Source organism: Enterobacter cloacae complex sp.6700776, assembly GCF_048284255.1.
GTDB classification, from domain to species: domain Bacteria; phylum Pseudomonadota; class Gammaproteobacteria; order Enterobacterales; family Enterobacteriaceae; genus Enterobacter; species Enterobacter intestinihominis.
On sequence record NZ_JBLVYK010000018.1, the window covers coordinates 1 to 56199 of the forward strand.

Annotated in this window: 53 protein-coding genes (1 of these 53 only partly in view); 29 read left to right on the forward strand and 24 right to left on the reverse strand. The window is 58.4% G+C overall.

Annotated features, from left to right (window positions below; translation table 11 throughout):
• Nucleotides 1-116: 116 nt before the first annotated feature.
• Nucleotides 117-2357: a TonB-dependent siderophore receptor gene (locus tag ACNQ0T_RS19250; protein ID WP_023299551.1), complete on the reverse strand. Its 2241-nt coding sequence runs from the start codon at nucleotides 2355-2357 to the stop codon at nucleotides 117-119.
• A gap of 146 nt (nucleotides 2358-2503) precedes the next feature.
• On the opposite strand from ACNQ0T_RS19250, the gene fes reads away from it, so the two are divergent.
• The 3 genes from fes to entF are packed head-to-tail and all read left to right on the forward strand — an operon-like array spanning nucleotide 2504 to nucleotide 7780.
• Nucleotides 2504-3703 (forward strand): enterochelin esterase, encoded by a 1200-nt coding sequence (gene fes, locus ACNQ0T_RS19255; protein WP_038415624.1) that lies wholly within the window; start codon nucleotides 2504-2506, stop codon nucleotides 3701-3703.
• A gap of 10 nt (nucleotides 3704-3713) precedes the next feature.
• Nucleotides 3714-3926 (forward strand): MbtH family protein, encoded by a 213-nt coding sequence (locus ACNQ0T_RS19260; protein WP_032624700.1) that lies wholly within the window; start codon nucleotides 3714-3716, stop codon nucleotides 3924-3926.
• Nucleotides 3923-7780 carry an enterobactin non-ribosomal peptide synthetase EntF gene (gene entF / locus ACNQ0T_RS19265; protein WP_417930326.1) on the forward strand — a complete coding sequence of 1286 codons (3858 nt, stop codon included), beginning with the start codon at nucleotides 3923-3925 and terminating at the stop codon, nucleotides 7778-7780. The genes ACNQ0T_RS19260 and entF overlap by 4 nt, the downstream gene beginning before the upstream one ends.
• An 88-nt stretch (nucleotides 7781-7868) precedes the next feature.
• On the opposite strand, the gene fepC is transcribed toward entF, so the two are convergent.
• From fepC to fepD, 3 genes are read right to left on the reverse strand one after another with little or no spacing between them, the layout of a single operon-like run.
• Entirely contained in the window at nucleotides 7869-8669 is an 801-nt protein-coding gene (fepC, locus tag ACNQ0T_RS19270; RefSeq protein ID WP_023299555.1) for an iron-enterobactin ABC transporter ATP-binding protein, read from the reverse strand.
• A complete protein-coding gene (fepG, locus tag ACNQ0T_RS19275) occupies nucleotides 8666-9655 on the reverse strand; it encodes an iron-enterobactin ABC transporter permease (RefSeq protein WP_108367360.1) in 990 nt (329 codons plus the stop codon). The genes fepC and fepG overlap by 4 nt, the downstream gene beginning before the upstream one ends.
• Nucleotides 9655-10659 carry a Fe(3+)-siderophore ABC transporter permease gene (gene fepD, locus ACNQ0T_RS19280; protein WP_022647378.1) on the reverse strand — a complete coding sequence of 335 codons (1005 nt, stop codon included), beginning with the start codon at nucleotides 10657-10659 and terminating at the stop codon, nucleotides 9655-9657. The genes fepG and fepD overlap by 1 nt, the downstream gene beginning before the upstream one ends.
• 108 nt (nucleotides 10660-10767) lie before the next feature.
• Between fepD and entS the strand changes: the two genes are divergently transcribed.
• Nucleotides 10768-11994, forward strand: a complete 1227-nt coding sequence (entS, locus tag ACNQ0T_RS19285; RefSeq protein WP_023299557.1) for an enterobactin transporter EntS — start codon at nucleotides 10768-10770, stop codon at nucleotides 11992-11994.
• Nucleotides 11995-12071: 77 nt separating this feature from the next.
• On the opposite strand, the gene fepB is transcribed toward entS, so the two are convergent.
• The gene (gene fepB / locus ACNQ0T_RS19290) at nucleotides 12072-13031 is read right to left on the reverse strand and encodes a Fe2+-enterobactin ABC transporter substrate-binding protein (RefSeq protein WP_336196931.1); all 960 of its coding nucleotides are present in this window, start codon (nucleotides 13029-13031) and stop codon (nucleotides 12072-12074) included.
• Nucleotides 13032-13219: 188 nt separating this feature from the next.
• Between fepB and entC the strand changes: the two genes are divergently transcribed.
• The 5 genes from entC to entH are packed head-to-tail and all read left to right on the forward strand — an operon-like array spanning nucleotide 13220 to nucleotide 18045.
• Nucleotides 13220-14395, forward strand: a complete 1176-nt coding sequence (gene entC, locus ACNQ0T_RS19295) for an isochorismate synthase EntC (protein ID WP_417930327.1) — start codon at nucleotides 13220-13222, stop codon at nucleotides 14393-14395.
• 9 nt (nucleotides 14396-14404) lie between these two features.
• On the forward strand, nucleotides 14405-16015 hold the full coding sequence (entE, locus tag ACNQ0T_RS19300) for a (2,3-dihydroxybenzoyl)adenylate synthase EntE (protein ID WP_023305662.1): 1611 nt from the start codon (nucleotides 14405-14407) through the stop codon (nucleotides 16013-16015).
• A 10-nt stretch (nucleotides 16016-16025) separates the two neighbouring features.
• Nucleotides 16026-16880 carry an isochorismatase family protein gene (locus ACNQ0T_RS19305; protein WP_417930328.1) on the forward strand — a complete coding sequence of 285 codons (855 nt, stop codon included), beginning with the start codon at nucleotides 16026-16028 and terminating at the stop codon, nucleotides 16878-16880.
• Nucleotides 16880-17632 (forward strand): 2,3-dihydro-2,3-dihydroxybenzoate dehydrogenase EntA, encoded by a 753-nt coding sequence (gene entA / locus ACNQ0T_RS19310; RefSeq protein ID WP_417930329.1) that lies wholly within the window; start codon nucleotides 16880-16882, stop codon nucleotides 17630-17632. Before ACNQ0T_RS19305 ends, entA begins: the two co-directional genes overlap by 1 nt.
• Nucleotides 17632-18045: a proofreading thioesterase EntH gene (gene entH / locus ACNQ0T_RS19315; protein ID WP_022647384.1), complete on the forward strand. Its 414-nt coding sequence runs from the start codon at nucleotides 17632-17634 to the stop codon at nucleotides 18043-18045. Before entA ends, entH begins: the two co-directional genes overlap by 1 nt.
• Nucleotides 18046-18135: 90 nt before the next feature.
• Here entH and ACNQ0T_RS19320 read toward each other — a convergent pair whose 3' ends face one another.
• From ACNQ0T_RS19320 to ACNQ0T_RS19330, 3 genes are read right to left on the reverse strand one after another with little or no spacing between them, the layout of a single operon-like run.
• Complete coding sequence (locus ACNQ0T_RS19320; RefSeq protein WP_058677444.1) at nucleotides 18136-19248, reverse strand: M20 family metallopeptidase; 1113 nt, start codon at nucleotides 19246-19248, stop codon at nucleotides 18136-18138.
• A 13-nt stretch (nucleotides 19249-19261) separates the two neighbouring features.
• The gene (locus ACNQ0T_RS19325; RefSeq protein ID WP_023305665.1) at nucleotides 19262-19726 is read right to left on the reverse strand and encodes a YjiG family protein; all 465 of its coding nucleotides are present in this window, start codon (nucleotides 19724-19726) and stop codon (nucleotides 19262-19264) included.
• Complete coding sequence (locus ACNQ0T_RS19330) at nucleotides 19723-20418, reverse strand: nucleoside recognition domain-containing protein (RefSeq protein ID WP_417930330.1); 696 nt, start codon at nucleotides 20416-20418, stop codon at nucleotides 19723-19725. The genes ACNQ0T_RS19325 and ACNQ0T_RS19330 overlap by 4 nt, the downstream gene beginning before the upstream one ends.
• Nucleotides 20419-20686: 268 nt before the next feature.
• Between ACNQ0T_RS19330 and cstA the strand changes: the two genes are divergently transcribed.
• Together cstA and ACNQ0T_RS19340 are read left to right on the forward strand one after the other, a co-directional pair.
• Nucleotides 20687-22792: a pyruvate/proton symporter CstA gene (cstA, locus tag ACNQ0T_RS19335; RefSeq protein WP_038415638.1), complete on the forward strand. Its 2106-nt coding sequence runs from the start codon at nucleotides 20687-20689 to the stop codon at nucleotides 22790-22792.
• A gap of 104 nt (nucleotides 22793-22896) precedes the next feature.
• Entirely contained in the window at nucleotides 22897-23094 is a 198-nt protein-coding gene (locus ACNQ0T_RS19340; RefSeq protein ID WP_006809671.1) for a YbdD/YjiX family protein, read from the forward strand.
• On the opposite strand, the gene ACNQ0T_RS19345 is transcribed toward ACNQ0T_RS19340, so the two are convergent.
• From ACNQ0T_RS19345 to ACNQ0T_RS19360, 4 genes are all read right to left on the reverse strand, one after another.
• Complete coding sequence (locus tag ACNQ0T_RS19345; RefSeq protein ID WP_038415640.1) at nucleotides 23091-23495, reverse strand: helix-turn-helix domain-containing protein; 405 nt, start codon at nucleotides 23493-23495, stop codon at nucleotides 23091-23093. The genes ACNQ0T_RS19340 and ACNQ0T_RS19345 overlap by 4 nt on opposite strands.
• The gene (locus ACNQ0T_RS19350; RefSeq protein WP_032624689.1) at nucleotides 23470-23772 is read right to left on the reverse strand and encodes a type II toxin-antitoxin system RelE family toxin; all 303 of its coding nucleotides are present in this window, start codon (nucleotides 23770-23772) and stop codon (nucleotides 23470-23472) included. Before ACNQ0T_RS19350 ends, ACNQ0T_RS19345 begins: the two co-directional genes overlap by 26 nt.
• A 183-nt stretch (nucleotides 23773-23955) precedes the next feature.
• Entirely contained in the window at nucleotides 23956-24699 is a 744-nt protein-coding gene (locus tag ACNQ0T_RS19355; protein ID WP_017382507.1) for an SDR family NAD(P)-dependent oxidoreductase, read from the reverse strand.
• 57 nt (nucleotides 24700-24756) lie between these two features.
• Nucleotides 24757-25845, reverse strand: coding sequence for an oxidoreductase (locus ACNQ0T_RS19360; RefSeq protein WP_417930331.1), 1089 nt, complete (start codon nucleotides 25843-25845; stop codon nucleotides 24757-24759).
• Nucleotides 25846-26004: 159 nt separating this feature from the next.
• Between ACNQ0T_RS19360 and ACNQ0T_RS19365 the strand changes: the two genes are divergently transcribed.
• From ACNQ0T_RS19365 to ACNQ0T_RS19380, 4 genes are all read left to right on the forward strand, one after another.
• Nucleotides 26005-27507 carry a sugar ABC transporter ATP-binding protein gene (locus ACNQ0T_RS19365; RefSeq protein WP_417930332.1) on the forward strand — a complete coding sequence of 501 codons (1503 nt, stop codon included), beginning with the start codon at nucleotides 26005-26007 and terminating at the stop codon, nucleotides 27505-27507.
• The gene (locus tag ACNQ0T_RS19370) at nucleotides 27504-28499 is read left to right on the forward strand and encodes an ABC transporter permease (RefSeq protein WP_022647397.1); all 996 of its coding nucleotides are present in this window, start codon (nucleotides 27504-27506) and stop codon (nucleotides 28497-28499) included. The genes ACNQ0T_RS19365 and ACNQ0T_RS19370 overlap by 4 nt, the downstream gene beginning before the upstream one ends.
• Before the next feature lie 19 nt (nucleotides 28500-28518).
• A complete protein-coding gene (locus ACNQ0T_RS19375; RefSeq protein ID WP_180243547.1) occupies nucleotides 28519-29583 on the forward strand; it encodes a sugar ABC transporter substrate-binding protein in 1065 nt (354 codons plus the stop codon).
• Between the two features lie 92 nt (nucleotides 29584-29675).
• Nucleotides 29676-30917, forward strand: a complete 1242-nt coding sequence (locus ACNQ0T_RS19380; RefSeq protein ID WP_022647399.1) for an LVIVD repeat-containing protein — start codon at nucleotides 29676-29678, stop codon at nucleotides 30915-30917.
• Nucleotides 30918-31004: 87 nt separating this feature from the next.
• On the opposite strand, the gene mtnK is transcribed toward ACNQ0T_RS19380, so the two are convergent.
• Nucleotides 31005-32204, reverse strand: a complete 1200-nt coding sequence (gene mtnK / locus ACNQ0T_RS19385) for an S-methyl-5-thioribose kinase (protein ID WP_417930333.1) — start codon at nucleotides 32202-32204, stop codon at nucleotides 31005-31007.
• Between the two features lie 102 nt (nucleotides 32205-32306).
• Here mtnK and mtnA point away from each other — a divergent pair, with 102 nt between their 5' ends.
• Nucleotides 32307-33323 (forward strand): S-methyl-5-thioribose-1-phosphate isomerase, encoded by a 1017-nt coding sequence (mtnA, locus tag ACNQ0T_RS19390; protein ID WP_126292013.1) that lies wholly within the window; start codon nucleotides 32307-32309, stop codon nucleotides 33321-33323.
• A 43-nt stretch (nucleotides 33324-33366) separates the two neighbouring features.
• Nucleotides 33367-33837, forward strand: a complete 471-nt coding sequence (locus ACNQ0T_RS19395; RefSeq protein ID WP_045622238.1) for an SRPBCC family protein — start codon at nucleotides 33367-33369, stop codon at nucleotides 33835-33837.
• Between the two features lie 61 nt (nucleotides 33838-33898).
• On the opposite strand, the gene ACNQ0T_RS19400 is transcribed toward ACNQ0T_RS19395, so the two are convergent.
• Entirely contained in the window at nucleotides 33899-34171 is a 273-nt protein-coding gene (locus ACNQ0T_RS19400; RefSeq protein WP_417930334.1) for a helix-turn-helix domain-containing protein, read from the reverse strand.
• Nucleotides 34172-34277: 106 nt separating this feature from the next.
• Between ACNQ0T_RS19400 and ACNQ0T_RS19405 the strand changes: the two genes are divergently transcribed.
• Nucleotides 34278-34502 (forward strand): helix-turn-helix transcriptional regulator, encoded by a 225-nt coding sequence (locus ACNQ0T_RS19405; protein WP_023299573.1) that lies wholly within the window; start codon nucleotides 34278-34280, stop codon nucleotides 34500-34502.
• Nucleotides 34503-34623: 121 nt separating this feature from the next.
• On the opposite strand, the gene ACNQ0T_RS19410 is transcribed toward ACNQ0T_RS19405, so the two are convergent.
• The 3 genes from ACNQ0T_RS19410 to ACNQ0T_RS19420 are packed head-to-tail and all read right to left on the reverse strand — an operon-like array spanning nucleotide 34624 to nucleotide 36463.
• The gene (locus ACNQ0T_RS19410) at nucleotides 34624-35166 is read right to left on the reverse strand and encodes a 1,2-dihydroxy-3-keto-5-methylthiopentene dioxygenase (RefSeq protein WP_058645960.1); all 543 of its coding nucleotides are present in this window, start codon (nucleotides 35164-35166) and stop codon (nucleotides 34624-34626) included.
• The gene (gene mtnC, locus ACNQ0T_RS19415; RefSeq protein WP_063147000.1) at nucleotides 35163-35852 is read right to left on the reverse strand and encodes an acireductone synthase; all 690 of its coding nucleotides are present in this window, start codon (nucleotides 35850-35852) and stop codon (nucleotides 35163-35165) included. Before mtnC ends, ACNQ0T_RS19410 begins: the two co-directional genes overlap by 4 nt.
• The gene (locus tag ACNQ0T_RS19420) at nucleotides 35849-36463 is read right to left on the reverse strand and encodes a methylthioribulose 1-phosphate dehydratase (RefSeq protein ID WP_022647407.1); all 615 of its coding nucleotides are present in this window, start codon (nucleotides 36461-36463) and stop codon (nucleotides 35849-35851) included. Before ACNQ0T_RS19420 ends, mtnC begins: the two co-directional genes overlap by 4 nt.
• Nucleotides 36464-36585: 122 nt before the next feature.
• On the opposite strand from ACNQ0T_RS19420, the gene ACNQ0T_RS19425 reads away from it, so the two are divergent.
• Complete coding sequence (locus ACNQ0T_RS19425; protein WP_032676370.1) at nucleotides 36586-37746, forward strand: pyridoxal phosphate-dependent aminotransferase; 1161 nt, start codon at nucleotides 36586-36588, stop codon at nucleotides 37744-37746.
• Here the strand turns inward: ACNQ0T_RS19425 and ACNQ0T_RS19430 are convergent, their stop codons facing one another.
• The 3 genes from ACNQ0T_RS19430 to citR form a co-directional block, all read right to left on the reverse strand.
• On the reverse strand, nucleotides 37747-38373 hold the full coding sequence (locus tag ACNQ0T_RS19430; protein ID WP_417930335.1) for an IbrB-like domain-containing protein: 627 nt from the start codon (nucleotides 38371-38373) through the stop codon (nucleotides 37747-37749).
• Complete coding sequence (locus ACNQ0T_RS19435) at nucleotides 38358-39581, reverse strand: phosphoadenosine phosphosulfate reductase (RefSeq protein WP_063146997.1); 1224 nt, start codon at nucleotides 39579-39581, stop codon at nucleotides 38358-38360. The genes ACNQ0T_RS19430 and ACNQ0T_RS19435 overlap by 16 nt, the downstream gene beginning before the upstream one ends.
• Nucleotides 39582-39709: 128 nt before the next feature.
• Nucleotides 39710-40630: a DNA-binding transcriptional repressor CitR gene (citR, locus tag ACNQ0T_RS19440; protein ID WP_022647411.1), complete on the reverse strand. Its 921-nt coding sequence runs from the start codon at nucleotides 40628-40630 to the stop codon at nucleotides 39710-39712.
• 621 nt (nucleotides 40631-41251) lie between these two features.
• On the opposite strand from citR, the gene ahpC reads away from it, so the two are divergent.
• Together ahpC and ahpF are read left to right on the forward strand one after the other, a co-directional pair.
• Nucleotides 41252-41815, forward strand: coding sequence for an alkyl hydroperoxide reductase subunit C (gene ahpC / locus ACNQ0T_RS19445; RefSeq protein ID WP_014882974.1), 564 nt, complete (start codon nucleotides 41252-41254; stop codon nucleotides 41813-41815).
• 188 nt (nucleotides 41816-42003) lie between these two features.
• Nucleotides 42004-43569: an alkyl hydroperoxide reductase subunit F gene (ahpF, locus tag ACNQ0T_RS19450; RefSeq protein ID WP_022650587.1), complete on the forward strand. Its 1566-nt coding sequence runs from the start codon at nucleotides 42004-42006 to the stop codon at nucleotides 43567-43569.
• A 59-nt stretch (nucleotides 43570-43628) separates the two neighbouring features.
• On the opposite strand, the gene uspG is transcribed toward ahpF, so the two are convergent.
• Nucleotides 43629-44057, reverse strand: a complete 429-nt coding sequence (uspG, locus tag ACNQ0T_RS19455) for a universal stress protein UspG (RefSeq protein WP_022647413.1) — start codon at nucleotides 44055-44057, stop codon at nucleotides 43629-43631.
• Between the two features lie 179 nt (nucleotides 44058-44236).
• On the opposite strand from uspG, the gene ACNQ0T_RS19460 reads away from it, so the two are divergent.
• A complete protein-coding gene (locus tag ACNQ0T_RS19460; protein ID WP_015571156.1) occupies nucleotides 44237-45475 on the forward strand; it encodes a zinc-dependent alcohol dehydrogenase in 1239 nt (412 codons plus the stop codon).
• Between the two features lie 139 nt (nucleotides 45476-45614).
• Here ACNQ0T_RS19460 and rnk read toward each other — a convergent pair whose 3' ends face one another.
• Nucleotides 45615-46025, reverse strand: coding sequence for a nucleoside diphosphate kinase regulator (gene rnk, locus ACNQ0T_RS19465; RefSeq protein WP_022647414.1), 411 nt, complete (start codon nucleotides 46023-46025; stop codon nucleotides 45615-45617).
• Between the two features lie 262 nt (nucleotides 46026-46287).
• Here rnk and ACNQ0T_RS19470 point away from each other — a divergent pair, with 262 nt between their 5' ends.
• On the forward strand, nucleotides 46288-46914 hold the full coding sequence (locus tag ACNQ0T_RS19470; RefSeq protein WP_063146995.1) for a flavin reductase family protein: 627 nt from the start codon (nucleotides 46288-46290) through the stop codon (nucleotides 46912-46914).
• Here the strand turns inward: ACNQ0T_RS19470 and rna are convergent.
• Both rna and dcuC read right to left on the reverse strand, forming a co-directional pair.
• Entirely contained in the window at nucleotides 46908-47717 is an 810-nt protein-coding gene (rna, locus tag ACNQ0T_RS19475; protein WP_023305681.1) for a ribonuclease I, read from the reverse strand. The two genes, ACNQ0T_RS19470 and rna, sit on opposite strands and share 7 nt — an antisense overlap.
• A 94-nt stretch (nucleotides 47718-47811) precedes the next feature.
• Nucleotides 47812-49179 (reverse strand): anaerobic C4-dicarboxylate transporter DcuC, encoded by a 1368-nt coding sequence (dcuC, locus tag ACNQ0T_RS19480; protein WP_017382481.1) that lies wholly within the window; start codon nucleotides 49177-49179, stop codon nucleotides 47812-47814.
• Between the two features lie 342 nt (nucleotides 49180-49521).
• Between dcuC and ACNQ0T_RS19485 the strand changes: the two genes are divergently transcribed.
• From ACNQ0T_RS19485 to pagP, 6 genes are all read left to right on the forward strand, one after another.
• On the forward strand, nucleotides 49522-49923 hold the full coding sequence (locus ACNQ0T_RS19485; protein ID WP_063201394.1) for a hypothetical protein: 402 nt from the start codon (nucleotides 49522-49524) through the stop codon (nucleotides 49921-49923).
• Between the two features lie 53 nt (nucleotides 49924-49976).
• Complete coding sequence (locus ACNQ0T_RS19490) at nucleotides 49977-50270, forward strand: copper-binding protein (protein WP_022647418.1); 294 nt, start codon at nucleotides 49977-49979, stop codon at nucleotides 50268-50270.
• Between the two features lie 11 nt (nucleotides 50271-50281).
• Entirely contained in the window at nucleotides 50282-51538 is a 1257-nt protein-coding gene (locus ACNQ0T_RS19495) for a TolC family protein (RefSeq protein WP_022647419.1), read from the forward strand.
• A complete protein-coding gene (locus ACNQ0T_RS19500) occupies nucleotides 51535-52734 on the forward strand; it encodes an efflux RND transporter periplasmic adaptor subunit (RefSeq protein ID WP_280005220.1) in 1200 nt (399 codons plus the stop codon). Before ACNQ0T_RS19495 ends, ACNQ0T_RS19500 begins: the two co-directional genes overlap by 4 nt.
• Nucleotides 52731-55847: an efflux RND transporter permease subunit gene (locus ACNQ0T_RS19505; RefSeq protein ID WP_063853985.1), complete on the forward strand. Its 3117-nt coding sequence runs from the start codon at nucleotides 52731-52733 to the stop codon at nucleotides 55845-55847. The genes ACNQ0T_RS19500 and ACNQ0T_RS19505 overlap by 4 nt, the downstream gene beginning before the upstream one ends.
• Before the next feature lie 161 nt (nucleotides 55848-56008).
• Nucleotides 56009-56199, forward strand: partial view of a lipid IV(A) palmitoyltransferase PagP gene (gene pagP, locus ACNQ0T_RS19510; protein ID WP_032621658.1) — the start only. Its footprint extends 385 nt past the window's final position; the window shows 191 of its 576 coding nt (coding positions 1-191); its start codon is at nucleotides 56009-56011; the stop codon falls past the right edge of the window.

Below are 56199 nucleotides of genomic sequence, written 5' to 3' on the forward strand. Positions count from 1 at the left end.
GACCAGGGCATCGCTGACAGCCCTCAGTCATTTAGAAAGCAACTTTATTGCTTCTGCATAAAAAAATTACTGGGGATCCCTCAGCCCACAGGGAGAGGGGGAAGTCACTGCCTGTATCAGAACCTCGTATTCACGCTCATGTACCAGGTGCGACCCGGCTCATTATACGTATACGCACCCGCACCGTACATATACGCACCCGTCGTGGTATTACCCGTGGTCTGGGCGTTACCGGCGCGCCACTGGCGCTTGTCGAAGACGTTGTCCACGCCGCCGGTCAGGCTGACGTTTTTGGTCACGTCCCAGGTCGCGCTCAGGCCAACGATGCTGTACGGGCTGACTTCGTCTTTCTCAGACCCGGTCACCGGCTGACCTTTGTAGTTGTACTTCTTCGGCTGCTGCTTGCCGTACCAGGTGAAGGTCGACTGCAATGAGACATCCTGACGTACCTGCCAGCTCAGGGTAGAGTTCAGCGTATACTCCGGGATGATCGACAGACGATCGCCGGTCTCCTTGTTCTTGCTTTGCAGCATGTAGGTGATGTTGTTGGTCCAGTTGATGGTGTCGCTGACCGGCACGTTCAGGGAGCCTTCCAGACCTTCCACTACCGCTTTCGGTACGTTTTCCCACTGGTAGATATCGGTGGTGACTTTGCCGGTGGACGTCTGGCCAATCGGCGCGTAGCCCGCTTCAATCTTGTTGCGATAGTCGTTGCGGAACCAGGTCACGCCCGCCAGCCAGCCGTCGCGTTTCCACTCCAGGCCAATCTCTTTGTTGATGCTGGTTTCCGCTTTCAGATCGTCGTTACCCATCATGTAGCAGCCCACGCCGTCGGAGCTGGCGTAGCAGCCCTGGCCTTTACTGTACAGCAGGTAGTTCGGGTTGGTCTGATACAGGCTTGGCGCTTTATAGGCGCGCGCGATGCCCATCTTCAGGGTGAAGTCATCCCCCAGACCTTGCGACAGGTTCAGGGACGGGCTCCAGTTATTGCCGACAATAGTGTGGTGATCGAAGCGCAGGGCAGGGGTCAGCATGGTGCTGTCGGTCAGCTCCATGTTGTTTTCGGCAAACAGGGAGAAGATCTCCGCTGAAGTGTACGGGCTACGGTCTTCGCTCATGCCCGGGATGGTGCCGCCCTGCTGGGTTTGCGTGAAGGAAGTCGAGTCCTTCATGCGCTGCTGGTTCCACTCGGTGCCGAGCGTCAGGTTCTGGTTCACAATGAAATCAATCGGCAGGTTGATTTCGCTGTGCAGCATCACGTCGGACAGATCGGTGTCGGTGAATTTATTGCTGTTGAACAGACCTTCAGTACCGCCCGCCAGTCCTTCACCCAGACGGGAGTTGCGGGTGTGCTCGTACTGCGCCCAGTTGCTGGTGGTAATGCCGTTATCCCAGCCGCCGTTCCAGGTCACGGCGAAGTTCTGACGATAAATGCGGTTTGTCTCTTTACCGTAGTTCTTCTTCACCAGCGCGTTGTCGTTGTTGGTGTTCTGCGTGTCGCCCGCATACAGGTTGTTCTGGCGGCTGTAGCCCGCTTCAAACTCCAGCGACTGCATCGGTGCGAAGTCCCAGCGCACCACGCCGTTGATGTCTTTGTTTTCCACACCTTCACGGCCTGCGGGCAGGGTGTTGGCGTAGGCACCGGTACGTTCAGACTGGTGACCCTGGTTGATGTCCCACGCATCGGCCTGGGTTTTGTCCAGGTTACCAAACATGCGGAAGCTGAAGTCGCCGCCCAGCGGGCCGCTCAGGCTGAAGTTGGTGCGTTTAGTCGAACCTTCGTCCTTATGTTCTGGCGCGTTCAGGTAGGTGTTCCAGGAGCCGTGCCACTGGTCGTCGAATTTTTTGGTGATGATGTTCACCACGCCGCCCGCCGCGCCGTTACCGTAGCGTGCAGCGGCCGGGCCACGGATCACTTCGATGCGCTCGATCATCTCTGGCGGTACCCAGCCGGTATCGCCGCGGGTGTCACGCTCGCCGCGCCAGCCCAGACGGATGGAGTTGCGGCTGGTGACCGGCTTGCCGTCAATCAGGATCAGGGTGTTTTCCGGGCCCATGCCGCGAATGTCAATCTGACGGTTGTTCCCGCGCTGGCCGCTGGTGGAGTTGCCGGTCAGGTTAACGCCCGGCATGGTGCGGATGATTTCCGCCACGTCGCGCGCGGGCGGGTTTTTGCGGATCTCATCGGCGGTGATGGTTGACACGCCCGGCGCCTGCAAATTCTGCTCGGCGGCGGTGATCACCATGGTGTCTTCGTGCTGCGCGGAGGCGGTGTTGTCGTCTGCCATGGCGGGCAGCGCGACACCATAAATCCCTAAATTGACCAGCAAGGCCAGAGAGTGAATCTTCTTATTCATTGTACGTCCCGCTTTTATGGTTATTTAATGAGCGCGCTTCCCACAGCGCGGGCATTACGCTATTGCAAATGCAAATAGTTATCAATAATATTATCAATAAAATTTGCTCTGAAACAAAAAAGACTGTTAAACATGGGGTTATAAGGGTGACGGCGTTAACAACCGGAAGTGAAGCGTGGTGGCAGGCGAAAAACGGGCCGGAACGGGAACGTCATCAGGAAAACTATCGCGTGACATTCTGGTGGCGGGACCCGGCGGGAACGCAGAAAACGTCGACGATTAAACGCGTCTGGCTCTACGTCACCGGCGTGACCGATCACCATCAAAATGCCCGTCCGCAGTCCCTTGAACGTATCCCGGATACCGACGTCTGGCAGTGGCAGGGCGAGTTCAGCCCCGAATGGCGCGGCAGCTACTGTTTTATCCCCTCCGACAATGAAGATGATTTTGCCAGCGCAGTGTTTGAAGGCGAGCAGCCGGACCGCATGGCGCTGCGCGAAGGCTGGCGCAAACTGCTGCCGCACGCGGTTTCCGATCCGCTGAATGCGCAGAGCTGGCGCGGTGGACGCGGGCACGCCGTCTCGGCGCTGGAGATGCCGGAGGCGCCCGTACAGCCCGGCTGGAATCATCCCGATACGCCCTATAAAAAGCCAGTCTGCATTGAGTGGCACAGCGCGCGTCTGAAGAACCATCGCCGCGTGTGGATTTTTACCACCGGGGATGAAAGCCCCGAGCGCCCGCTGGCGGTACTGCTTGACGGGCAGTTCTGGGCCGAAAGCATGCCCGTCTGGCCTGCGCTGGCGTCGCTCACCCATGAAGGCAAACTGCCGCCTGCGGTTTATGTCTTAATCGACGTTATTGACACCGCACACCGCAGCCGCGAGCTGCCGTGCAACCCTGATTTCTGGCTGGCGGTGCAGGACGAACTCCTCCCGCAGGTGAAAAGCATGGCCCCGTTCAGCGACCGCGCCGACCATACCGTGGTGGCGGGCCAAAGCTTCGGCGGGCTCTCTTCCCTCTATGCGGGCCTCAACTGGCCGCAGCGTTTTGGCTGCATCCTCAGCCAGTCCGGATCCTACTGGTGGCCGCACCGCGGCGCGCAGCAGGACGGGCTGCTCATTGAACAACTCAAAGCGGGTGAAAAAACCGCTCGCGGGCTGCGCATCGTCCTTGAGGCCGGGCGCAACGAGCCGCTTATCTTACGCGCAAACCAGGCGATCCTCGCCGAACTACACACTCAGCAACCGGTTTTCTGGCGTCAGGTTGACGGCGGACACGATGCGCTTTGCTGGCGCGGTGGGCTGACACAGGGGCTGATGACCCTCTGGCAGCCGCTTATTCAATAACGGAGTCTGTATGGAATTCAGCAATCCTTTCGATAATCCGCAGGGACAGTTCGCCATTTTGCAAAATGACCAGGGGCAGTACAGCCTGTGGCCGCAGGAGTGCGAGTTGCCCGCGGGCTGGCGCGTGGTGTGCGAACCGCAATCTCAGGAGGCGTGCCAGCAGTGGCTGGCGGAACAGTGGCAGACGCTTGAGCCGTCTTATTTTGCGGGGGAGCGCGCATGAACCGTCTCCCTCTTGTCGCCGCCCAGCCGGGGATCTGGATGGCAGAGCAGCTTTCCTCCCTGCCAAACGCCTGGAGCGTGGCGCACTACACCGAACTGAAAGGCGCTATCGACGCGCCGTTGCTGGCAAAAGCCATCGCTGAAGGCATGATGCAGGCCGACACCCTGCGGATGCGTTTCACCGAGGATAACGGCGAGGTGTGGCAGTGGATCGATGAGGCCATGATCCTGCCGGAGCCGTCCATTGTGCGCGTTAACTCCCACGACGCCGCCGTGGCGCTGATGGAGGCCGATCTCAACCAGAACCTGCGCGTCGACAGCGGTCAGCCGCTGGCGTTTCACCAACTGATTCAGGTGGGAGAAAACCACTGGTACTGGTATCAGCGGTATCATCATCTGGTGGTAGATGGCTTCAGTTTCCCGGCCATTACCCGTCAAATCGCCGCCATTTACGCTGCGTGGCAGAAAGGTGAACCTGCGCCCGCCTCCCCGTTTACTCCGTTCGCCGAGGTGGTGGTGGAGTATCAGCGCTATCGCGACAGCGAGGCGTATCAGCGCGACGGTGCTTTCTGGGCCGAACAGCGCCAACAGCTTCCTTCTCCGGTCTCGCTCTCTTCCGCGCCCCTGCCGGGACGTGCCGCCACCACCGACATCCTGCGCCTGAAAATGGCGATGGACGGCCGTGCGTTCAGCCAGCTTGCACAGGCGGCCGGACAAACGCAGCGAACCGATCTGGCGCTTGCGCTGGTGGCGCTGTGGCTGGGCCGCCTGACCGGACGGCTGGACTACGCCGCCGGGTTTATCTTTATGCGCCGCATGGGCTCCGCCGCGCTGACCGCGACCGGACCGGTGCTCAACGTCCTGCCGATGGCGGTGAATATTCGCCCGCACGAGAGCTTGCCGGAACTGGCGCTGCGCCTGGCGAACCAGCTGAAAAAGATGCGCCGCCATCAGCGCTACGATGCCGAGCAGATCGTGCGCGACAGCGGGCAGGCAGCAGGGGACGAACCCTTGTTTGGTCCGGTGCTGAACGTCAAGGTGTTCGATTATCAGCTGGATATCGACGGCGTGGAGGCCATTACCCACACGCTGGCGACCGGCCCGGTGAACGATCTGGAGCTGGCGCTGTTCCCGGACGAGCAGGGCGGACTAAGCATTGAGATCCTCGCCAACAGGCAGCGTTACGACGAGGCGACGCTGAAGGGGCACGCGGCGCGGCTGAACGCAATGCTGACGCAGTTTGCCGCCAACCCGGACCTGCGCTGTGGCGACGTGGAAACCGTATCAGAGCAGGAATACGGCCGGCTGGCGCGAATAAACGATACCGGGCTGGCGCTGCCGTCCACCACGCTGGCGGATCTGGTCGCGGAGCAGGCGAGCAAAACGCCGGACGCCCCGGCGCTGGCGGATGCCCATACTGAGCTGAACTACCGCCAGATGCGCGAGCAGGTGGTCGCGCTGGCAAATCTGCTGCGCGCGCGCGGCGTGAAGCCGGGCGACAGCGTGGCGGTGGCGCTCCCGCGCTCGGTGTTCCTGACCCTGGCGCTGCACGGGATTGTTGAAGCTGGCGCCGCCTGGCTGCCGCTGGATACCGGTTACCCGGACGACCGTCTGCGGATGATGCTGGAGGACGCGAAGCCGTCGCTGCTCATTACCACCGACCAGCAGCTTCCGCGCTTTAACGATCTGCCGATCGCCACCTTTAGTTACAACACACTATTACCGGCCACCGATGCTGAACCTCTGCGCCTGGCGAAGCCGGAGCAGACCGCGTACATCATCTTTACCTCCGGTTCGACGGGACGACCAAAAGGCGTGATGGTCGGCCATACCGCCATCGTTAACCGCCTGAAGTGGATGCAGGATCATTATTCACTGGCGGCGCATGACGTGGTGGCGCAGAAAACGCCGTGCAGCTTTGACGTGTCGGTGTGGGAGTTCTGGTGGCCGTTTATTGCCGGGGCGAAGCTGGTGATGGCCGAGCCGGACGCGCACCGCGATCCGCAGGCGATGCAGAGCTTCTTCGCACAATATGGCGTAACCACCACCCACTTCGTGCCGTCGATGCTGGCGGCGTTCGTCGCCTCGCTGACGCCGGAAAACGTCGACTGTTGCAGGACGCTGAAGCAGGTGTTCTGTAGCGGCGAGGCGTTGCCGACTGCGCTGTGCCGCGAGTGGGAACAGCTCACCCATGCGCCGCTGCACAACCTCTATGGCCCGACCGAAGCGGCGGTGGACGTCAGCTGGTATCCGGCGTACGGCCCCGAGCTGGCGGCGGTGGAAGGGAACAGCGTGCCGATCGGCTTCCCGGTGTGGAATACGGGGCTGCGCATTCTGGACGCGATGATGCGCCCGGTGCCGTTCGGCGTGGCGGGGGATCTGTATCTCACCGGCATCCAGCTGGCGCAGGGGTATCTGGGACGCCCCGACCTTACCGCCAGCCGCTTTATCGCCGATCCGTTTGCCCCCGGCGAGCGGATGTACCGCACCGGGGACGTTGCTCGCTGGCTGGACAACGGCGCGGTAGAATATCTGGGCCGCAGCGATGACCAGTTAAAAATTCGCGGTCAGCGCATTGAGCTGGGCGAAATCGACCGGGCCATGCTTGCGCTGCCGGATGTGGCCCAGGCCGTGGCGCACGCCTGCGTGTTCAACCTGGCAACTGCCACGGGTGGCGATGCCCGCCAGCTGGTGGGGTACGTTGTCTCCGAATCCGGCTTACCGCTGGATCGCGACGCGCTGCTAGCATCACTCAAAGCCCAGCTGCCGCCACATATGGTGCCGGTGGTGCTGCTGCAAATCAGCGCGCTGCCGTTAAGCGCCAACGGCAAGCTGGATCGCAAGGCGTTGCCGCTGCCGGAGCTGACCAGCAAAACCTCTGGTCGCGCGCCTGAGACACAAACCGAAGTCGCCGTGGCGCAGGCGTTTTCTGCCCTGCTGGGCTGCGCAGTGAACGATATCGAAGCCGATTTCTTTGCCCTCGGCGGCCACTCGCTGCTGGCGATGCGCCTCGCGGCTCAGCTCAGCCGTGCGTTCAGCCGTAAGGTCACGCCGGGCCAGATTATGGTCGCCTCGACGGTGAGTAAGCTTAGCGCCCTGTTGGACTCGCAGATGAGCGACGAGCAGGCGCAGCGTCTGGGGTATGAAACTGTTCTCCCGCTGCGTGAAAGCAACGGCCCCACGCTGTTCTGCTTCCATCCGGCATCCGGCTTTGCCTGGCAGTTTAGCGTCCTGGCGCGCTACCTCAGCCCGCGCTGGTCAATCGTCGGCATTCAGTCTCCCCGACCTGACGGACCGATGCAGCAGTGTGCGGATCTCGATGCGGTGATCGAACATCATCTGAACACGTTGCGTAAGCAGCAGCCGCAGGGGCCGTATTATCTGTTCGGCTATTCCCTCGGCGGCACGCTGGCGCAGGGCATTGCGGCGCGTCTGCGCGAGCAGGGTGAAAACGTAGCGTTCCTCGGCCTGCTGGATACCTGGCCGCCGGAAACCCAGAACTGGGCGGAGAAAGAGGCTAATGGCCTCGATCCGGAGGTGCTGGCGGAAATTGAGCGCGAGCGTCAGGCGTTTATCGCCGCCCAGCAGGGGCAAGGTTCCAGCGAGCTGTTTAACGCTATTGAAGGCAACTACGCCGATGCGGTGCGGCTGCTCACCACCGCGCATAGTTCACGGTTCGACGGTAAAGCGACGCTGTTTGTCGCCGAACGCACACGAACCATGGATCCGCAGGCCGCATGGGCGCCGTGGGTGAGTGCGCTGGAGGTGTACAGCCAGGACTGCGCCCACGTGGATATTATTTCACCGCAGGCGTTTGAAAAGATTGGGCCGGTACTGAAGGAAATTTTAGAATAGTGCAAATGCCCCTCACCCTAACCCTCTCCCACGGGGAGAGGGGATGGTTTGCTCCCTCTCCCTGTGGGAGAGGGCCGGGGTGAGGGCATCAGACCGCACGCTTGCCCAACGGCACCACCAGCGGCGTACCCGCCACCGGATCGTCAATAATCATGCAGCGCATGCCGTAGATCCGCGCGATCAGATCCGGCGTCACAATCTCCTTCGGCGCGCCCTGCGCCACAATCTCGCCGTCGCGCAGCGCAATCAGATGCGTCGCGTAGCGGCACGCCTGATTTAAGTCGTGCAGCACTGCCGCCAGGGTGTACCCCTGCGTGCGGTTCAGTTCGCTCAGCAGCTCCAGCAGATCAATCTGATGGCTGATATCGAGCCAGGTTGTCGGCTCGTCCAGCAGCATAATCGAGGTTTCCTGCGCCAGTACCATTGCAATCCAGGCGCGCTGGCGCTGTCCGCCGGAGAGAGTATCGACGCTTTGTTGGGCCAGATTGGTGATGCCCGTAGCCTGCATCGCGCGCTTCACCGCCTCGTCGTCCTCTTTGCGCCAGCGGGTAAACAGTGGCTGGTGCGGGTAGCGCCCGCGGGAGACCAGTTCCTGCACGGTAATATCCCCCGGCGTGGTGGCGTTTTGCGCCAGCAGGCCAATTCGGCGCGCCACCTCTTTGCTGGCGAAGCGCTGGATCTGCTCCCCGTCGAGGAACACGCTACCCTCAACCGGCGACATCAGGCGGCTCAGCGTGCGCAGCAGGGTCGATTTGCCGCAACCGTTCGGGCCGATAATGGCGGTGAAGTGGCCGTCCGGAATGGACACGGATAAATCCCGGGCAATGATTTTTTTGCCGTAGCCGAGGGTCAAGTTTTCGCCGCGCAAGCGGAATGTTGAATCTGTCATTTCTTGCGTGACTCCTGAACGAGCAAGACGATGAGGTAAATCCCGCCGAGGCTGACGGTCACCACGCCCACCGGCAGTTGATAAGGCATAAACAGCTGCTGAGCGCAGAGATCGGCGGCCAGCAGTAACAATGCGCCGCACAGCGCCGCCTGGGTTAATCCCCAGCGCGCGGTACCGCTAAGACGCCGCGCGATATGCGGGGCTACGAGGGCAATAAACGAGATCGGCCCGGCGATGGCGGTAGACGCTGCGGTCAGCAAGACCGCCACCAGCATCAGCATCAGGCGCGAGCGCTCTACGCTCACGCCCAGCGCGCAGGCGCTGTCGTCGCCCATCTCCAGCAGCCGCATGCGCCTGACCAGCAGCAACGCGCCAATAAACATCAGCAAAATCAGCGGCGCGGCGGGCCAGGTTTTTCCCCACGTCAGACCGTTGAGGGAGCCGGCGTACCACAGCCCGGCGGAGAGCGCGGTTTCCAGCGATGCCTGTAGCAGAAGCCAGGTGTTGAACGCCATCAGCATCGCACGGATGCCGATCCCGATGATGATCAGACGGAAGGTGTCGATGCCGTTGCGCCAGGCCAGGGCCCAGATAAGCAGGGAGGTGAGAATGCCGCCCGCCATCGCCGTAAAGGTAATGGCCGTAAGATGCTGCCCGAACAGCACCATCGCCACCAGCACGCCGCTCCACGCGCCGGTATTCAGGCCCATTACGTCCGGGCTCCCGAGGGGGTTACGCATCAGCGACTGGAATATCGCGCCGCTGACGCCAAGCGCCGCGCCCACCAGGATCGCCATCGCCACGCGCGGCAATCGCCATTCGGTGACCACCATGGTGATGTTACGCGGCGCGCTGCCGCTGAGAGCGTGAAAGACCTGCGCGAAATCAAGCGTTACGACACCGCTTTGCAGGCTCCAGATCGCCAGCAGCAGACTGGCGACGACCAGCAGGGCGACGCTGGTAAGTAAACGACGGGACGGGGCCATCATGCGCCACCCCCGCGTCTGCGTCGAACCAGGAAGATCAGCACCGGCGCGCCGATAAAGGCGCTGACCACCGAGACGCGCAGTTCACCCGGCACCAGCAGGCGGCCCAGTACGTCAGCAAAGAGCAGCAGGGCAGGGGTCGCAAGCAGCGTGACCGGCAGCGACCAGCGGTGATCCGCCCCCACCAGCCAGCGCGCCATGTGCGGCATCATCAGGCCGATAAAGGCAATCGGCCCGACCACGGCGGTCGCGCTGCCGCAGAGCACGGTAATGGCGAGTAGCCCCGTCAGCTGCGTGCGCGCCACACGGTTGCCGAGGGCGGTCGCGGTATCGCTGCCGAGGCTCAGGCTGTTCAGCGCCCGGCTTAAACAGAGCGCCACGGCGGCAGCGACGATCGTCGGGATCACCACCACCTTTAAGGTTTCAAGGGTACGAATATCCAGCGAACCCGCCTGCCAGAAGCGCAGCTGGTCATACACGTCCGGGTTGAGCAGGGCGATGCCGTTGGACAAGCCTTCCAGTACCGCCGCGAGCGCTACGCCCGCCAGCGTTAAGCGTACCGGGCTGAGCTGGCCGCCGCCCTGGCTGCCGGTAAACGCCACTACCAGCGAGGCCGCCAGCGCGCCGCAAAAAGCCATCATCAGCTGTTCAGAGGGGGACGTAAATCCAAACAGCGCTGCGCCGAGCACGATGGCAAAGCTGGCGCCGGAGTTAACGCCGAGAATGCCGGGGTCCGCCAGCGGGTTGCGGGTGAGGGTTTGCATCAGGGCACCGGCAAGGCCGAGCGCACCGCCAGCCAGCAATCCGGCAAGGGTGCGGGGCAGGCGAGCGTCGAGCACGATGGTGCAGTCGGCGCTCTGACAGGTACCGGATAGCGCATCGACAATAACGGACGCGGGCAGCGGTTTTGCGCCGACCAGCAGGCTGAGTGCAATCGCAAGGATTAGCAGTAGCAATAAAACGGGCACGGCAAGGGCGCGCACCGCAGAAGAGGAAAACGACATAGCAACATCCATGATTTGATAATGATAGTGATTATCGTTATCTATCTTATTTGGCTATGTTAGCATGTGCGCCCATGGAATGGGTAGAAATAGACTCAAGGCTTTGTCATGAATCAAAAATCCTGGCTGCTTAACCTCAGCCTGCTCAAAACACACCCGGCGTATCGCGCCGTTTTTATCGCTCGCTTTATCTCCATTTTGTCCCTCGGTCTGCTTGGTGTGGCCGTACCGGTGCAAATCCAGACCATGACTCACTCCAGCTGGCTGGTGGGGTTATCCGTCACCTTAACCGGCGGGGCGATGTTTATCGGCCTGATGGTGGGCGGCGTGCTGGCGGACCGCTACGAGCGTAAAAAGCTGATCCTGCTGGCGCGCGGCACCTGCGGGGTGGGCTTTGTCGGGCTGTGTCTGAACGCCATGCTGCCGGAGCCGTCGCTGGTGGCCATCTACGTGCTGGGATTGTGGGACGGCTTTTTTGCTTCGTTAGGCGTGACGGCGCTGCTGGCGGCCACGCCCGCGCTGGTCGGGCGCGAGAACCTGATGCAGGCGGGGGCGATCACCATGCTCACCGTACGGCTCGGCTCGGTGATTTCGCCGATGGTGGGCGGTCTGTTGCTGGCGACCGGCAACGTGGCGTGGAACTACGGCCTTGCCGCGGCGGGAACGTTTATTACCACCCTGACGCTACTGCGTCTGCCGCTCCTGCCACCCCCGCCGCAGCCGCGCGAGCATCCGCTGAAGTCCCTGATGGCCGCGATTCGTTTCCTGTTCAGCAACCCATTGATTGGCGGGATTGCGCTGCTCGGCGGCCTGCTGACGATGGCGAGCGCCGTGCGCGTGCTGTATCCGGCGCTGGCGGGTGAGTGGCAGATGAGCGCCTCAGAGATTGGCGTGCTGTACGCCGCCATTCCGCTCGGTGCGGCCTTCGGGGCGCTGACCAGCGGCAACCTGGCGCAGAGCGCGAGACCGGGGTTGATCATGCTGGTGGCGACGCTGGCCTCGTTTATCGCCATTGGTTTCTTTAGCCTGATGCCGGTGTGGGCGCTGGGGGTGATGTGTCTGGTGATTTTCGGCTGGCTGAGCGCGGTCAGCTCTCTTTTACAGTACACCCTGATCCAGACCCAGACGCCGGAAGGGATGCTCGGGCGCATTAACGGCCTGTGGACGGCGCAGAACGTCACGGGCGATGCGATTGGCGCGGCGATCCTCGGCGGGCTGGGGGCGATAATGACCCCGGTGGCGTCGGCGAGCAGCAGCGGGTTTGTGTTAGCCGTTGTTGGCGTGATTTTATTGGCGGTTCTGGTGGAGTTGCGTCGGTTCAGGCAAACCCTGTAGGTCGGGTAAGGCGTAGCCGCCACCCGACAAAACGCCCGGTGGCGCTGCGCTTACCGGGCCTACGGGGAACGTGCCACTTATTTAAAAATTGAATTCAAACGCTGCAACACCAACATCGCGCTGTAATAATCCAGGCGGAACGTCTCGGTTCCTAATGCCCAGACGCGCTTGTTCTTCACCGACAGCAGATGCGCCAGCAGCGGGTTGGCGTAAATCGCGTCCACGTCTTTCTGATCGCCGGCAAACACGAACAGCCCTTCGCCGTTCAGCCCCGTCGCCAGGTTTTCACCCCCTAACTGGATAATGTCGTGGCGTTTGCCCTGACTTTTTGAGGTGTGCAACCCGGCAGGCACGTCGGCCAGCGTAAAGCCCAACTGGTGCAAAAGCTTGCCCTGCGCGGAGTCTGTCGTCCACAGGTTCGCCGTGTGCGCCGCGGCGGTGTAGACGATGGCGTTCACCGGCTGTGGCGGCAGCTTCATCTGCTGTTTCACCTTGGCGAGCTGTTTGTCGAAGGCAGCGATGCGCTCTGCGGCCTGTGTCTCCTGCCCGGTGATCGTCCCCAGTTGGGTCAGCAGTTCCTGCCAGCTTTTGTCGTCGTAGTTAATGATAAGCGTCGGCGCGATGGCGGAAAGCTGATCGTAGAGCGCCAGCGCGGAATCCCCGCCGGTGGCGCTGATCAAAATCAGGTCCGGCATCTGGGCCGCGACGGCTTCGGCGCTCGGCTCGCCGATGTACAGCCGGGCAACCTTACGCTGTTTGGCGATATCGCCCCACTGACGCAGGAAGCCCTGCGCATCCGCCACGCGGTTGTTTGGCGTGGTCGCGCCGCTGGCAATGACCGGCGCGTCAATGGCCAGCAGGGAGCCGGTTAAGGTCACGCTGGTGGAGACAATGCGCGTCGGTTTGCTCTCAAGCGTGTGAACGCCGCGGCTGTCGGTGACCTGACGCGGCCAGTCGGCGGCGGCGGCTGAGGTTAGTCCTAAAACAAAAAGTCCTGTTAAAAGAAGGGCATTGCGGCAAACGGCAGCGATTTTCACAGAGCGGCATCCTGATTTTATTGAAGATAATGCTTCTCATTTTCAGGGCTGTAGGGAAGGGATGCAAGCGTTTGTCGCACAAGTTATTTGCCCGACGGTTGACAGCGGGGCGATGTGGGATTAGGTTAGCCGACGAAAATATAAATGATAATCATTATTGCTTCTTTTATCATTTTAAGGAGGATGATATGGACACGTCCCTGGCTGAGGAAGTTCAGCACACCGCGACAACGCTGCAATCAGACAGCTTTTTCTTTATGTCGCCTTACCGCAGTTTTACCACGTCCGGCTGTTTTGCCCGTTTTTCTGAACCCGCCGTCGGCGGTGACGATCCGGCGGGTCCCTTTCAGCAGAAATTAGCTCAGGCTTTCCGGAATGCGAAAAACAGCGGCATTGCCCATCCGGTGATGGTAGGGGCGATCCCCTTCGATACCCGCAAACCGTCATCGCTGTTTATTCCACAACGCTGGCAAACCTTCTCCCGCCCGGCGCGTCAGCAGTCCGCACGTTATGCCTCCGGCGCGCAGACGCTGAACGTGCAACAGCGCACCGAGATCCCGTCGCAGCCGGTTTTCGAGGAGATGGTTGCTCGCGCCGCGTCGCTCACCGCTACGCCGCAGGTGAATAAGGTGGTGCTGTCGCGCCTGATTGATATCGCTACCGACAAACAGATCGATAGCAGCGCGCTGATGGAGCGTCTTATCGCCCAGAACCCGGCGAGCTTTAACTTCCACGTACCGCTGGAAGACGGCGGCGTGCTGCTGGGCGCCAGCCCGGAACTGCTGCTGCGCAAAGAGGGCGCGCACTTTAGCTCGCTGCCGCTGGCAGGCTCTGCGCGCCGTCAGCCGGACGATGTGCTGGATCGCGAAGCGGGCACTAAGCTGCTGGCCTCCGAAAAAGACCGCCACGAGCACGATCTGGTCACGCAGGCGATGAAAACCATTCTGGAACCGCGTAGCCATCATCTGAGCATGCCGGCTTCCCCGCAGCTCATCACCACCCCGACGCTGTGGCATCTGGCCACGCCGGTAGAAGGTGAGGCACGTGAAAACGAGAACGCCCTGACGCTGGCCTGCCTGCTGCACCCGACGCCCGCGCTGAGCGGCTTCCCGCATCAGGCGGCAAAAGAGCTGATTGCCGAGCTGGAGCCGTTCGACCGCGAGCTGTTCGGCGGCATCATCGGCTGGTGCGACAGCGAAGGTAACGGCGAGTGGGTAGTAACTATCCGCTGCGCGCGGCTGCATCAAAATACCGTTCGCCTGTTTGCCGGCGCGGGCATTGTGCCTGCCTCCTCCCCGGTCGGCGAGTGGCGCGAGACGGGCGTGAAGCTCTCCACCATGCTCAACGTGTTTGGTTTGCACTAAGGAATACTCATGACCATCCCTTTTACCCGCTGGCCTGAGGAGTTTGCCCGCCGCTACCGTGAAAAAGGCTACTGGCAGGATCTGCCGCTGACCCACATCCTGACGGACCATGCGGACAGCGATACGGTCGCGATAATTGACGGCGATCGCCGCATCACCTACCGCGCGTTTAATCAGGCGGTGACGAATCTGGCGTCCTCCCTTCAGGCGCAGGGGCTGCATCGCGGGGAGACCGCGCTGGTGCAGCTTGGCAACGTGGCTGAGTTCTACATCACCTTCTTCGCGCTACTGCAAATCGGCGTCGCGCCGGTCAACGCGCTCTTTAGCCATCAGCGCAGTGAACTCAACGCCTACGCGGAGCAGATTAAACCCGCCGTGCTGATTGCCGATCGCGACCACGCGCTGTTCTCGGGCGACGATTTTCTCAACACCTTTGTGGATGCGCATCGCTCGGTACGCGTTGTGCTGCTGCGTGGCGATAAGGGCGAACATGCGCTGGAGGCGGCGATTGCGCGCCCGGCGGACAATTTCATCCCGAACCCGACGCCCGCCGACGAAGTGGCGTTCTTCCAGCTCTCCGGCGGCAGCACCGGCACGCCGAAGCTGATCCCGCGCACGCATAACGATTACGACTACAGCATCCGTCGCAGCAACGAAATCTGCGGTATCACTGCGCACACCCGCTATCTGAACGCCCTTCCCGCGGCGCATAACTACGCCATGAGCTCGCCAGGATCGTTAGGCGTTTTCACGGCGGGTGGCTGCGTGGTGCTGGCGAACGATCCGAGCGCCACGCTCTGCTTCCCGCTGATTGAGCAGCATCAGATAAACGTCACCTCGCTGGTGCCGCCCGCGGTCAGCCTGTGGTTGCAGGCGATTGCCGACGGCGCGGGGAACGCCCAGCTGAAATCCCTCAGGCTGCTCCAGGTGGGCGGCGCGCGCCTCTCCGCCACGCTTGCGGCGCGCATTCCGGCGGAAATTGGCTGCCAGCTTCAGCAGGTATTTGGCATGGCGGAAGGGCTGGTGAACTATACCGCCCTCGACGATGCGCCGGAGCGCATCATCAATACCCAGGGCCGCCCGATGTGCCCGGACGATGAAGTGTGGGTGGCGGACGAGGACGGTAACCCGCTGCCGCGCGGGGAGGTCGGGCGTCTGATGACGCGCGGCCCTTACACCTTCCGCGGCTATTTCAACAGCCCGGACCACAACGCCAGCGCCTTCGATGCCAACGGCTTCTACTGCTCGGGCGATCTGATCGCCATCGACGAGCAGGGTTACATCACCGTGCAGGGGCGCGAGAAAGATCAGATCAACCGCGGTGGCGAGAAGATCGCCGCCGAAGAGATCGAAAACCTGCTGCTGCGCCACGACGCGGTGATCCACGCCGCGCTGGTGAGCATGGAGGACAGCCTGCTGGGCGAAAAAAGCTGCGCGTACCTGGTGGTGAAACAGCCGCTGCGCGCGGTGGAGGTGCGCCGCTTCCTGCGCGAGCAGGGCGTTGCCGAATTTAAGCTGCCGGACCGCGTGGAGAGCGTGGATGCGCTTCCGCTCACGCCGGTCGGCAAAGTTGATAAGAAACAGTTGCGCCTGTGGCTTGCTGAACGCGCCCGGGGCTGAGGAACAGAGAATGGCTATTCCAAAATTAACCGCATATGCGCTGCCAACCGCCGCCGAACTGCCGACCAGTAAAGTAAGCTGGGCGTTTGAGCCGGAGCGCGCCGCGCTGCTGATCCACGATATGCAGGAGTACTTCCTGAATTTCTGGGGCGAAAATAGCGACATGATGCAGCAGGTGGTGGCGAACATCGCTAAACTGCGCGCGTACTGCAAAGAGCACAATATTCCGGTGTACTACACCGCGCAGCCGAAAGATCAGAGCGATGAAGACCGCGCCCTGCTGAACGATATGTGGGGGCCGGGTCTGACTCGCTCGCCGGAGCAGCAGCGCATCGTCGCTGAGCTGACCCCGGACGAAGCGGACACCGTGCTGGTGAAGTGGCGCTACAGCGCGTTTCACCGCTCCCCGCTGGAGCAGATGCTGAAAGAGACCGGGCGCAACCAGCTTTTGATCACCGGCGTGTACGCCCACATCGGCTGCATGACCACCGCCACCGACGCTTTTATGCGCGACATCAAACCGTTATTTATCGCCGACGCGCTGGCGGATTTCACCCGCGACGAGCACCTGATGTCGCTGAAATACGTGGCCGGACGTTCGGGCCGCGTGGTGATGACCGACGAGTTGCTGCCGTCTGTTCCGGCAACGAAAGCCGCGCTGCGTGAGCTGATCCTGCCGCTGCTGGACGAGTCCGACGAGCCGATGGATGACGAAAACCTGATCGACTACGGTCTGGATTCAGTACGGATGATGGCGCTGGCCGCCCGCTGGCGCAAAGTGCACGGCGACATTGATTTCGTGATGCTGGCAAAAAATCCGACCCTCGATGCCTGGTGGGCGCTGCTCTCCCGCGAGGTGAAGTGATGGCTTTTGATTTTACCGGTAAAACCGTCTGGGTGACGGGCGCGGGTAAGGGCATTGGCTATGCGACCGCGCTGGCATTTGTGGAGGCCGGGGCGCAGGTGACCGGGTTCGATCTGGCTTTCCCTCACGGCGAATATCCGTTTGCCACCGAAACACTGGACGTGGCGGATGCGGCGCAGGCGAGTGATGTCTGCGGGCGTTTGCTCAGCAGCCTTGAGCGGCTCGACGTGCTGGTTAACGCGGCGGGCATTCTGCGTATGGGCGCGACGGATCAGCTTTCGCAGGAGGACTGGCAGCAGACCTTTGCGGTCAACGTCGGCGGCGCGTTCAACCTGTTCCAGCAGACGATGGGCCAGTTCCGTCGTCAGCAGAGCGGGGCGATTGTGACGGTGGCCTCTGACGCGGCGCACACGCCGCGCATCGGCATGAGCGCCTACGGCGCGTCGAAAGCGGCGCTGAAAAGCCTGGCGCTGACCGTCGGGCTGGAGCTGGCGGGCAGCGGCGTACGCTGTAACCTGGTGTCGCCGGGTTCTACGGATACCGACATGCAGCGCACGTTGTGGACCAGCGATGATGCGGAACAGCGGCGCATTCGCGGCTTCGGCGAGCAGTTCAAGCTCGGCATTCCGCTCGGTAAAATTGCCCGTCCGCAGGAGATTGCCGCGACCGTGCTGTTCCTGGCATCCGATGCCGCCAGCCATATCACCTTGCAGGATATCGTGGTGGACGGCGGCTCCACGCTGGGGGCGTAATGATCTGGAAACGTCATTTATCCCTCGACGAACTGAATGCCACTAGCCAGAACACGATGGTGGAACACCTTGGCATCGTCTATACCCGCCTCGGGGACGATACGCTGGAAGCGGAGATGCCGGTGGATGCGCGCACCCACCAGCCGTTTGGCCTGCTGCACGGCGGTGCGTCGGCGGCGCTGGCGGAAACGCTGGGGTCGATGGCCGGTTTTCTGATGACCCGCGACGGGCAGAATGTGGTGGGCACGGAACTGAACGCTACGCACCACCGCGCGGTCTCTCACGGTAAGGTGCGCGGCGTATGTCAGCCGCTGCATCTGGGCCGCTCCAGTCAGAGCTGGGAGATTGTGGTGTTCGACGAGCAGGGGCGGCGGTGCTGTACGTGTCGGTTGAGTACGATGGTGCTGGGTTAGATTGTGCGGCGGGAGTGCCGGGTGGCGGCTTCGCCTTACCCGGCCTACGAAACATGCAGGCCCGGTAAGCGAAGCGCCACCGGGCGGTTGTTACAACATCGATACCACCCGCTTCAACAGCCGAATTCGCGGCGCAATGGACGCTTTATCCAGCCATTCCGCCGGGCTGTGGAACCCGGCGCCAACCGGCCCGAAGCCGTCAAGCGTGGGGATGCCGAGCGCGGCGGTGTGGTTGGCGTCGCTGCCGCCGCCGACTGCCTGCCAGGTAATGTCGATGCCTTCCGCTTTACCCGCCGCTTCAACCTGCTGCATCAGCGCCTGCGTCGCGTCGCTCGCGGCCATCGCCGGTTTGTGATTAACCCGCGTCAGCGTGGTGGTCACGCCGTCTAAAAAGCCTTGTTCACATAACAACTCCAGCGCCTGGTTCACCCGGTCATACTCGTCGTTTTCCCAGAAGCGAACGTCCAGTTCTGCCACAGCGCTGTCCGCGACCACGTTCGCCGCGCTGCCGCCCTGAATTACGCCGACGTTAAGTGTAGTGCCGCGATCCCAGTCCGTCAGCGCATTGATGGCGATAACGCTCTTTGCCAGCGCGGTGATCGCCGAGCGGCCTTTTTCCGGGTCATTGCCCGCGTGTGCCGCCACGCCGCTAAAGGTGAGGTGATAGCCCGCCATCCCTTTACGCGCTTTCACCAGCGAACCGTCGGCGCGGGCGGCTTCGCACACCAGCACGCAGCGGGAACGCTTAGCCAGCTCGCCAATCCACTCATGGGAATGGACAGATCCGGTCTCTTCGTCCGGGTTCATCGCAACGGCAATCGCGAGACGATCGTTGTCTGCGGCGTCAAGCGCGCGCATTGCCCACAAAATATTCAGAAGTCCGCTCTTCATATCCGAGACGCCGGGGCCGTACAGGCGGGTTTCATCCTCGCTCAGCGGACGCGCGGCCACGGTGCCGGCGGGAAATACGGTATCCAGATGCCCGACCAGCAGCACGTCGAACCGTTCCGCCTGCGGCTTGTTACTGACGAAGACGCCGGGGCCCACCTTGTCGCCCAGGTTCACCTGCTCCGTATGCCAGCCTTCGCGCTGCCACAGTTGCTGCATGATGCCTGCAACAGCGGCGACGCCGTCAATCGTCTGGGTGCCGCAGTCTACGTTCACCAGGGTTTTCAGCTCTTCTATATAATGGTCAAGATTCATGTTCACGTCCTGTTCAGAGAATAATGCGCATCAGCAGCATGGCTAAGAAAGCGTTGACCACCGAGAGGGCGATCATCAGCGGAATACGTTTGGCGCGGGTGCCAATCACCCCCAGAATGCGGCCCAGGTACTGCACCTGCGAGCCCATCAGGTAGATGGCGGGCGCCAGGATCGCCAGGTGCTCGCCGGTGAGGATGCCTTTATCAAACAGGCCGATGGCAACGCCGATCCCGCCGCCCATCGACATCCAGCCGCCAATCAGCACGGCGGCCGCTTCGCCCGGCAGGCCAAACAGGCCCATCAGCGGGGAGAAGATCGTGCCCAGCCCTTTCAGCGCGCCGGTAATTTCCAGCGCCTTGATGATGATAAAGGCCATCACCACGTTGGGCAGCGTGCTGCTGGTGGCAATGCTCCAGCCTTTGCGCGCGCCTTCGATAAACACATCGGTAATGACGGGATTGGACTGTGGGGCACTCATGCGGCGTCTCCTTTATGGGTAAACGTCAGGATCAGGCGCAGCAGATTGGCGCCGACAATTTTCATGATAAACATCACCGCGATACAGGCCCCGATGGAGGTGGGCACCGCCGCCGTGCCGTCAATGGCGAGCAGCGTGAAGAGGATCGCCCCGGAAGAGAAAAAGTTGGTGATCATCGCCCCGGCGGAGAACTGGAACATGGCGAAAACGTCTTTCTCTTTTTCGCTGATTTGCCCTTCATCAGAGAGATTACGGGTAAGCGACGCGCCCACGTCGGTACTTTGCAGGCTGCCAATCAGCGCCAGCCCGGTGGTGCCAGGGATCCCCAATAGCGGGCGCAGCAGAGGAGTTAAGAGTTTGCGCGCGGCACGCAGGGCGCCATAGTGCTCCAGCACGTTGATCATCCCCAGCGCGAACATCACCGCGGGAATTAAACCGAGCGCGAAGAGAAACCCGTCCATCGCGCCGCTGCCGCCGGTGCCGCGAAAGGCGCTGCTGGCTGTGGTTAACGTACCGTCATCCAGACTGGCTTTGCTGACCACTTTGCCAAATGCGCCGTTGAGGGTGGTGAAATCAAAGACGCCGTACCACTCTTTTCCGCCTAACAGACCCGAGAAGAAAACGGCTGCAAACGCCAGCGCGAAGTACGCGCCCGGCCCGACCTGACTATCCTGAGGTACTGAACTGTTCATATCCTTTTCCTTGTATGCACGCGATTGCGCAGGATCATTCTGGCGAGGTTATGGCCAAAAAAAATGATACAAATCATTCCGTAAGGCGGTGTCTGGCCGAAAAAGGTAAAAGTGTGAACGGTGACGCTACGAAAGTGATCGGCTTAACAATGTGGTGTAAATGTCTGGTTTGACCACGCATTATTGCGTTTCAAAGTTGTTAAATTTTATCCGTTGTTCTAGAAACAAAATGTAACATCTCACTGTTTCACAACAACGGATAACCATTATGAACAACTCAGGGAAATACCTTATATGGGCAGGGCTCTCCGTTGTGGGAGCCTTTGCCCTGGGCTACATCGCCCTCAACCGGGGGGAGCAGATCAATGCGCTCTGGATCGTGGTCGCCTCCGTCTGCATTTATCTGATCGCATACCGTTTTTATGGCCGTTATATCGCGAAGACGGTACTGGGCGTAGACGGCACGCGCATGACGCCGGCCGTGCGTCATAACGATGGTCTGGACTACGTGCCGACCGATAAAAAAGTGCTGTTCGGTCACCATTTCGCGGCGATTGCCGGGGCAGGCCCGCTGGTGGGGCCGGTACTGGCCGCGCAGATGGGCTACCTGCCGGGGATGATCTGGATCCTCGCGGGGGTGGTGCTGGCGGGCGCGGTGCAGGACTTCATGGTGCTGTTCGTCTCCACCCGTCGCGACGGTCGTTCGCTGGGTGAGCTGGTGAAAGAGGAGATGGGGGCAACTGCCGGGGTGATTGCGCTGGTGGCGACCTTTATGATCATGGTCATCATCCTCGCGGTACTGGCGATGATTGTGGTGAAAGCCTTGACCCACAGCCCGTGGGGAACCTATACCGTCGCCTTCACCATTCCGCTGGCGCTGTTCATGGGGATCTACATTCGCTATCTGCGTCCGGGACGCATTGGTGAAGTTTCAGTCATTGGCCTGGTGTTCCTGGTGTTTGCTATTATCTCCGGCGGCTGGGTGGCGGAAAGCCCGACCTGGGCACCGTTCTTCGACTTCACCGGCGTGCAGCTGACCTGGATGCTGGTGGGCTACGGCTTCGTGGCGGCGGTGCTGCCAGTATGGCTCCTGCTGGCCCCGCGTGACTACCTCTCTACGTTCCTGAAAATTGGTACCATCGTCGGGCTGGCGATCGGCATTCTGATTATGCGCCCGACCCTGACCATGCCTGCCCTGACCAAATTCATTGACGGCACCGGCCCGGTCTGGACCGGTAACCTGTTCCCGTTCCTGTTTATCACCATCGCCTGTGGGGCAGTGTCTGGCTTCCATGCGCTTATCGCCTCCGGGACCACGCCGAAGATGCTCGCGAATGAAAATCAGGCCTGCCTGATTGGCTATGGCGGCATGCTGATGGAATCCTTCGTGGCGATTATGGCGCTGGTCTCGGCCTGTATTATCGACCCGGGCGTGTACTTCGCGATGAACAGCCCGATGGCGGTACTGGCCCCGGCCGGCACTGTTGACGTGGTCGCCTCTGCTGCGCAGGTGGTGAGCGGCTGGGGCTTTGCGATCACCCCTGAAACGTTGACGCATATCGCTAACGAGGTCGGCGAGCAGTCGATTATCTCCCGTGCGGGCGGGGCGCCGACGCTGGCGGTGGGTATGGCCTACATCCTGCATGGTGCGCTGGGCGGGCTGATGGATGTCTCGTTCTGGTATCACTTCGCCATTCTGTTCGAGGCGCTGTTTATCCTGACGGCGGTGGATGCCGGTACGCGCGCGGCGCGCTTTATGTTGCAGGATCTGCTGGGGGTGATCTCCCCGAATCTGAAACGTACCGATTCACTCCCGGCTAACCTGCTGGCGACGGCACTGTGCGTGCTGGCGTGGGGCTACTTCCTGCATCAGGGCGTGGTCGATCCGCTGGGCGGCATTAACACCCTGTGGCCGCTGTTCGGTATCGCCAACCAGATGCTGGCGGGCATGGCGCTGATGCTTTGTGCCGTAGTCCTGTTCAAGATGAAGCGCCAGCGTTACGCATGGGTGGCGCTGGTGCCAACGGCGTGGCTGCTGATCTGTACCCTGACAGCAGGCTGGCAGAAAGCCTTCAGCCCGGACAACAAGGTGGGCTTCCTGGCCATTGCCAACAAGTTCCAGGCGATGATCGACAGCGGCAAGATCCCGGCGCAGTACACCGAATCTCAGCTGTCCCAGCTGGTGTTTAACAACCGTCTGGACGCCGGGCTGACCATCTTCTTTATGGTGGTGGTTGTGGTGCTGGCGTTGTATTCTCTGAAAACCGCGCTGGCGGCGTTGAAAGTCGACACGCCAACGGCGAAAGAGACGCCGTATGAGCCAATGCCTGAGAACCTGGACGAGATTGTCACCCAGGCGAAAGGGGCGCATTAACCCGTGTGCCGGGTGGCGGCTTCGTCTTACCCGGCCTACATTTCTTATCCTCCCTCTCCCTCCGGGAGAGGGCCGGGGTGAGGGAAACAAACGAGAAACTGATTATGTTCGACACCCTTTCCAAAGCAGGTAAATACCTGGGCCAGGCCGCTAAAATGATGATTGGCGTGCCGGATTACGACAACTACGTCGAGCATATGCGCGTCAACCACCCGGATCAGACGCCAATGACCTACGAAGAATTTTTCCGCGACCGCCAGGACGCCCGCTACGGTGGCAAGGGCGGGGCGAAGTGCTGTTAACCCTCTTTTGGTAAATAGAGGCTGATCTGCTCCTGTTTACAGCCGTAAATTGCCGCCAGCTTTTCGCGGGTGCGCTTTTGCGGACGGGAGTCCAGCGCTTCCAGCTGTGATACGGCGGACTGGCTGATGCCGAGTTTTTCCGCCACCTCCTGCTGGGATAGCCCGCGCAGGATACGCCACGCGGCCTGCAGGCTGACGTTCTCGCTATGCATGATGTCGCACACTTCACCCGGTAAACCTACGTTATCGTAGATATCTGATTCGTAAGGGATGTCTTCCCAGTCGTTTTCATCATCGTCATCATACTCAAGCATGGCTAAACGCATGCGAAAATATTCATCGTAGGGAATGACAACATACTGTTTTTTTCCTTCTTCATCCTTGATGAACTGAACAGTCATATTCCGTATGCTCCTCATGAAGGTAGGTGGTGGTTGTCCGGCGTTTTACCGCCACTACGTAGCAGATATCACCCGGCGGATCCCCGAAGGTGTAAATGACCCTGTAATCACCTAATCGCAACCTGTAGTGGTTTTCGGGAGAAGATAATTTCTTGATATCCGCGACAGGTGATGTTTTATCATCCATCTTCTCCAGCCTGAATTTAATGCGGTTCTGATATCGCGTATCGATTTTAGAAAATTGCTTCTCAGCGGTCTTTGACCAGACAATCTTCATCCGTACCTCCACTGTACGCCCACACAAAACATAAGGAAATAATAAGACTATTAGATAAATTCCGAATTTCTTATGGGGTACTGTAGAGCGGAGAAAAACCGCGAGAAAGCGGCAAAACGCGAATCGTCGAGGCGACTCGAACAGGCCTCTGCCGGGCGACAGAGGCATACAGTAAATTTGCGATCAGGCGTTCAGACCGCCGTCCACATCCAGACCGGTGCCGGAAATTTGCCCCGCAGCCGGGCTGGCGAGGAAGGTGACCGCCGCTGCGATATCCTCCGGCTGGCCGTAATGGCCCAGGGCAATAAGCTGACGCTGTGAGTCAGCCTGTTCACCGTCCTCCGGGTTCATATCGCTGTTGGTCGGGCCGGGATGAACCAGGTTGACGGTAATGCCGCGCGGGCCTAAATCGCGGGCCAGACCCCGGGTAAGGGAGTTTAGGGCCGATTTGGTCATCGAGTAGACGGCGATCCCCGGCTGCGCCACGCGGTTCGCCAGACAGCTGCCGATGTTGATGATGCGTCCGCCGTCAGACATATGCACCAGCGCTTCCTGAATGGCGATCACCACGCCGCGGATATTGACGTTGATCAGAGCGTCGATGTCCGCCAGGGTCATGGACTCCAGCGGGCCGCCGCGTGCAATCCCGGCGTTATTGACCAGAATATCCAGCCCGCCGAGGGAGCGCGCCGCCTGCGTGACCGCATCCTGAATCGCCTGCGCGCTGGCGCTGTCGGCCTGAATCGCCTCGCCGTGTCGCCCCAGCGCGTTGATTTCATCGACGACCTGCTGGGCTTTATCGACGGATTTTTCGTAGGTGATAACCACATCGGCACCGGCGCGTGCCAGCGACAGCGCAATCGCCCGACCCAGCCCACGACTGGCGCCGGTGACCAGCGCCTTTTTACCTGTTAAATCGATCTGCATGATGACCTCGTTGTAAGAGTGGAGAGAATCATCATTAGGTATAGCCCGTCGGCGCGATTAACGGCTGAAGGATTCCACCTTCTCAAACGCGGCGCGCAGAACGTCAGGGCTTAACGTAATCGGTAAAAAGTGAATCGACTCCACCGGGCGCAGGGTGTGAGCAATGACCTTGTCCAGCTCGTCGCGGTTATGGATATCGACCTCCAGCGCGCGAAGCGTGGTCGGCAGGTTAAAACGCTGGTATGCCGCCACCAGCTGCGTCAGCACGTCCTCCTGACCGAGCAGGGCGCTCTGCACCAGAATGCCGTAGGCCACCTTGGTGCCGTGGAGGTATTTTTCCGTCTGCGGCAGCACGGTTAAGCCGTTGTGCACCGCATGTGCCGCCGCCACGCGTGTATAGCGTTCGCCCAGACCGCCGACCATACCGCCACCGGCGATAACGGCGTCCACCACGTCCCGAAACGCCTGCGTCTGGTCGCCGCGCTGCTGGTCGGCCAGCGCCTCTTCGCTGCGCTCCAGCAGCACGTCGCGGATCGCCAGCGCACCGTTCAGGCCAAGACGCACGGTCAGCGGCAGGTTTTCCGGTTCAGGGGCGAGTACCGCCGCTTCGTACCACTTCGCCAGCGTATCGCCGATGCCCGCCAGCAGGTATTCCGCCGGGGCGTTAAGGATGATCTGCGGCTCCACCAGCACCAGAAAGTTGGCGTCGTCAAAAATCTCAAACTGTAGCGCCTGACCGGCATCGTTGTACCACACGGAGAGCGGGGTCCACGCCGCGCAGGTGGCGGCGATGGTGGGAATGCCCACGAACGGCACGCCCAGACGACGTGCCACGGCCTTGACGGTATCCATTACCGCACCGCCGCCCACGCCAATCACCACGCTGGCTTCACCACCCGACGCGTTCACCAGATGAGTGACGTCACGCTCGCTGCAATGGCCCTTAAACAGCAGATGTTTTGCCCCCGTCGCGTTAAAACTCTCCGGCAGATAAGGGCGTGCGCCCTCGATAGCCCGCTCGCCGTAGATCCACACCGCGCGGGAAAGCTGTTCCGGAGTAAAGAAATCATCCAGGTGCGCAAGGCTTCCCGGATGAGAGAAGTAGTTCGCCGGGCCGGGCACGACGCGGATATCGGTGTTGCTCATGAAGTTGTCCTTTTTTAGCAAGCGCTAACCCGATGTTATGTCTGGACATCCGGATGGCTAATAATATTTCGCTTTATCTTATGCCTTTTCCGTCGTTGTCAGTCAACCGGAGCTGTGAAAAATTCGCTAAATCAGAAGAGTAATGAAGGATTTACGCGGATGGTTTCCAGTCGCCTTGAGATGCGCGGTATCAGCCTGGCCTTTTCCGGCTTTCAGGCCCTGTCGCGCGTGGATTTCACCCTGAATGGCGGGTCGGTGCATGCGCTGACCGGCGCCAACGGCGCGGGAAAATCGACGTTGATGGCGGTGCTGTGTGGGACGCACGATCGTTATGAAGGCGAAATCTGCATTAACAACCAGCCGGTAAGCATCCGCGAGCCGCTGGACGCCAAACGGCTGGGTATCCACCTTGTGCAGCAGGAGGTGGACGTGGCGCTGATCCCCGGGCTGAGCATTGCGGAGAACATTATGCTCGACCAGCTGGCGCAGCCGGGACACCGCTACAGCTGGCGCGCGATTCGTCAGCAGGCGCGGCAGGCGCTGGCGCAGCTGGATGTTTCGCTGGACGTTCGCCGTTCCATCGACAGCTGCACGCTGGCTGAAAAGCAGCAGATTTTGCTGGCGCGGGCGCTCTCGCACCACTGCCGTTTTCTCATTCTCGATGAGCCCACCGCGCCGCTGGACGCGCACGAAAGCGAGCGTCTGTTTGCGGTAGTAAGACGTCTGCAACAGCAGGGCATTGGCGTGGTGTTTATTTCTCACCGCATTCACGAGCTGAAGGCCATCTGCGACACCCTGACGGTGCTGCGCGACGGCAGGCTGATTGAGTCCGGCCCGATGGCGAATCTGAGCGGAGAGGAGATCGTCGAGAAGATGCTCGGCCACGAGCTGAGCGATATCTATCCGCCCCCGCGACCGCCGCACGGTGAAGAGATGCTGCTGCGGGTGGAAGGCCTGCACGACGACGCGCTGCTGAAAGATATCTCCCTGCATCTGCGCAAAGGTGAAATCCTCGGCATTGCCGGGCTGGCGGGGGCGGGGAAAACGGAACTCTGCAAGGCGCTGTTTGGCGCCAGCAAAAGCCGCGTGGCGCGCGGCGAGCTGAACCATCAGGCCTGGAAACCGCGCGATCCGGCAGACTCGGTGCTACGCGGTCTGGCGCTGGTGCCGGAGGAGCGGCGCAAAGAGGGCATTTTTATCGACGAGCCGGTGAGCATGAACCTTGCCGTGTGCGCCGATAACAGTTTCTCGCGCTGGAGCCTGTTTGGTCATCGTCAGGCGTGGCGCTGGGCGGAAGAGGTGATTGCCCGCGTCGGCGTGCGCACGCGCGGGCCGGGGCAGGTGCTGCGTCGGCTTTCCGGCGGTAACCAGCAGAAGGTCGCCATCGGGAAATGGCTGCGCAATGACGCCAGCGTGCTGATATTCGACGAGCCGACCAAAGGCGTGGACGTGAAGGCCAAAACCGATCTGTTTCAGCTGATCGACGGCCTGGCGCGCGAGGGCAAAGGGGTGATTTACGCCTCAGGTGAATTTGCCGAGCTGGTCGGTCTGTGCGACCGCATCTGCGTGCTGTGGGACGGTCGCATCGTGGCGGAAATCGCCGGGGCAGAGGCCCGGGAAGAAACACTACTTTATTATTCAACCGGAGGAACGGCGTCGTGAGCAAGGCCCTTTCAGTGACCACGGCGGCGTCTGGCCGTCAGCAGATTTTCGATTTTCTTTATAAGTGGGGCATGCTGCTGACCGTCGTCGCGCTGGTGGCGGTGTTTGGCCTGGCGTCGGACAGCTTCCTCGACCCGAACAACATCATCAACATTCTGCGCTCGATTGCCATCGTGACGGTGATTGCCGTTGGCGTCTCTATTTCGCTGACCGTCGGCGGGTTCGATCTCTCCGTGGGATCTACCGCGTCGCTGGCGAACGCGCTGGTGATTTCGCTTTTCGTCTGGCACGGCTTTGGCACCACCGAGTCGATTCTGCTGACCCTCGCGCTCTGTACGCTGGTCGGCCTGTTTAACGCCTTTCTGATCGTCATCCTGCGCATTCCGGACATGCTCGCGACCCTTGCCAGCCTGTTTGTCATTCAGGGTGTGGCGATGACCTACAGCTACGGCGGGTCGATTACCGAGAACATGGTACTGCCGAGCGGCGACATGGCGGAAGGGACCATTCCGGCGGCGTTTGGCCTGCTGGGGCAGGTGCCGACCATTGTGATCGTCATGCTGGTGGTGACGATTCTGGCACAGCTGGGCCTGTCGCTGACCACCCATGGACGCCGGATGTACGCCATTGGCGGCAACCCGGAAGCCGCGCGCCTCTCCGGCATTCGCACCACCCGCTACAAAGTGGCAGCCTACGTGATTGCCTCCCTGCTGGCGGGGCTGGGCGGCATTCTGCTGGCCTCGCGTATTGGTTCATCGCAGGTGAATGCGGGCGGCGGCTACCTGATGGACGCGGTGGCGGCGGCGTGGATCGGCTTCTCGCTGGCCGGATCCGGCAAGCCGAACGCGCTGGGTACGCTGGTGGGGGCGGTGATCCTCGGCGTGCTGTCGAACGGGCTGGTGATGCTCTCCGTGCCGTATTACGCCATGGACATTATAAAAGGGCTGGTGCTCGCGGTAGCGCTGGCGATTACCTACATACAAAAACGCTGACAACACAACGGGATAATAAATGAAAAAGATTGCGCTCTCTTTGGTAGCTCTTGGGTTACTCACTTCTCTGCCGGGCCTGGCGGCTACCCCCGCGCCGGTTCCGACCGCCATTGCCAGCCATGACGGCCCGATCCGCATCGCGGTGATCCGCAACCTGGGCTCGGACGACAACACCACGCAGTTTGTTGCCGGGGCGATTCAGGAAGGGAAAAAGCTCGGCTTTAAGGTCAGCACCTTTTTAAGTAACGGGGACGACGCCAAATTCCAGGATTTCGTTAACCAGGCCATCAGCCAGAAATACGACGGGATTATTCTCTCTCAGGGGCGCGATCCGTACTCCACCGCGCTGGTGAAGAAGGCGGTGGATGCCGGGATCAAAGTTTCGGTGTTTGATACCGCTGTGAACGGCGAGATCCCGGGCGTAACCGTTACCCAGCAGGACGATGCCTCCCTGACCAACCTCTCTTTCGGCCAGCTGGCGAAAGATTTCAACGGCAAGGCCAATATCGTCAAGCTATGGGTCGCGGGCTTCCCGCCGATGGAGCGCCGTCAGGCGGCCTACAAAGAACTGCAAAAACAGTATCCGGAGATTAAAGAGCTGGAGTCCATCGGCGCGGTCTCTTCTGACGTCCAGGGCGACACTGCCAACAAGGTGGGCGCGATCCTCGCGAAATACCCGAAAGGTAAAATCGATGCCATCTGGGGTACCTGGGATGCCTTCAGCCAGGGCGCGTATAAGGCGCTGAAAGAGAACGGCCGAACCGAGATCAAACTCTACAGCATCGACATCTCCAACCAGGATTTACAGCTGATGCGCGAGCCGGGTAGCCCTTGGGCAGTGAGCGTGGCGGTGGATCCGAAGCTGATTGGCGCGACCAACGTACGCCTGATTGCCAATAAGATTGCCGGAGAAGCGACGCCTGCCACTTACGATTTCAAGGCGGCGGCCATTCCGCAGGCGCTGCTGACCGCCCAGCCGGGCGCGGTGAACGTGGCGTCTCTGGGGAAAATCATTCCGGGCTGGGGCCAGACGGAAGATTTTGTTGCGCCGTGGTTTGCGACCCTTGCCGCTAAAAACAAGTAAACCAAGCCGGGTGGCGGCTGCGCCTTACCCGGCCTACATTTCGCACCCGTAGGCCCGGTAAGCGCAGCGCCACCGGGCGTAAGGAGCATAAGGTGTCTCAATTACCCCCTCCCGAATACAGCCGCAATATGCGGCTGATTGGCCATAGCGATCAGGGCGGTCGCCCGGACGGCGTGCAGCTGATGGTGCACCGCGGTTTCGCCTATATCGGCCATATGGTGTCGCAGGGCTTTTCGATAGTGGATGTGCGCGACCCGAAAAAACCAAAAGCCGCAGGATACGTGCCTGCGCCGCCGGGTACCTGGAATGTGCATCTCCAGGCGCATGACGACCTGCTGCTGGTGATCAACGCCCGGGATCTGTTTGCCGATGCGCGTTTTGCCGACGAGAAGGTCTACTACACCCGCCAGGTGGGGGAGACCGTCAGCGATGTGCAGGATAAAGGCTGGAGCGCCGGGCTTCGCGTCTTTGATATCTCCACACCGGACAGGCCACGCGAGATAGGCTTTTTATCGCTGAGCGGCATCGGCATTCACCGCATCTGGTACGTCGGTGGCCGCTGGGCGTATGTCTCAGCGCTGATAGACGGCTTTACCGACTACATCTTTCTGACCATCGATCTGGCGGACCCGCGCAAGCCTGAAGTGGCGGGACGCTGGTGGCTGCCGGGGATGAATCAGGCCGAAGGCGAACAGCCGAACTGGCCGGAAGGCAAACGCTACGCCCTGCACCATGCGATTATTGCAGGCGATACCGCGTACGGCAGCTGGCGCGACGGTGGCCTGACGCTGCTGGACGTGAAGGACCGCACCCGGCCTAAGCTCATTAGCCACCGTAACTGGAGCCCGCCGTTTGGCGGCGGGACGCACACCGCGCTTCCGCTGCCGGATCGCGACCTGCTGGTGGTGCTGGACGAGGCGGTGCTGGATAACCAGCAGGACGGCGAGAAGCTGATCTGGCTGTTTGATATCCGCGAGCCGTCGAACCCGGTGAGCATTTCTACCTTCCCGCAGCCGGATGAAACCGACTACGTGGCGAAAGGGGCGCATTTCGGCCCGCACAACCTGCACGAGAACCGGCCGGGGAGCTTTGTCAGCTCAACGCTGATCTTCGCGACGTACCAGAACGCGGGCGTGCGCGCGTATGACATTTCCAATCCGTATCGCCCGGTAGAAACGGGGGCGCTGGTGCCCGCGGCGCCGGAAAAGATGATGGATACGCGGCCCAATCGCCCGCAGGTGATCCAGTCGTGCGACGTGTTTGTGGATGCGCAGGGGATTATTTACAGCACGGATTATAACGGTGGGATGTCAGTGATTGAGTATCTGGGGTGAGTTTTTGCCGGGTGGCGGCTTCGCCTTACCCGGCCTACATTTTGCACCCGTAGGCCCGGTAAGCGCAGCGCCACCGGGCAAACGTTCTCAACTGTACTGCCGCACCCGCGCGACCAGCTCTTCCGCGCTGTCGATGCGGTCGGCAATCACAATCAGCGCCTTGCCGAGGGATATCGCGTGGCGCAGGCATTCGTGACGCATCGCTTCATCCTGAATAGTGTCGATATCCGCCACATGGGAAAGCCCGACGCTGCGGCGAATCAGCTCGGTGCCGCAGAATCCGATGGCGTCGTGCCAGACCTTTTTCAGGAACGCAGAGGCATAGCCCGGCGCGCTGAGCGCGGCGTCGCGCGTGTTCTCATTCGCCAGCGCCTGGAAGCGCTCCGCGAAGGTGTTCCACAGTTCCTGAATATCGGTCAGGCGCTGCTCGCGCGCGGCGGCGGCATCGCGAATGCCCAGATGCCCCGGCAGGCCGCAGAAGTTCAGCAGCAGGTTGCCGATGGCAGTGCCAACGTCAAAGCCAATCGGGCCAAAGTAGCCGAACTCGGCGTCGATGGCTTTCAGGCTGCCGTCGGCCACAAAAATTGAGCCGCTGTGAATGTCCCCGTGCAGCAGGGCTTCGGCATGCGAAAAGAAGCGGTGCTTCAGGGAGGCCACAGCGATTTTAAGCTGGGCGTCGTCGCGCAGGGCGGCAACATCGTTCTCCAGATCGGCCGGGTAGCTGTTGCGCGCGTGGATCTGGTACGGATCGTTGAAGAACAGATCTTCGGTGATCTCGCACATCTCCGGGTTGATGAATTTTGCCACCTGCGCTTTTTTCTCGTGCGGATGCAGATAAAAATCGCTGGTGTGGAACAGGGTGTGAGCCAGATATTCACCCAGCTGCCGCGCCGCCTGCGGGTAGTAAATGTTGTTAATCAGCTCGCCGCGCCAGATGCGATGGCTGGAGAGATCTTCCATCACCATCACCGCCAGTTTCGGGTCAAAGTGGTGGATTTTCACCGTGTGCTCAGGGCTGTGCTTGTAATGCTCGACCAGGGTTTGCGCCTCCAGGCGAGCGCGATCCAGCGTCAGCGGCCAGGACTCGCCGACGCAGCGCACATAGGGCAGCGCCTGCTTAACGACGATGCGGCTCACGCCCGCGCGGTCGAAAACTTTAAAGACCAGGTTGAGGTTACCGTCGCCGATTTCCTGCGCCTCCACCAGCGATGACGGATCGTCAAGTCCGCCAAACTGCCTGGCATACTCCACGGCGTCCTGAGCGGTAAAGGTACGGTATTGCGACATGGCCTGCTCCTCAGTTTTGCTAATTAAGACATGTAGACGTCTATACATCTGGATTTCATCCTGACACAATGTGCTACAACAACGCAACAGGGAATTAACGACATGCAGACATTACAGACGACCAGCCTGCGGGTGGCGAATAATCAGCTCTTTATTCTCGACCAGCAGGCGCTTCCGCAGGAGAAACGCTGGCTGGATGCCTCGACGGTGGAGGCGCTGGTTGGGCATATCCACGCTCTGCGGGTGCGTGGCGCGCCGTTAATTGGTCTCTCTGCAAGCCTGCTGCTGGCGCTGTTAGCGGAAAGCGGTAAAAGCCGCGACGAGCTGGCGGCGGCGCTGGAGACCCTGCGTGCCTCCCGCCCGACGGCGGTGAACCTGATGAACAATCTCGACCGCATGAAGATTGCGCTGTGGCAGGAAGCGTTCGTTCCGGCGCTGGTGGCTGAAGCGCTGCGCCTGATTAATGAAGACAAACGGCTTTGCGACGCGATTGCGAAAGCGGGTAGCGCGCTGGTGAAGCCCGGCAGCCGCCTGCTGACCCACTGCAATACCGGCGGGCTGGCAACGGCGGGCGTCGGGACGGCGCTAGGGGTGATTGCCCGCGCGCATCAGGCAGGCAACGTCAGCAACGTCTGGGTGGATGAAACCCGTCCGCTGTTGCAGGGCGGCAGGCTGACCGCATGGGAGCTGGGCGAGCTGGGCGTGCCGTATCAGCTGATTACTGACTCCATGGCCGCCAGCCTGATGGCAAAAGGGCAGGTGGATGCCGTGTGGGTGGGGGCAGACCGCATTGCCGCCAACGGCGACGTGGCGAACAAAATCGGCACCTATTCCCTGGCGGTGCTGGCGAAGTTCCACGGTATTCCGTTCTACGTCGCCGCCCCGCAAACGACCCTCGACCGGGACTGCCCGAACGGTGACGCGATCCCGATTGAGCAGCGCGCGGCCAGCGAAGTGACGGGCGTGGCGGGAAGCTTTGGCGCGGTGCAGTGGGCGCCGCAAGAGGCGCAGGTCTATAACCCGGCGTTTGACGTTACCCCCGCCTCGCTGATTAGCGGCTGGGTGCTGGATACGGGCGTGGTCACCCCTGAAGAGGTAGCGAAAGGGAAATTCGCCTGAGTGGGACTATCCTTGTAAGGGGTTCCCTTTAGAGGACGTTATCGTGACGCTCGATCCTGAAACAGACTTAAAACTGGAACGCGTGGTGGATGCACCGCGCGACCTGCTGTGGCTCTGCTGGACCACACCGGAGCACATCAAAAACTTCTTCATTCCTGCTCCCCATAAGGTGACTGAATGCGACCTCGATCTGCGCGTGGGTGGGCGGTTCAATACCGTGTTTGAGGTGGACGGGCAGCGGATGGATAACCGGGGCGTATTTCTTGAAATCGATCCGGGGAACAAGCTGGTCTTTACCGATGGCTATACTGAGGGCTGGAAGCCGGCTGAAAAGCCGTTTATGACAGCGATCCTGCTGCTGGAAGATGTGGGGGAGGGCAAGACCCGCTACACGGCAATTGCGCGTCACCCAACGAAGGAGATCCGCGAGCAGCATGAACAGATGGGCTTCCACGAAGGGTGGGGCGTGGTGTTGGATCAGCTGGTGGGGTATGTGAAAGGGCTGAAACGGTAGTGCCCTTGGACCCCCTCTCCCTTGAGGGAGAGGGCTGGGGTGAGGGGGGAGAATTCATTGATTATATTGAAGACAGATTTCTCTTTTTGGTATTCCTCATCTGACGAAATACTCGCTCTCCCTTTTCATCAAAGTATCTTTCCGGCCATATCACATCGGGTGGAATGTCTGGCGCCTGAGCGGTAAGCAGTTCACCTTTGGGCCATGATCGGGTAAGCGCATTTGCCAGTGTGGATGAGGAAAGGCCAGCCTTTCTGGACAACGCAGCCAGGCTTGTTCCATGTTTCTTTAGTGCAGCGATAATATCGGCCGGGTGCCAGTTCTGATGTTGCATTGTGTCCTCCTTACATGTGTTCGTTACGTGCTCAATTATCCTATTTTGGGATAAGAAGGCAACGGGAGGATATTCGATTTCAGGATATTTGTATGGAATCGGAACAATGGCTTCAGTTTACTCGGATGAATACCAGCGTGTTATCAATGCGTTGAAGAAAGCGCGTAAAGAGAAGGGGATGACTCAGGCGCAGCTTGCGGAGGCACTGGGAAAACCACAATCGTTTATTGCTAAAGTGGAAAACGGTGAGCGTAGGTTGGACGTGGTGGAGTTTGTGCATCTGGCGAGGCTGGTTGGCGCAGATGTGCAGAGGATTATCGCCAGTATTTAATTAATGCCTGAGTATGGAACTGACCACCTGAGCCGTATGTTCCCCTCACCCTAACCCTCTCCCCAGAGGGGCGAGGGGATAGCACGGTGCTCGCATTACTTTGCGGGGTAGGGAGAAAAGATCAGGCCAGGCGTGGATACGCATCCGCGATTGCATCGCCCGTAAACTGGGCAACCCAGCCTTCCGGATTGTCGAAAATACGAATGGCGGTAAAGTTCGGCTCTGAACCCATGTCAAACCAGTGCGGCGTGCCTGCGGGTACGGAAATCAGGTCGTTTTTCTCGCACAGCACCTGATACACCTCATCGCCGATGTGCAGGCAGAATAGTCCCGCCCCTTCCACGAAAAAGCGCACTTCGTCTTCGCCGTGGGTGTGCTCGTTGAGAAACTTCGCACGCAGCGCCTCTTTCTGCGGATTGTCGGCGCGCAGGCTGATCACATCCCAGCTCTGGTAACCTTTCTCTGCCACCAGCTTGTCGATTGCATGCTGATACGCTTCGATCACGGCTTCGGGCGCAGGATCCTGCCCTAAATCACGGTCTGCCGCCCAGCGCTCAAAGCGCACGCCCTTAGCGTTCAGCTGTTGGGCAATCTCGGCGGCGTCGGTGCTGTGCCACAGGTGATGACTGGCGTCTTTATCGGAATAAATGGTCAATGCGCTCATGAAGGGATCTGCTCCGGATTAATCTCGTCAAACTGATGGATCTGATGGTGATGGCTTGCGCCGTCATCTTCACCGCGTATCAGTTGCAGGGTGCGAAAACCCGCCTGTTCAGCCGCGTCCAGCTCCTGATGAATATCTGACAGGAACAGGATCTGCGACGGGGCGATGCCCGTTTGCGCCGCAATATTTTGATAAGACTGCACCTCACGCTTGGCACCGATGCGGGTATCAAAATAGCCGCTGAACAGATGAGTAATATCACCTTCGTCGCTGTAGCCAAATAACAGTTTCTGCGCGGCGACGGAGCCAGAGGAATAAACATAGAGATCAATCCCTTGTGCCTTCCATTTTTCCAGCGCGGGCAGTACATCAGGGTAGAGATGGCCGGTAAAGTCACCGTTGATGTAACCGTCCTGCCAGATGATGCCTTGCAGGGCTTTGAGCGCCGTCGATTTGCGGTCTTCATCCATAAAGGTAAACAGCACGTTGATGAGAACGCTGACGCTGGCATGCGGAGTGCTGATTTCATCGCGCAGGTTGTCCAGAATCGATTTGACCGGCTCGGCGTACTGCTGCGCGGTCACAAAGGCCGCCAGCCGCTCACGCGCGTAGGGGAACAAAACATCATGGACAAAACGGATATCGCTGGTGGTCCCTTCAATATCCGTCACAATCGCGCGAATCATACTCTCTCCCATTGTCGTAAACGCATTTCGCATTCAAATAAGAATTCTAAACCTTCCAGATGACGGCGGGCTTCGGCCACGTCGCGTCCCCAGCAGGTTAAGCCATGACCGCGCAGAAGAAAACCATAATTAAGCGGGCGTTCCTGCGCGTAATGGGCGATGCGAGAGGCGAGGGCGTCGATGTCCTGGTCATTATCAAACACCGGGATGGCCACCGTATCCCGATGCGTGGTCTGCCCGGTAAGGGATTTTTGCATCTCGAAGCCGGAGATCTTCAGCTCGGTCTCGTTGACCAGCCGCGACAGCACCGTGGCATTGACGGTGTGAACGTGCAGGACGGCGTTAGCCTCCGGGAACAGGCGATAGATGAGGGTATGCAGCCCGGTCTCTGCCGACGGTTTACGGCCAGAAGGCGCACGGTTGGTGGCGATTTCAACCTGTAGAAAATCGGCGGTGGTCAGGCTGCCTTTGTCTTTTCCGGATTCGCTCAGCCAGCACAGATGTTCATCCTGACGCACGGACATATTGCCGCCGGTAGCGGGCGCCCAGCCTTTAGCGCCAATCCAGCGGCAGGCCTCGACCAGGTGTGTGAGTTGCAGGTTGTCTGTCATTTCCTTTTACCCTCTCGGTCAGGAATATTTATATCATTTAGACGTCTAAGCGTCTTGATTGCCAGAGACTAACATCGTGTTATAGTGTCAGCAACATAAGTATTACAGGCAGGCATACTACAATGAGCAATAACCCGTTGATCCCGCAGAGTAAACTTCCGAATCTCGGCACGACGATTTTTACGCAGATGAGCGCCCTGGCGCAGCAGCACAACGCCATTAACCTCTCACAAGGTTTCCCGGATTTTGACGGGCCGAAATATTTGCAGGAGCGTCTGGCGTACCACGTTGCGCAGGGAGCCAACCAGTATGCGCCGATGACCGGCGTGCAGGCGTTGCGTGAAGCCATTGCGGATAAAACGGCGGAGTTATACGGCCATAAGCCTGACGCGAACAGCGATATCACGGTAACCGCAGGGGCGACCGAAGCGCTGTATGCGGCGATAACCGCCCTGGTGCGTACGGGCGATGAGGTGATTTGTTTTGACCCGAGCTACGATAGCTACGCCCCGGCGATTGAACTGGCCGGTGGCGTGGTGAAACGCGTGGCGCTCCAGCCGCCGCATTTTCGTCCGGACTGGCAGGCGTTTGCCGCGCTGCTGAGCGATAAAACCCGGCTGGTGATCCTGAATACGCCACACAACCCATCGGCGACGGTGTGGCAGAAAAGCGATTTTGCCGCCCTGTGGCAGGCCATCGCCGAACGTGAAATCTATGTTCTGAGCGACGAGGTGTATGAGCACATCTGCTTTGCCGAAGAGGGTCATGCCAGCGTGCTGGCGCATCCGCAGCTTCGCGAGCGCGCAATCGCGGTATCATCATTTGGGAAAACCTACCATATGACCGGCTGGAAGGTAGGGTACTGCGTGGCGCCCGCCGCCATCAGCGCTGAGCTGCGTAAAGTGCACCAGTATTTGACGTTTGCCGTAAACACACCCGCCCAGCTGGCGCTGGCGGATATGCTGCGCGCTGAACCTGAACATTACCGGGACCTGCCAGCTTTTTACCGTGCGCGGCGGGATCGGTTTGTGACTGCCTTGAGCGAGAGTCGGCTGGAGATCCTGCCATGCGAAGGCACCTACTTCCTGCTGGCGGACTACAGCGCGATTTCCGATCTGGATGATGTCAGTTTTTGCCAGTGGCTGACGAAAGAGGTGGGCGTGGCGGCCATTCCGCTGTCGGTGTTCTGCGCCGATCCCTTCCCGCATAAACTGATTCGTCTTTGCTTTGCGAAGCAGGAGTCGACGCTGCTGGCAGCGGCTGCGCGCTTAAATTCGCTCTGACTATTCAACCGTCCAGGCTTCTGAAAAACGACGGTCCGCGAAGAGTTCCAGCAGACCGTTGATTTGCTTCAGTCGCAGCACTTCATCGCTGTCCATACCCAACTCCAGGCCAATTTTCTGCTCACTCCAGCCCATAAGCACCAGTTCTCGCACGATTTCTGACATGGCATTGATCTGGTGGCGTCCACGCGCGCGGTTGTGACGAATGGTTGTAGCCATGCGATCGAACTTTTCCTGGCGTGCTTTACGCAGGCAGGTAACAGGGAGGTAACCTTTAAGTTGACGCTTCAGAATAGCCCGATGACTGCCAAGCTCATGGCGATGGAATCCATCGACAATTTCATAGCTCTCAGGCGCATTTTCCGTCACAACGATAGGTTGTGTGAATCCATCCAGCTCCAGTGATTTGCTGAGCAACCGCTTCTCCGCCGGAGCGACATTATTTGGGTTGTAGTCATTGGCGGTGATGTCAGTCTGTTTTATCCACAATACGCAGTCGACGGGTTGATTATGAAAAGGGCTGATTTCGTGTAATGCCTGGCGAAAGGCATTAATAGCGCCGATTTTCTCTTCTTCAGAAAGGGCCTGCAGGTACGTCTGCATTTCTCTGATTATTTGCTGCTGCATAAAATCCCCCATTCCTTGCGTTTGGCTTTCACTCTTTCGCTGTAGCGTTGATAGTGTTTAGGTTTGTTTGGACTAAATGAGAGAGCCCGGCACCAGTAGTCATTGTTGAGTAAAACCTTGCAAATGCGTCGCCAGGAAGGGATATCTTTTGCGCCAATGTCACCCTCCTGCGTATCGGGAATATCCTCCAGGCCTCGCTTTTGATACCAGTGGAGATAAATTGCGATTTTATTTCGGTAATGTTCCGCCGTATTTTGCGGCATGCTGTCGAGTAGCAGCATGGCGTATTCGCGCCAGCCGAGATGGTCAGGTTTCAGGATCTTCCGGTGGCCATAAAAATGGTTATCGTGCCCGGCATAAATACCTCCACTTCGCACGCCGCAGGCGCGTTCACACATAGCCGCCCAGCGTTCGGGTTCAATGACATGATAGAGCCATAAGCCCTGACGCTGTTCCGGACCAAACGGTTCGCAGATGCGCATATAACGCGGCGGCACCCCCGCCTTGTACATCAGGTCGTATAACGGGTTATAGCAACATTTTGATTTCGCGAACCACGTCCAGATGTCGGCGGTTTTCCAGTCGTACAGTGGGTAGATATACCAGGCGTGCCCACCCGGGGCGACGGTCGTCCAGGGTTTATCGTCAGAAAAGCGCTGCTTACGCGCCGACGCGATAGCCAGAAAGCGGTTGTAAGATTCATCGGCGCGGATCCCCACCATGACTGCGGCAGGACGTCTTTGCGCATACCATTCGGCAAACTCGCGCACGAAGGCTTCAAACGTCATTCCCTGCTGATAAAAATCGAAATAGTGATAATCGGTAATGGCATCTTCTGGTGGCTGGCGAACCCAGTTTGTTCCGGGTTCCCAGCACTGCCATTCAGGTTGAAACTGTGACAGGGCGTTCTGGGTCGTGAGCGGAAGCGCTACCCACCAGAACTGGTGGATAACATCCCGATAGAGCGTTTTCATAGCGTCAACATGCTGAATGGTCGACGAGAATTGCGCTTCCCAGTCCAGAAAGATGACGTCTATTTTTCGCTTTAATTGCCGTGCTTTCTGGGCAACAAGATGCAGCATCACGGTAGAATCTTTTCCACCGGAAAAGGAAACGCATACCCTGGGGAAATTGTTAAGCGTCCAGTGTATGCGTTCCGCAGAAGCGTCTAAAACATTTTCCTGTAAAGGGATTTTATAGTTCGACATGATTAATCGCGTCCTGCGTGTTAAATGTCTTGGTAAAATCAAAACGATATTATGGAATTATTTACCCTTAATTTCACGGAGTCATTTTTTTCGGTTCGCTTTAATTATATTCACCATGCAAATGTATTTTACGCAGACGGCGGAGAAACGCAGAGCTTATGCATTTTTTCAATGAATGTTGAAAAAACAGAGCTATTCAGTGATGAACGGCCGTAGAGCATATAGATCTTTAATTCAGGCAGCGCAAACGGTGGCTCAAGCCTTTTTAATTTCAAAGATTCTTTAAATGTTTCATAGATCGACACGGGGATATAGCCTAACAAATCAGATGAACTGACCATAGAGATGAGAGAGCTAAGGGAGTCGGTGCGAAAAGCAATATTTCTTTCCGGAAAAGCGTCATTGGCCCGACTCTGGAACTCTTTTACACCCGGATGAGCACTCTGGTAAAAAGTGAATTTCTCCTGGTATAGCGCGTCCACCGTGGCTGTGTCAGCGAGCCTTGGGTGGTCTGCTCTACAGATTAAGGCTATCGGCACCGTAGTGAAGTGGGTGCAGACCACAGAGCGATTGTGGATAGGTGCGATAGAGAAGATGAGATCGGCTTTACGATAGGCCAACAAATCTTCCGCTGATTCGGAGGAAATAAGCATATCTCTTTGTTCTATCTCATAATTTTCCTCAGATATTAAAAGCTTCAACGGTTCCAGCATCGAACCAGGAGACACCATTTGAGTGCAATAGATAACGAACTTTTTCTTGATGTCCGAGTGATGCATCATGTTGATCGTCTGCTCAAGCTGATTGAGATTTTTTTCCAGATGATGATGCAAGTTGGTACCTACCGTGGTGGGAGTAATTCCCTTCCCTGAACGGATAAACAGGGGGTCATCAAGCTGACCGCGCAGGCGTTGCAGCGACTGGCTGACGGCGGATGGTGTGATATAAAGCGTCTCGGCAGCCCTACTGATACTGAGATGTTGGTAAATGCATTCGAAGATAACTAACAGATTGAGATCGAATTTTTTTAGGTCGTAGAGGTTTGCCATGTTTCGTCCTGAGTGAGTTGAGTTTGCTGTCGTTATCACACCATGGAGTACGACAGAGTGTAGTTACCCTTTACAATCCGTGTGAATAACTCGCTTAATTTAAAATTTAAGTGATCTTAATATATCACGGCTTTGGATTATTGAAACATATCTTCAAGAGTTATTAAGATAATTTTATCTTTAAAGTGTGATTGAATTATTTGAATGACAAATGGCGTTTATATATAGCGTGAAACCCATAATGAAATTAAATTTATAATGTTTCAATGACCTGTTCGAATCTGCCTATCACAGCCATAGGCAGGACTATCCCTCTTATGCATTGCTCATTGCGCGCAGGGGTGCTGTAATCAAACCGCTGTTACGGCCTTGATACAAGGTATGTAGAGCGCAACGCAACGCCAGCTTCGGCTGGCACTGAATGTACCTGCGGGGAATTCAGGTATCAGGGCCGCCCGTTGAGGCGGCCTTTTTACTTTCAGGCTTTCCTGTAAAAGGTTCACCTTGCTGTCTTGTTGCTGTTGTAAGGTTTGGCTGATTGATTTGATAAAGCATACGCATTAGCCCCGATGAACAAAGTTGGTTACCTTACACCTCAACGAAAACACGGAGGAAGTACAGATGTCCTTGATTAACACCAAAATTAAACCTTTCAAAAACCAGGCGTTCAAAAACGGTGAGTTCATCGAAGTTACTGAGAAAGATACCGAAGGCCGCTGGAGCGTGTTCTTCTTCTATCCGGCTGACTTCACCTTCGTTTGCCCGACCGAACTGGGCGACGTTGCAGACCACTACGAAGAACTGCAAAAGCTGGGCGTAGACGTTTACTCTGTTTCTACCGATACCCACTTCACCCACAAAGCGTGGCACAGCAGCTCTGAAACTATCGCGAAAATCAAATACGCGATGATCGGCGACCCGACTGGCGCCCTGACCCGTAACTTCGACAACATGCGTGAAGATGAAGGCCTGGCTGACCGTGCGACCTTCGTTGTTGACCCGCAGGGCATTATCCAGGCTATCGAAGTTACCGCTGAAGGTATCGGCCGTGATGCATCTGACCTGCTGCGCAAAGTGAAGGCGGCTCAGTACGTTGCTTCTCACCCAGGCGAAGTGTGCCCGGCGAAATGGAAAGAAGGCGAAGCGACGCTGGCGCCATCTCTGGACCTGGTCGGCAAGATCTAAGTCTGTAAAGCCTGGCGGCGCTACGCTTGCACAGGCCTACAGTATCGTAGGCCGGGTAAACGAAGTGCCACCCGGCAATCAATGGGCGCTCCCCGCGCCCATTTCATTCCAGCACCATGATGCAAGTTGCATTCAGGCAGCCCGTATAAGGCGGCTTGCATGATGACGTTTTAAGAGAGGGAAGAATAATGCTCGACACTAACATGAAAACCCAGCTCAAGGCCTACCTTGAGAAACTGACCAAACCTGTTGAGCTGATTGCCACGCTGGACGACAGCGCGAAATCGGCAGAAATCAAAGCGCTGCTGACAGAGATTGCTGAGCTGTCGCCGAAAGTGACCTTCAAAGAAGACAACACGCTGGCAGTCCGTAAGCCTTCTTTCCTGATCGCCAACCCAGGGTCTGACCAGGGACCGCGTTTCGCGGGTTCTCCGCTGGGGCACGAATTTACGTCCCTGGTGCTGGCGCTGCTGTGGACCGGTGGTCATCCGTCAAAAGAAGCGCAGGCGCTGCTGGAGCAGATCCGCGATATCGACGGTGATTTTGAGTTTGAAACCTATTACTCGCTCTCCTGCCACAACTGCCCAGACGTGGTGCAGGCGCTGAACCTGATGTCAGTGCTCAACCCACGCATTAAGCACACGGCGATTGACGGCGGTACGTTCCAGAACGAAATCACCGAGCGCAACGTGATGGGCGTTCCGGCGGTTTACCTGAATGGTCAGGAGTTCGGCCAGGGGCGTATGACGCTGACCGAAATCGTCGCCAAAGTGGATACCGGCGCAGAAAAACGTGCGGCGGAAGAGTTGAACCAACGTGATGCGTACGACGTGCTGATTGTTGGCTCCGGCCCGGCGGGCGCGGCGGCAGCGGTTTACTCCGCACGTAAGGGGATCCGTACCGGTCTGATGGGCGAGCGTTTCGGTGGTCAGGTTCTGGATACCGTAGACATTGAAAACTACATTTCCGTGCCGAAAACCGAAGGCCAGAAGCTGGCCGGGGCGTTGAAAGCGCACGTCAGCGACTACGACGTGGATGTCATTGACAGCCAGAGCGCCAGCAAACTGGTTCCGGCCGCGGTCGAGGGTGGTTTGCACCAGATTGAAACGGCGTCCGGCGCGGTGCTGAAGGCGCGCAGCGTGATCATTGCCACTGGCGCGAAATGGCGCAACATGAACGTGCCGGGCGAAGATCAGTATCGCACCAAAGGCGTGACCTATTGCCCGCACTGTGACGGCCCGCTGTTCAAAGGTAAACGCGTAGCGGTGATCGGCGGCGGTAACTCCGGTGTGGAAGCGGCTATCGATCTGGCGGGAATTGTTGAACACGTTACCCTGCTGGAGTTCGCCCCTGAGATGAAAGCGGACCAGGTGCTGCAGGATAAAGTGCGTAGCCTGAATAACGTCGACATTGTGCTCAATGCCCAGACGACAGAAGTGAAAGGCGACGGCAGCAAAGTGACCGGTCTGGAATACCGTGACCGCGTGAGTGGCGATATCCACAGCGTAGCGCTGGCGGGGATCTTCGTTCAGATTGGCCTGCTGCCAAACACCACCTGGCTGGAAGGCGCAATCGAGCGCAACCGCATGGGCGAGATCATCATCGATGCGAAATGCGAAACCAGCGTGAAGGGCGTATTTGCGGCAGGCGACTGCACCACCGTGCCGTACAAGCAGATCATCATCGCCACTGGCGAAGGGGCGAAAGCCTCGCTGAGCTCGTTTGATTACTTGATCCGCACCAAAACTGCATAATAAAAGAAAGCAAGACGACACCTGCAATACAAGAGGCCACCAAAAGGTGGCCTCTTTTTTTATCTGACGACCATCACCGGAATGTGGGTGTGGCGGATCACGCTGGAGGCGTTCGACCCCAGCAGGTGCGTGGTAATAGACGGGTTGCGCGAACCAATCACCACCACGTCTGCGTTCAGCTCCGCGGCCAGTTCATTAACGGCGTCACGCACGCTACCGAACCGGACGTGGGTTTTTATGCGGGAAGGATCGATGCTGAAGTGCCCGACCATGGTTTGCAGGCGCGTCTCGGCTTCATGCTGTAAATGCTCTTCAAAACGACGCACATCAGCAGCGAAACGATGCAGGCTCAGGCTGGCAGAGCCCGGTAAAACATGCAGAAGATGAATAACTCCGTCCTGCTGCGCGAGAAATTCCGCATGACGTACAGCTTTATCACTCAGTTCCATTTCGAAAACATCAACCGGCATAATGATTGTTTGATACATACCCGTTTCTCCTTGTTTATAAACGCTGCAATCATTCAACCACAAAATATAAATGGTTTCTGTAATCCCGACAGCACTTTTATCTCGCTAGGATAAATCTCAAAACAGCCGGATTCCGGGGCATATCCCGAGAGGTAGCTACCCTTTTATAAGCTTACCCACACCCTTTCGGAGGTTGCATGAAAGCTCTCACCTATCACGGTCCACATCATGTTCGGGTCGATAATGTCCCCGATCCGGGCATCGAACAGCCTGACGATATCATCCTGCGCGTAACGGCGACGGCGATCTGTGGTTCTGATTTGCATCTTTATCGCGGAAAAATTCCCAAGGTCCAGCACGGCGATATCTTTGGTCATGAATTTATGGGCGAGGTGGTGGAGTGCGGGAGCGAAGTGAAGAACGTGCAGAAAGGTGACCGGGTGGTGATCCCGTTTGTGATTGCCTGCGGTGACTGTTTCTTTTGCCAGATGCAACAGTACGCGGCCTGCGAAAACACGAACCGCGGGCAGGGCGCGGCGCTGAACAAAAAGCAAATTCCCGCCCCTGCCGCGCTGTTTGGCTACAGCCATCTTTACGGCGGCGTGCCGGGCGGACAGGCGGAGTATGTGCGCGTGCCGAAAGGCAACGTGGGGCCGTTTAAAGTGCCTCAGCTGCTGTCAGACGACAAAGCGCTTTTCCTGTCAGATATTCTGCCTACCGCCTGGCAGGCGGCGAAAAATGCGCAGATCCAGAAAGGCTCCAGCGTCGCCGTATTCGGGGCCGGGCCGGTGGGGTTACTGACCATTGCCTGCGCGCGGCTTCTCGGCGCAGAGCAGATTTTTGTGGTTGACCATCATCCCTATCGACTGCGGTTTGCCCAGGAGCGCTACGGCGCGATCCCGATTAACTTTGATGACGATAACGACGCGGCGGAAAAAATCATTGAGCAAACGGCCGGGCAGCGCGGGGTGGATGCGGTGATTGATGCCGTCGGGTTTGAGGCCAAAGGCAGCACGACGGAAACGATCCTCAGTAACCTGAAAATTGAAGGCAGCAGCGGCAAAGCCCTGCGCCAGTGCATTGCTGCGGTGCGACGCGGCGGCGTGGTCAGCGTGCCGGGCGTGTACGCCGGTTTCATCCATGGCTTCCTGTTTGGCGATGCCTTCGATAAAGGGCTGAGCTTTAAGATGGGGCAGACGCACGTCCACGCCTGGCTGGGAGAGCTGCTGCCGCTTATCGAAAAAGGGTTGCTTACACCGGAAGATATTGTGACCCACTATCTTCCGCTGGCTGATGCGGAGCGCGCCTATAAGATCTTCGAAAAACGGGAGGAGGAGTGCCGCAAGGTGATCCTGGTGCCTGGCGCAGACACCCCGGAGGCTGCGCAGCAGAAAGTGAAGGGACTGGTGAATGCCTTCCCCGGCGGCGTTGTGTGAGGTTTCGTCCCCACGGCACTACGACAGAGTAAACATGGATTAAGCGGTTTTTGTCCGATATAACACAATCGGGTGAATTTGCGGAAAGAGGATGCAGGTGCATCCTCTGTGCAAAGCGGGGTCGCTTGTTCAGAAGGGATTAACGCAGGTAATCGCCAGCGGCTTCGGGCTGGTAGAGCAGCTCAAGCACTTCCAGATGGGCTGAGGCGCCGCCCGGGAGTTCCCAGTGGATAGTATCGCCCGTGCGCAGTCCAAGCAGCGCCGCGCCCACGGGTGCCAGCACCGAAAGCTGCATGCTGCTGTCGGTCATCTGCGCCGGATAGACCAGCGTACGGGTGAGTTCCTCCCCGGTGGTCAGGTTGCGGAACTTCACCTGGCTGTTCATGGTGACCACATCATGCGGCATGGTCTCAGGCGTACACATCTGCGCCCGGTCTAGCTCTTCGTTCAGCGCATCGGCAACCGGCAGCGAGGCGAATTCTGGTTTCTCCAACAGTCGGTCAATACGTTCTGCGTCGAGTTCATTGATGATAATCGTAGGTCTGGACATTTTTACTCCATGTCGTTAATGCTGCGTGTAACGCAGAAACCAATCCAAAAGAAAACCCTCGCCGTCTGGCAGCGAGGGTTTAACTTATCTGATGATACTGTCTGAAACCCTAAGTTTGAAGTGATGAAGGTCACATTCGTGCGCCATATGAATTTTTGGCAATAAACCCGGCATCCCGATTCACGCTGAACGGAAATTTCGTTACGCTGGTAAAACTTAAACCGGGCAATGCGCGTTGCAGCCCCAGCGTAGAGAGAGCGATATGTACTTTTACCAACCGTCTCAGGGGCACGGTCTGCCGCACGACCCGCTGAACGCCATTATCGGTCCACGTCCGATTGGCTGGATTTCATCCTGTGATAAGGCCGGTCAACTGAACCTTGCCCCGTACAGCTTCTTTAACTGCTTTAACTATCGCCCACCGATCATTGGTTTTTCCAGCAACGGCTGGAAGGATAGCGTGCGGAATATTACCGAAACGGAAGAGTTTGTCTGGAACCTCGCAACGCGCGATCTGGCTGAGGCGATGAATGAAACCTCCGCCACACTCCCTCATGGCGAGGATGAATTTACCTTTGCCGGCCTGACGCCCGTAGCCAGCCAGCTTGTGCGCTCGCCGCGCGTGGCGGAAAGCCCGGTGAATTTCGAGTGTCGATTGTCACAGTGCATTCAGTTGACCGGCGCGGATGGGACACCGATTGATACCTGGCTGGTGCTCGGCGAAGTGGTGGGCGTCCATATCGCTGAGAGTTTGCTGGAAGAGGGGATTTACCAGACCGCGAAAGCGCAGCCCATTCTGCGTGCGGGTGGACCGTCCGCCTACTACGGCATCAGCGACAGCCATCGCTTCGATCTGGTACGCCCGGATGCGCGCAGGAACAATCAGTAACCAGCTTTATCGATAACAAACTGTTTGCCGCAGTTGCCTGGATGCGGCTGTGGCGCAAAGGTGCTGGCTGAGAGCGAGTTGTTAATGGTGCTGGATTTTAGCGAGATCTGCATCTCGGTCAGATAAGCCGGATTGCCATGGCAGGTAAGCTTGAACGCTTTTACGTTCTGTTTCCCCCAGCTTTTGGCCACGGCTACATCAAAGTCGCTACGACGGACGGTTTTGCCATAGTTTTCCGCCAGAAATTTCCCAACCGCACTATTTTTCACTTCCTGGTTCATGCGCACCATGGTGCCGAAGTAAGCGTCGGGATCAAAACCAAAGCAGACGCCGTGTTTCGCGTATTCATAACGTTCAAGGCAGGAGTTGCCGCCCGCGCCGGGCATCACGCTGTTCAGCTTCGCCGCGCCCGTTAGCGATAGTCCGGTCTCTGCGGCGTCACATTTGCGGCTGGCTTTTGCTTCCGGCATATTCGGAACCGGACGAGTGGCACAGCCGAAGCGCATCCAGCGGCGTTCATCCACTCCGCGAGCGGCAATAGATTTCGGCAGCGCTGGCCATAAGCCGTGGACGGTCAGAAAATCGGTTTTGTTGCTGCTCTCTTTTTGCAGGCGACACTCTTCCGGTTCGTCACGGTTACGTTCGACCATACTCTGGCAAAATCCCGTTTGCCAGGAAAGAGCCAGAACGTAGCGATCGAAATCGCCGTACTGGGTTGGCTTAAGCGGATCTGCCTGAATTGAGAAGACACAGAGTGCAAGCGCTACTGCGCCAGACGGGATAACGATATCCTTCCTGAACATTTGCTTTCCTGATTGGTTGGGCGCGATTAATTTCTGAGGGTTATTAAAGCACAAAAAGCGCCCGCAGGCGCTTTTTGGAAAGCAGGAATTTCGCTTAGGCAGCGCCGGGAACCAGCACTTCGGTGGCGATAATAACGATAATCAGGCCAACCAGCACCGGCACTGACGTGCGTTTTACCACTTCAAACGGAGAGATTTTTGCCATCCCTGCAACCGCAACCACCACGCCCGATACCGGAGAAATGGTACGACCCAGGTTGGAGGCCTGGAGCATCGGAATGGACAGGTAAGCCGGGTTGATGCCGGAGGAGTGTGCCAGCTTAGGGATCATCTCAACAAACGCATAGAACGGCGCGTTACCGGAGCCGGTAGTCATCGCCGCCAGCATGGTCAGTACCACCAGCACCAGCATCAGGATAATGCTGGCCGAGCCGAACGAGGTGGCGATAGAGATCAGGCTCTGGATAAAGCCGATTGTGCTCAGCCCCTGAGCAAACACCCCTGCGGCAACCAGCAGCATCACCACGCCCGCGAAGGCATCCGCCATGCCGCGGAAGGCGACTTCAAGACCCGTGAACACCTTCTGGGTATTAAAGCCACGAACAAATTCCAGGATGGCCGCCAGCAGCATACAGATCACCAGGATAGTGATGATGTGCAGCTGAGGGCCCCATTTGCCGTCAAAAATAAGCACGCCAATAATCGGCGTGAAGGGCAGGATGGAATAAAACGCCGGGGCGGTAGTGGTGATTTCACTGACGTCCATCATCTCATGGCTGACGTTCTCTTTCTTATCGAGGTAGCGTTGCCAGAAGAAATGCGCCACGCCCATGCCGAGAATAGCGGTGATGGAGATTGGCAGTGTAGTTTTGAAGGCGAAGTCAATCAGCGACATTTCCGCGGCTTTCGCGGCCAGCACCACGTCACCGGAAGTAGGGGAGAGAATAATCGCCGCCGGAGAGGCGCAAATAGCCGCCGCTGCGCCACGGCTGATCCCGACGTTAACCATTACCGGGAATAACGTCGCCATTAACAGCACGCCAAGGCCTGTTGCTGAGGAAACGGCTAATGACATCAGACAGGCCAGGAAATAAGCCGCGACCATCAGCAGATAGGGGGAGTTAATATATTGCAGCGGCTTAGAAGCCAGCTTCACCACCATATCATTCGCGCCGATATGGGTCATATAGGCAGCAAATCCGCAGAGCATCATGATCATCATGCCCAGGTCGCCGCCGCGGCTCATCAGCAGAATTTTTATATATTCCACAATATCGGTAGCGGTATATCCGGTGCTGGCTTCGCTGGCGGGTAAAACCTGATGACCCATTAGCGCGCTAATGATCAGCAGCGTCAGGCCGCCGACAAATAGCACACCGGTGGCTGAGTAACCTTTAATGATGTAGCGTGCTACACCGACAATGACCACGACTCCAATGAGGAGTTCGAGAAAAGTAAGCATGATTTCCCCTGTATCCTTGCTGCCCGAGAGACAAATAATCAATAAAAAAGAAGCCTGAAATGTGCCGAATAAATGGCCAGTCCTTGCTGATTAAAATCAAGAAAGAGACTACTAAAGGCAATGATGACGATATTTTTGCTAACCCTGCGTCATTTATATTAAGACGTTATTGACCTGATGAATAGATATTATATGTCATTAAGTTGATGGTGAAGTGTTAAGGTTTTGAGTATTACTTGCCGACAATCGATTTAAAAACGTAAATCTCTTTAAAACTACTTCTCTTTCATTCTTTTGCCTGCTTATACTCGGTTCACTTTTACCCTATCCGACGATCTGAATATGCACGCCAGCTGGACGTATCGCCTGCGCTTTATCAAAAAACATCTGCTGATGTTTTTGCTGGCGTTTGGCTGGCTGTTAATCCAGAGTCAGGTGGCCGTCGCCTCCCATCAATGTTCAATGGATTTGCGCGGTGAGGTGGCCACCATCCAGCATATGGATATGATGGCGGAACCGGGGCCGCATTATGCTGCCGGTGCTTCACCGCTGTGTGAAAAACATTGTGTGCCGGATCAGGTACAAAAAGAACCTGCCCAGCCGCATCTGGTGGCGCTGCCTGCCGCCATGACGCTGACCTTAACGACGCCAGAGTGTTCATCTGCAAGCCATTCTGCGTGGTCTGTTACCCCTCCTGCTGTGGGGCCGCCGGCAACGATCCGCTATTGCCGGTTTCGGGAGTAAAAACCTGTTAATTCGTTGATTTTATTTACTTAACGTTTAACAGGAGTTTTATCATGCGTACCCTATTCCTTTCCGCGCTGGTTGGCGCGTCCATCTCTTTCGCTTCTTATACCGTTCAGGCAAACCAGACCTGGCAGGGCCGCGGCGTGGTTCAGTCGATCTCTGACAATGCCGTCATGCTCCGTCACGAGGCCATACCGGAACTAAAATGGCCAGCGATGACCATGCCGTTTACTTTATCTGCCGGCACCACGCTGAATGGCGCCAAACCGGGGGATGAGGTGACCTTCACGCTTGAGCGTGCGGGTGACGGTTTCCAGATTATCTCGCTGACGCCAGCGCGCTAAGCGAGGTCACCATGAAACAACACACACTGAGTCTGTGGCTCGGTGGGGTGTTGTTCGGCCTGTTAACCTCCGCCGCGCAGGCGGAGCCGTGGACGCTCGAACACACCCTGACCGAAGCCCAGCGCTACTCGGCAGAACTCTCCGCCAGCCGTAACGAAGCGCAGGCCCTGGATGCGATGGCGGATTCCGCCACGCAATTACCTGATCCAAAACTGAAATTCGGTATTGAAAACGTGCCGGTACAGGGCAGCAACGATCGGCGGCTTACGCGCGAAGGGATGACCATGCAGAAGGTTGGCATCATGCAAAGCTACGTCAGCTCAGAGAAGCGGGAACGTAAAGCACAGACTTTTCAGGCGCAGGCGCGAAGCGTGCTGGCAAAATCCGAGGCCGTACGTGCCGCGCTTCAGCGTGATACCGCCCAGGCCTGGCTGGATCTGGCGCTGGCACAGCAGGCGCTGAAAACGGCCAGAACGCTGGTCCGTGAAACGGAACGCCAGCGGGGCGTGCAGAAGGCGAGCGTCGGGGCGGGAGGCGCAACGCCGGACAGCGTACTGGCCCTGCAAATGATCCTCAGCGCCATGCGCGACAAAGAGACGCTGGCGCAGCGGGATGTGCAGCTGGCGCAAAGCCGTCTGCTGGAGCTAACAGGGCACGCTATTACGGCGGTTCGCGGTCCGCTGCCGCGCTATCAGCGCCTTCCTGCCGATGAAAAAACGTTGCAGGAGGGGATTGCCAGACACCCGGAAGTGGAGGCCGCGCGACGTGAAGCAGAGACCGCGAAAGCGCGTTCAGCGCAATCTGCCGTGGCAGCGATACCCGATGTGGATGTGGAGGTCTATTACGCCCACCGCGCCGAAGGCTATGACGATATGGCTGGCGTGATGTTCAGCGTGGATCTGCCTTTGTTCCAGTCAAAACGTCAGGACAAGGATTACGCCGCCGATGTTTCCCGCTCAATGCAGGCGGTGGATCAACTGACGCTGCTCAAACGCGAACACATTGCCCAGGTGCAAACGCTGGTGGCGCAGTATCAGGCTGCGCAAACGGTGTGGCAGCGTCAGCGGGATGAGGTACTACCGTTGCAGCGACAACGGCTGGCGGTGCTGACGGCGCAATATCGTTCTGGACAGTCGGCGCTTCCGGCCCTGCTGGAGGCGCGTCGTGGCGTACTGGATACGGAACTGGCGGTGAACCAGGCGGAGCGCGAAATGGCGCGAACCTGGGCTGCCGTGAACTGGCTGATCCCGCAGGAGCTGGCGCAATGAAAAAAACAACGTTAATGGCGATTGCCATCGCGATAGCTGTCGCTGGCGGCTATTTTGTCGGACAGAAGCAGACGCATCAGCCGGATGCGGCTTCACAACCATCTGAACGCAAGGTGCTTTACTGGTACGACCCCATGGTGCCCGGTCAGCGCTTCGATAAGCCGGGTAAATCCCCCTTTATGGATATGGATCTGGTCCCACGCTACGCCGATGAAGCGCAGGCGGCGTCAGGCGTGGCCATCAGCACTCAACAGCAGCAAAACCTGGGGATGAAAACCGCCAACGTTGAGATGCGCCAGCTGGTTTCGCCGTTCTCGGCCTTTGCCACGGTTGCAACGGATGAACGTAACGTCTCGGTGTTGTCAGCCCCGGCCAATGGCGTGGTGTCAAAATTGTTTGTTAATGCGCCGCAGCAGCAGGTAAAAGCCGGAGAGGCGCTGGCGCAACTGTGGATCCCGCAGTGGACCGCCGCCCAGCAGGAGTATCTCGCGGTTCGTCAGCTTGGCGATGCCGCATTGACCCGCGCCGCTCGCGAGCGGCTGGCGTTGCAGTTTATGCCAGAAGAGGTCATTCGTTTGCTGGAGCGTAGCGGTAAGCCGCAGACCACGCTCATTCTGCGCACCGACCGGGCGGGCTATGTGGTGAAGCTGGACGTGCGGGAAGGGGCGCAAATCACCGCAACGGCGCCGCTGTTTGAGATCGCCAGCCTCGATCCGGTCTGGCTGGTGGTCGACTACCCGCAAACGCAGGCGCAGTCTCTGGCGGTGGGCAGCAAGGTGGTAGCAACCTCAGAAAGCTGGCCGGGGGAGCAGTTCCACGGCACGGTCAGCGAATTGCTGCCGCAGATGGAGGCGGCCACGCGAACCCTGAAAGCCCGTATCGTGCTGGAAAATTCCGCACATAAGCTGAAGCCGGGCATGTACCTCTCCGTCAGCCGTGCGGAAGAGCTGAAAGGCCCGCCGGTGCTGGCGGTGCCGGAAGAAGCGGTGATTAACAGCGGAGAGTCTGCGCGTCTGCTGCTGGCTACCGGGGACGGTTATTTTCAGCCTGTGACGGTGAAAACCGGCCTGACGGCGCAGGGCTGGACGGCGATCCTGTCCGGGGTCAAAGAGGGCGATAAGGTGGTGACGTCCGGGCAATTCCTGATTGATTCCGAAGCCAGCCTGCGTAGCGTGATGCCGGAGGTGACGCCATGATTGCCGCTGTGATTCGCGCCTCGTTGCGTAACCGCCTGCTGGTGATCCTGGCCGCGCTGATGATGGCCAGCTGGGGCTGGTGGGCGGTGCAGCGCGCGCCGCTGGACGCGTTGCCCGATCTGTCTGATGTGCAGGTCATTATCAAAGCGAGTTACCCCGGGAAAGCGCCGCAGGTGATTGAAGATCAGGTGACCTGGCCGCTGACAACCTCCATGTTGTCTGTGCCGGGTGCCAAAACCGTGCGCGGTTTTTCAATGTTTGGTGACGCTTATGTGTATGTGCTGTTTGAGGATGGTACCGATCTTTACTGGGCGCGATCCCGGGTGCTGGAATATTTAAGCCAGGTACAGGCGCAGTTTCCGCCGGGCGTGAAGGTGTCGCTGGGGCCGGATGCGACGGGCGTGGGCTGGATCTACGAATATGCGCTGATCGACCGTAGTGGAAAACACAGCCTGGCAGATCTGCGGGCCCTTCAGGACTGGACGCTTAAGTTCGAGCTTAAGACGGTACCGAATGTATCTGAAGTGGCAAGCATTGGCGGAATGGTGCGTCAGTATCAGATCGTGGCGGACCCGGCGAAAATGCGCGCGCTGAATATTACCCACAGCCAGCTATCCGGCGCGGTGCAGGCCGCCAATAAAGAGAGCGGCGGCGCCCTGCTGGAGATGGGCGAAGCGGAGTATATGGTGCGGACAACGGGCTATTTGCGCTCGCTGGAGGATTTTCGCTATGTGGTGATCGCCACCCGCAATGGCGTACCTGTCCTGCTGAAAGATGTCGCCACCATTGGCATTGGCCCGGAGATCCGCCGGGGCGTGGCGGAGCTTAACGGTGAAGGGGAGGTTGCTGGCGGCGTAATCGTGATGCGCTACGGGCAGAACGCGCTGGAAACCCTTCGCGCGGTAAAAGCGAAACTGAGCGAGCTGCAAAAAACGCTGCCGCAGGGCGTCGAGATTGTTCCGGTCTACGATCGCTCCACGCTGATTGAGGAGTCGGTCAAAACGCTGACGCACAAGCTGCTCGAAGAGTTTGCCGTGGTGGTACTGGTGTGCGCGCTGTTCCTGTTCCACCTGCGTTCCGCGCTGGTGGCGATGGTTTCTCTGCCGCTGGGGATCCTCGGGGCTTTTGTGGTGATGCACTATCAGGGCATTAACGCGAATATGATGTCGCTCGGCGGGATCGCCATTGCCATCGGAGCGATGGTGGATGCGGCAATTGTCATGATTGAAAATATGCACAAGGTGCTGGAGCAGTGGCGGCATGATAATCCGGGCAAGGAGCCTGCGTCGGGAGAGTACTGGCGTCTGGCGGAAAAGGCGGCGGTTGAAGTGGGACCGGCGCTGTTTTGCAGCCTGTTAATCATCACGCTGTCATTTATACCGGTATTTTCGCTGGAAGCGCAGGAGGGGCGAATGTTCTCGCCGCTGGCGTTCACCAAAACCTGGTCGATGGCCGTGGCCGCCGGGCTTGGGATCACTCTGGTGCCGGTGCTAATGGGCTTCTTTATCCGCGGGAAAATCCCGGATGAGAAGGCAAACCCGATAAACCGCCTCCTGATCCGCCTGTATGAGCCGCTGCTTGATAAGGTACTGACCTTCCCGAAAACGACGCTGGCACTGGCATGTCTGCTGCTGATCGCCACGCTCTGGCCGCTGAGCCGCCTGGGCAGTGAGTTTATGCCGCCGCTGGAGGAAGGGGATTTACTCTATATGCCCTCCACGCTGCCGGGGATCTCTGCTCGCGAGGCATCGCGGCTGCTTCAGCTGACGGACCGCTTGATCAAAAGCGTACCGGAGGTGGCGAGCGTGTTTGGCAAAGCTGGTCGGGCGGAGTCGGCAACCGATCCCGCGCCATTAACCATGCTGGAAACAACTATCCACTTTAAGCCCCGCGAGCAGTGGCGGCCTGGAATGACGCCGCAAAAGCTGGTGGAGGAGCTCGATAAAACCGTGTCGCTGCCGGGCATTGCCAATGTGTGGGTGCCCCCTGTCCGTAACCGTCTGGACATGCTGGCAACCGGGATCAAAAGCCCGGTCGGCATTAAGGTGAACGGCAATAATATTGCCGACATTGAGCGCGTGGCCCGGCAGATTGAGCAGGTGGTGAAGGACGTTCCTGGCGTCTCCTCGGCGCTGGCGGAGCGACTGGAAGGCGGGCGCTACGTGGATATTCGTATCGACCGGCAAAAAGCCGCGCGCTACGGCGTTTCCGTCGATGAACTGCAAAGCCTGGTCTCCACGCTGGTCGGGGGCGATAACATTGGTGAGGTGATCCAGGGACGCGAGCGGTACCCCATCAACCTGCGTTATCCCCGCGATTTGCGTGATAACGTCGACACGTTGCGGGTGTTGCCGGTAGTAACCGCCAGCGGTAGCCAGGTGGCGCTGGGGGAACTGGCCGATATCGTCGTGACGGAAGGCCCACCGATGCTAAAAAGTGAAAACGCGCGCCTTTCCAGCTGGATCTACGTGGACTTACGCGGGCGCGATCTGAAGTCCGCCGTAGATGAAATGCAAAAACGGGTGGAGGAGAAGGTGCTATTGCCGCAGGGCGTATCTCTCTCCTGGTCCGGGCAGTTTGAATATCTGGAACGGGCGACCGCGACGCTTAAAATAGTCTTACCTGTCACGCTGATGATTATATTCATCCTTTTATGGTTAACCTTCAGGCGGATATCAAATGTCCTGATAATAATGGGGACATTGCCTTTCGCGCTTATTGGTGGGGTGTGGTTATTATGGCTGCTTGAATATAATTTGTCTGTGGCGGGGGCCGTTGGCTTTATCGCCCTTTCCGGGGTGGCAGCAGAATTCGGCGTAATTATGGTTCTATATTTGAATCATGCGCTTGATAAATATCACAGGCTTGAGCCAGAAGGGGGAAATACGGTGCTATTGCGGGCGATCCACGAAGGTGCCGTGCTGCGCGTGCGTCCGAAGGTGATGACGGTCGCCACTATTATGGCGGGACTGCTGCCCATCATGTGGGGCAATGGGAGTGGCTCGGAGGTGATGCAACGTATTGCTGCACCGATGATTGGTGGCATGGTTACTGCACCGTTATTGTCGATGTTAGTTATTCCCGCACTCTACAAATTGTTACATCAACGTTAAAAATGTCAACTGCATGTGCTTATTCAGGCATGCAGTTTATGTATCGTCAGACTATTCTCAGGAGCGGGATGGTAATTAGGAATAACACCCATGCTGTTAAGCGTTCATTCAAGTATTCTGTGCTAAGGTCTGCACCGAATACTAAATATGGTAATGGCATTGTGATTGTACGAATTAAATTCCCCCTGATTTTATTGTTTATTATTGCGCAGTTATCATTTGCGTCTGCTGTTAATGCACAGAGCAATACAGCGGATAAAAGCTGGTTCACCACCTTCACGGATAACGTTGCGCAAACATGGAACGAACCTGAACATTACGATCTCTATATTCCGGCCATTACGTGGCATGC

Bases quoted from the DNA above. Each gene is read 5' to 3' on its own strand.
- ACNQ0T_RS19250 (WP_023299551.1), bottom strand. From the start codon at position 2,357: ATGAATAAGAAGATTCACTCTCTGGCCTTGCTGGTCAATTTAGGGATT.
- ACNQ0T_RS19260 (WP_032624700.1), top strand. From the start codon at position 3,714: ATGGAATTCAGCAATCCTTTCGATAATCCGCAGGGACAGTTCGCCATT.
- entF (WP_417930326.1), top strand. From the start codon at position 3,923: ATGAACCGTCTCCCTCTTGTCGCCGCCCAGCCGGGGATCTGGATGGCA.
- fepC (WP_023299555.1), bottom strand. From the start codon at position 8,669: ATGACAGATTCAACATTCCGCTTGCGCGGCGAAAACTTGACCCTCGGC.
- fepG (WP_108367360.1), bottom strand. From the start codon at position 9,655: ATGGCCCCGTCCCGTCGTTTACTTACCAGCGTCGCCCTGCTGGTCGTC.
- fepD (WP_022647378.1), bottom strand. From the start codon at position 10,659: ATGTCGTTTTCCTCTTCTGCGGTGCGCGCCCTTGCCGTGCCCGTTTTA.
- entS (WP_023299557.1), top strand. From the start codon at position 10,768: ATGAATCAAAAATCCTGGCTGCTTAACCTCAGCCTGCTCAAAACACAC.
- entC (WP_417930327.1), top strand. From the start codon at position 13,220: ATGGACACGTCCCTGGCTGAGGAAGTTCAGCACACCGCGACAACGCTG.
- entE (WP_023305662.1), top strand. From the start codon at position 14,405: ATGACCATCCCTTTTACCCGCTGGCCTGAGGAGTTTGCCCGCCGCTAC.
- ACNQ0T_RS19305 (WP_417930328.1), top strand. From the start codon at position 16,026: ATGGCTATTCCAAAATTAACCGCATATGCGCTGCCAACCGCCGCCGAA.
- entA (WP_417930329.1), top strand. From the start codon at position 16,880: ATGGCTTTTGATTTTACCGGTAAAACCGTCTGGGTGACGGGCGCGGGT.
- entH (WP_022647384.1), top strand. From the start codon at position 17,632: ATGATCTGGAAACGTCATTTATCCCTCGACGAACTGAATGCCACTAGC.
- ACNQ0T_RS19320 (WP_058677444.1), bottom strand. From the start codon at position 19,248: ATGAATCTTGACCATTATATAGAAGAGCTGAAAACCCTGGTGAACGTA.
- ACNQ0T_RS19325 (WP_023305665.1), bottom strand. From the start codon at position 19,726: ATGAGTGCCCCACAGTCCAATCCCGTCATTACCGATGTGTTTATCGAA.
- ACNQ0T_RS19330 (WP_417930330.1), bottom strand. From the start codon at position 20,418: ATGAACAGTTCAGTACCTCAGGATAGTCAGGTCGGGCCGGGCGCGTAC.
- cstA (WP_038415638.1), top strand. From the start codon at position 20,687: ATGAACAACTCAGGGAAATACCTTATATGGGCAGGGCTCTCCGTTGTG.
- ACNQ0T_RS19340 (WP_006809671.1), top strand. From the start codon at position 22,897: ATGTTCGACACCCTTTCCAAAGCAGGTAAATACCTGGGCCAGGCCGCT.
- ACNQ0T_RS19345 (WP_038415640.1), bottom strand. From the start codon at position 23,495: ATGACTGTTCAGTTCATCAAGGATGAAGAAGGAAAAAAACAGTATGTT.
- ACNQ0T_RS19350 (WP_032624689.1), bottom strand. From the start codon at position 23,772: ATGAAGATTGTCTGGTCAAAGACCGCTGAGAAGCAATTTTCTAAAATC.
- ACNQ0T_RS19355 (WP_017382507.1), bottom strand. From the start codon at position 24,699: ATGCAGATCGATTTAACAGGTAAAAAGGCGCTGGTCACCGGCGCCAGT.
- ACNQ0T_RS19360 (WP_417930331.1), bottom strand. From the start codon at position 25,845: ATGAGCAACACCGATATCCGCGTCGTGCCCGGCCCGGCGAACTACTTC.
- ACNQ0T_RS19365 (WP_417930332.1), top strand. From the start codon at position 26,005: ATGGTTTCCAGTCGCCTTGAGATGCGCGGTATCAGCCTGGCCTTTTCC.
- ACNQ0T_RS19375 (WP_180243547.1), top strand. From the start codon at position 28,519: ATGAAAAAGATTGCGCTCTCTTTGGTAGCTCTTGGGTTACTCACTTCT.
- mtnK (WP_417930333.1), bottom strand. From the start codon at position 32,204: ATGTCGCAATACCGTACCTTTACCGCTCAGGACGCCGTGGAGTATGCC.
- mtnA (WP_126292013.1), top strand. From the start codon at position 32,307: ATGCAGACATTACAGACGACCAGCCTGCGGGTGGCGAATAATCAGCTC.
- ACNQ0T_RS19400 (WP_417930334.1), bottom strand. From the start codon at position 34,171: ATGCAACATCAGAACTGGCACCCGGCCGATATTATCGCTGCACTAAAG.
- ACNQ0T_RS19405 (WP_023299573.1), top strand. From the start codon at position 34,278: ATGGCTTCAGTTTACTCGGATGAATACCAGCGTGTTATCAATGCGTTG.
- ACNQ0T_RS19410 (WP_058645960.1), bottom strand. From the start codon at position 35,166: ATGAGCGCATTGACCATTTATTCCGATAAAGACGCCAGTCATCACCTG.
- mtnC (WP_063147000.1), bottom strand. From the start codon at position 35,852: ATGATTCGCGCGATTGTGACGGATATTGAAGGGACCACCAGCGATATC.
- ACNQ0T_RS19420 (WP_022647407.1), bottom strand. From the start codon at position 36,463: ATGACAGACAACCTGCAACTCACACACCTGGTCGAGGCCTGCCGCTGG.
- ACNQ0T_RS19425 (WP_032676370.1), top strand. From the start codon at position 36,586: ATGAGCAATAACCCGTTGATCCCGCAGAGTAAACTTCCGAATCTCGGC.
- ACNQ0T_RS19430 (WP_417930335.1), bottom strand. From the start codon at position 38,373: ATGCAGCAGCAAATAATCAGAGAAATGCAGACGTACCTGCAGGCCCTT.
- ACNQ0T_RS19435 (WP_063146997.1), bottom strand. From the start codon at position 39,581: ATGTCGAACTATAAAATCCCTTTACAGGAAAATGTTTTAGACGCTTCT.
- citR (WP_022647411.1), bottom strand. From the start codon at position 40,630: ATGGCAAACCTCTACGACCTAAAAAAATTCGATCTCAATCTGTTAGTT.
- ahpC (WP_014882974.1), top strand. From the start codon at position 41,252: ATGTCCTTGATTAACACCAAAATTAAACCTTTCAAAAACCAGGCGTTC.
- ahpF (WP_022650587.1), top strand. From the start codon at position 42,004: ATGCTCGACACTAACATGAAAACCCAGCTCAAGGCCTACCTTGAGAAA.
- uspG (WP_022647413.1), bottom strand. From the start codon at position 44,057: ATGTATCAAACAATCATTATGCCGGTTGATGTTTTCGAAATGGAACTG.
- ACNQ0T_RS19460 (WP_015571156.1), top strand. From the start codon at position 44,237: ATGAAAGCTCTCACCTATCACGGTCCACATCATGTTCGGGTCGATAAT.
- rnk (WP_022647414.1), bottom strand. From the start codon at position 46,025: ATGTCCAGACCTACGATTATCATCAATGAACTCGACGCAGAACGTATT.
- ACNQ0T_RS19470 (WP_063146995.1), top strand. From the start codon at position 46,288: ATGTACTTTTACCAACCGTCTCAGGGGCACGGTCTGCCGCACGACCCG.
- rna (WP_023305681.1), bottom strand. From the start codon at position 47,717: ATGTTCAGGAAGGATATCGTTATCCCGTCTGGCGCAGTAGCGCTTGCA.
- dcuC (WP_017382481.1), bottom strand. From the start codon at position 49,179: ATGCTTACTTTTCTCGAACTCCTCATTGGAGTCGTGGTCATTGTCGGT.
- ACNQ0T_RS19485 (WP_063201394.1), top strand. From the start codon at position 49,522: ATGCACGCCAGCTGGACGTATCGCCTGCGCTTTATCAAAAAACATCTG.
- ACNQ0T_RS19490 (WP_022647418.1), top strand. From the start codon at position 49,977: ATGCGTACCCTATTCCTTTCCGCGCTGGTTGGCGCGTCCATCTCTTTC.
- ACNQ0T_RS19495 (WP_022647419.1), top strand. From the start codon at position 50,282: ATGAAACAACACACACTGAGTCTGTGGCTCGGTGGGGTGTTGTTCGGC.
- ACNQ0T_RS19500 (WP_280005220.1), top strand. From the start codon at position 51,535: ATGAAAAAAACAACGTTAATGGCGATTGCCATCGCGATAGCTGTCGCT.
- ACNQ0T_RS19505 (WP_063853985.1), top strand. From the start codon at position 52,731: ATGATTGCCGCTGTGATTCGCGCCTCGTTGCGTAACCGCCTGCTGGTG.